The sequence below is a fragment of the Aquiflexum sp. TKW24L genome (assembly GCF_023502205.1).
In the GTDB taxonomy this organism is placed as follows: domain Bacteria; phylum Bacteroidota; class Bacteroidia; order Cytophagales; family Cyclobacteriaceae; genus Cognataquiflexum.
The window spans coordinates 1-43,376 of the sequence record NZ_JAMFLG010000037.1 but is presented as its reverse complement, the minus strand read 5'-3'; the positions used below and the strand labels follow the sequence as shown (position 1 = coordinate 43,376).

Here is a 43,376-nt window from a genome sequence, read left to right as displayed (position 1 = left end):
CCTGAAAGGGCGAAAGAAATTAATTTAAAAAATATCCTGCTTTTACCGCAAAGGACTCGATGGTTTCGCTAAGGGGTGCAAAGGATTTTGAACTTCCCTGTTTTTGGCGAAAACCCTAATTCCCTTTTTAAATTTCTTCTGCCAAAAACCGGAATTGTCTTTTTTTGCTTTATCCCCGAGTTTCTCCTGATAGCTATCGGGATCACTCGGGGTTATTATTATTTGATCCCTTTGGGATCGGTCTTCGCCACCGCGTCGCCAACGTTTGTGTCCCCACAAACATTCCGCATTCTGAATCATTCATTCTATTCGGCTAAAGCCCTAATGCCTCTTTTCATTTTTTCAACCACCAGCTAAAGCAGGTGGCAATTCAGCTAAAGCAGATGGCAATTAACCATTGACAAGCTGCTACTTAACTCCATTCATTATTCTTTATTCTGAATCATTCATTCTATTCGGCTAAAGCCCTAATGCCTCTTTTCATTTTTTCAACCACCAGCTAAAGCAGGTGGCAATAAAAACCAAGGACACGCTGCTACTGAATTTCATTTATAATTCAGAATTATTAATTCATCATTCTGAATTTCTCATTCTTAATTCATCATTCTGAATTCTTCATTTTTTCTCGCTTCTCGCATCTCGGCTCTCGCTTCTCGGATTTAAGCGGATTGTATTGTCTGAGTTTAGCCATCCGGCAAATAGTTTGTAACCGATAGACATCACTATAGCTCCTGTGAATAAGCCGATAAAACCGGAAAATATAAATCCTCCAATCACCCCAATAAATATGATTAGCATGGGCACGGGTGCTCCTTTGCCTAGCAAAATCGGTTTGAGAACGTTGTCCGACAAACCCGCAACTACCAATAAGAAAGTCCAGACGGTTGCCGGCATCGGCTCCTTAGTAGCAAACATATAAATAATGATGGGGAGCGTAACCAGTATTGCCGGGATTTGGAGGATACCAAAAACAAGCACAATCAAGGTCCATATACCTGCATAGGGAATCCCCGCAAGCGTAAACACTATACCATGCAAAATCCCGACAATCAAAGCGACACCTAATACGCCTTTGACCACATTGCCAACCGTCATCAATGTCATATCTGCAAATTCATCGCCTTTGTCTCCGGTCAACTTTCTGAATAGTTTACGGATAGATTCCCCAACTCCCCCGATGACCAAAAGAAAACCTGCGATAATAAGTGCCACAATTATCTGAAAAACCCCTCCCAAGGCACCCAAAATTCCTGACACAATTTTTCTCCCAACATCAATTATCTGGTCTTTATAGGCGACAATGGACTGCTCCAAATTGTCAGAAGCTGACTGCCACAGATCGTAAAAGCGCCCGCCGATGATAGGCCATTCTTTAACCTTTTCGGTAGGCGGGGGAATTGTCAGTGTCCCGCTGCTGAAACTTGCCTTGAGTTCTTTGACTTCATCCACAAGTGAAATAATCATTAATACCGTGGGAAGAATTACTATGGACAATATGGAAAAAACGATCAGGAACGATGCTAGTTTAGGCTTGCCCCCAAGCTTAAGGGCAAATGATCTATGCAAAGGAAAAATTGCCATTGCCAATATCAGACTCCACATCATAATATTGACAAATGGAAGCATAATCAATATGCACCAAACGACTATCAACATCAAGATAAATAGCCTAATAACGGTGTCGTAAATTGTCTGGGTTGAAATTTTATTTTCCATAACCTTTTCTTAGAAAACCAAAAGTTGAATTTTAATTATTATGTACCTACAAGGCTCATTTCTATGAATTTACCAAGCCATAGAAATGACATATTCTCTCTGTACAATAGTTAAAATGTCAGTCTAATTGTAGTAAAGAAAAATGACACGGGTCATAAAAACTAGTGGTATTGAGAAATCAGAATAATTTTCTCCCAAAAAATTTTTCAAACCTTTGTAAGTACTCAAGAAATAGGTTTTTGAAGAGCCTCCACCACTGTTTGTGTCTTCACAAACATTCTGAATTATTCATTCTTTTTGGCTCAAGCCAAAATGTCCACTTTTCCTTTAATCAAACACCTATTAAAGCAGGCGTTAACAAAAACTAAGGACACGCTGCTTAACTCCAATCATAATTCATCATTCTGAATTCTTCATTTTTTTTTAGCTCCGCCAATGTTTGTGCTACCTAAGAACAATAAATTTTCCATGGCAATTTTCAAAATTATAAATATGTTTACTGCATGATTAAAGAACATGTAAAAGGATTTTCGCCCTTGGTCAATCCTGAAGAGGAAGCCTTTTTTGCCGGACCCCAGACCAGATGGAAAGATTTCAAATTTCTTATCAAAGTGATGATGGAGTTTATCCGGGGATTTCGGATGCTTCATTTTGTAGGGCCTTGTGTGACTGTTTTTGGTTCGGCTCGGTTTGAAGAAAATGATAAATTCTACAAATTCGCAGTCAAAGTAGGCGAAAGCGTTAGCAAGATGGGATTTACGGTGATGACCGGTGGTGGTCCGGGAATCATGGAGGCAGCAAACCGAGGGGCCAAAAATGTAGGAGGTAAGTCGATCGGTTGTAATATCATCTTGCCTTTTGAGCAGCATCCCAATCCCTATTTGGACAAATGGATGGACTTCAATTTCTTTTTTGTCAGGAAAGTGCTGCTTTCAAAGTACAGCTATGCTTTTGTGGTGATGCCCGGTGGATTTGGAACCCTGGATGAATTTTTTGAAGCATTGGTATTGATCCAAACCAATGTCATGAGGCGGTTTCCGGTGGTATTGATGTGCAGTGATTTTCACCATGACCTTTACAATTATATCCAGCATATGGCGGATTATGGCACGATCAATAAAGAAGACCTAGAATTATTTTTACTGACCGATTCGGTGGAGGAAATGGAAGACCATATCCGGAAATACGCCATCGATAGTTTTGGTCTTCGTAGAAAAACAGTCATCAAGCCCGCTGCTATTTTAGGCGAAAAAGAGTAAGGTTGTCACTTCAATGCATGGGCAATTAGGAGCTTGGATTTAATTTATTTACTTCCTACAAATTTTTCCATTCCTTCCATTGACGACCTTTGCACAAAAATAAATCAGATGAATTGGATCGTATTGATTATTGCGGGATTGTTTGAGGTGGCTTTTGCTTTTTGCTTGGGTAGGGCAAAAGAAACCTCAGGTAATGAAATGTATTTATGGTATGGTGGTTTTGTAGTAACCCTTGGGATCAGCATGGGGCTGTTGATCAAAGCTACCCAAACGTTGCCTATCGGAACGGCTTATGCCGTGTGGACGGGTGTTGGGGCAGTTGGGACGGTTTTGATTGGGATTTTTATTTTCAAAGAGCCGGCTACTTTTCTTCGCTTATTTTTTCTGATCACATTGATCGGGTCCATTATCGGTCTCAAAGCCGTTGCCAATTGAAGCGAGGATTATAAATTAATATGGAGAAATCTAAAGTAATATCACGCAGAGAGCGCGGAGAATATCACTACCAACGGTTGTGTCACTCATTCTTAATTCATCATTCTTAATTTTTAATCGTCCCGCAGATATCGCAGATTTGCGCAAAAACGGTAGCGGGACCATTTTTGTATCCCTCTCCAAATGTTGGCTTTCTACACTTAATGCTCGCTAAAGCCTGTCGGCATTTTTGAGGTATTCCCCAAGTCCAACATTGCCAATACTTTATCATTTTTTGATATGAAAACAAGGTACAAGATTAACTATAAGTCACTAACAATAAATCATGTAATTTAATGATGCGTTTGTGTAAAGGACTTTATAGAAAAAAGATATCCTTTGCATTTATGAATCTAAAACCCATCATAAACTCCACGGTAGCAGGAACTTCATCCATGACACTTTTTAGTTATCTGGTGTCTGAGAAGAAGGAGGAGAATTTTAGGGAGCCACTTGTTCTGGCGGATTTAATTTCGAGACTTAGCCCCAAGATGCGGAAATCCGATGCCGCAGTAGACGGATGGGCACTGCATTATATTGCAGGTTTTGGCTTCTCTTCCCTCTATCATAAGCTATGGAAATCCGGTAAGGTTAAGCCCGGAATTCTTTCGGGAAGTTTATTGGGTGCCGCAAGTGGCCTAGCCGGTATATTGGTTTGGAAGGGAGTATTTAAGCTTCATCCCAATCCTCCTGCCAAAGATCTGAAGAAATACTTTGGGCACTTGATGCTTGCGCATGTGGTGTTTGGTGCATTTGCCGGTATGGCTTACAAATCAAAAGTAGAAGAGAAAAAATTCATTCAAGAATCAAAATAATAGTTATGCGGGCAATTTGGACAGGTTCTATCAGTTTCGGATTGATCAATATTCCGATAAAAATATATTCAGCCATCGAAGAAAGCCGGTTGGACTTGGATATGCTCGACAGTAAAGATCACTCGAATATCAAGTTTAAAAGGGTAAACGAGATAACGGGTAAAGAAGTCGAATATGCTGACATTGTCAAAGGCTACAAAATGGGGGATGACTATGTGGTGTTGGAGAGTGAAGATTTTGAAGCAGCCGATGCTGAAAAAACAAAAACCATTGATATCCTCAGTTTTGCTGACAGCAAGGAAATCGACAGTATCTATTACGAACAACCTTATTACCTCGAACCGGACAAATCAGGAAATAAGGCCTATGCCTTGCTCCGTGATTCGTTAGAAGCATCCGGCAAAGTCGGTGTCACTTCATTTGTCATGCGAAACAAAGAAGGATTGGCTGTTTTGAAGCCTTACGGCAGTGTCATAGTGCTCAACCGGATCCGGTTTGTGCAGGAGATACGGGATATATCAGAACTGAAATTACCTCCGGTGTCCAAGTCCAAAACCAAAGAAATTGACATGGCTGATAAGCTGATTGATCAGCTGACAGAAAAATTTGACATTGACAATTACAAGGATACTTATACGGCAAAACTTTTGGAGATCATCAAAGCCAAAGCAAAAGGCAAAAAACCTGCAAAATCCAAGATGAAAGTGGTTCACAGACAAAGTGACGATTTGATGGAAATGCTCAAAGCCAGTTTGGCAGAAAAGAAGACCAAAAGTGCTTAATTTTTTATGATATGGGTTTGTCAAAATACAATGAAAAGAGAAATTTCAACTCCACCAAAGAGCCTGAAGGGGAGCTAAAAAAAACAGGGGAGGAGTTACTTTTTGTTGTTCAAAAACACGACGCCAGAAACCTGCATTACGATTTGCGATTAGAGTTTGACGGGGTTCTGAAAAGCTGGGCCGTACCCAAAGGGCCTTCCCTAAATCCCGATGATAAGCGCCTTGCCATTATGGTCGAGGACCATCCCTTCAGCTACAAGGATTTTGAAGGGGAAATTCCCAAGGGCAACTATGGTGCAGGCCATGTGATTGTGTGGGATACCGGAAGCTACACCTATCCTGATGCGGAGAATCCCGAAGAGGCCTACCAAAAACTGAAAAGAGGTTTTGACAAAGGGCATTTGGCGCTTTGGCTTGAGGGAGAGAAATTAAAAGGCGAATTTGATTTGGTACAATTAAAAGGCAAAGAAGACAATGCTTGGCTGCTGATCAAAAAGGAAGACAAGTTCGCCAGCAAAACAGATGTTTTGAAAAAGGGGAAATCTGTCTTGTCTGAACAGACTTTGGAGGAAATGCAGCAATTACCTTCCAAAAGCGAAACTAAAAAAACAACAAAAGCAAAATCTACCTCTTCTACTAGCAAAACCACAGCAGCTTTTACCAAACCCATGTTGGCGGAGACGGTAGAGGATCCATTTGACAAAAAGGATTGGATATTTGAGATCAAATATGATGGCTACCGCACCATAGCTGTGGTCAATGAAGATAATGTTGATCTTTTTAGCCGTAACGAACTATCCTTCAATACTTTGTTCAAATCCATTGCCGATGAGTTAAAAGGATTAGGTCATGAAGCTGTATTGGATGGAGAAGTGGTCATAGAAGACAGCAAAGGCCGTTCTGATTTTCAGTTGTTGCAAAACTTTAAGAAAACAGGCAAGGGAACGCTTAAGTACTATGTTTTTGACCTCTTGCATTTAGATGGCAACAGTATACAGGGGTTAGACTTATTGAAAAGAAAAGAGCTTTTAAAAATGCTGCTCTCCAATCATGACAATAAGCATATCCTTTACTCTGATCATATGGAGGAAAAGGGAATAGATTTTTTGAACGAGGCAAGCAAAAAAAACCTTGAAGGCATCATTGCCAAAGACGGAAACAGTGTGTACCGGGTAGGACGCAGAAGCAAGGAATGGCTGAAGATCAAACTCCTCAATCAGGAAGAAGCCATCATCATCGGAATCACAGAGACCAAAGGTTCACGCAAGTATTTTGGATCCGTTTTACTTGCACAGTACCATGGTAAAGAACTGAAGTACATTGGCAACTGCGGCACGGGATTCACTGAAGCTGATCTTAAGGATTTGTATCAAAAATTCGAACCTCATTTCACCGATTCTTCGCCGTTAAAGGAAAAGGTAAAAATCATCCGTAAAATCCAATGGATGGAACCGAAGTTTATCGCTCAGGTAAAATTCACGGAATTTACCCAAGATGGAAACCTAAGACATCCGGTTTTTCTAGGATTGAGGACAGACAAAAAATTAACCGAGGTGCAAGCCAACTCCAATCAAATAACAGTAGCGAAAGATTCACCAGAAAAGCAGGAAAAGCCTGCTGCCAAAAGCAAAAGCAAACCAAACGAGAAAGCTCCCAAGGAGGAAAAAGAAAAGCCATCAAAGCCTGAGAATGACCGAAGTGTCAATATTGGCAAAAGGACATTGCAGCTTACCAACCAAAACAAAGAGTATTATCCCGGAGAAGGCATTACCAAAGGTGACTTGGTCAATTATTACAGTGAAATAGCAGAAGTCATGCTACCTTATTTGAAGGACAGGCCACAGTCCATGAACCGATTTCCCAATGGAATCGACGGGCAGAGCTTTTATCAGAAGAATGTCGAAAAAGACAAAATTCCTTCCTGGCTAAAGACCTTTGAAGTCTATTCCGAATCCACAGAAAAAAAAATCGATTACCTGATCTGTAATGACAAGGCAACATTGGTTTACATGGCCAATTTGGGGTGTATTGAAATCAATCCGTGGAATTCGACCATCAAAAACCTGGATAAGCCTGATTGGGTCGTGATAGATTTGGATCCACCCAAAAAAAACCCTGATTTCAAAAATGTAGTAGAAGCCGCCCTTGTGGCAAAGGAAATTTTGGATGGATTGGAAGTGCCATGTTATTGCAAAACATCAGGGGCGACGGGATTACATGTCTACATTCCCCTCGGAGCACAATATGATTATGAGACTGGCAAGATATTTGGTGAGCTGATTGCCCAAAAAGTAAATGAAAAACTTCCCAAAACCACCACGCTCAAACGCCCATTGGCACAAAGAAATAATAGAATATATGTAGATTATTTACAAAACAGGCAGGGGCAAACATTGGCGGCACCTTACTCTGCCAGGCCTAAACCCGGAGCTACGGTCAGTACGCCTCTCGAATGGGCTGAGGTCAATCCATCACTCTCTCCTTCACAGTTTACCATCAAGAACGTTTTGAAACGTATTGAAAAAAAAGGCGATCTGTGGGCGCCTGTGATAGGCAAAGGCATCGACATCCTGAAGGTAATCGAATCGATGGAAGGTAAGTAACAGCTCTGAATATGAATCATATGAGACCTCACTCATTATCAAAAAAACAATTTATTGATCTTGAAAGCCCGGATTAACAGGTTTTTTCATCCGCTTATCTTTAGTTTTAAATTGTAAATAAATTTATATTTACTTAAAACCAATCGTAAATCCCATGGAGCAAGTAACTGAATTTTTTTCAGAATTATTTAACACAGATGACTGGCCGGCACGCTGGGTTTGCGGCGAATGGACATCGTTTCACGGTTGGTTATACATCACGAGTGATATAGCCATTTGGCTGGCTTATTTTGTTCTTCCGGCCATTATAATCTTCTTTATTCAAAAACGGCATAATCTCCCCTTCCTACCGGTTTTCTGGCTTTTCGGAGCTTTTATTATCCTATGTGGGAGTACGCACTTGATCGATGCGGTGATGTTTTGGTGGCCTGCCTACAGGTTCAGTGCACTTGTGAGGTTGGTGACGGCCATAGTGAGTTTGGTTACGGCGTTTGTGCTTATACGGGAACTTCCAAAATTGGTGGCAGAGCGTCCTGAAGATGAATTGAAAATCTATCAGATGGAAAAGCAGATCAAATCGTACGAAACGGAAATTGAGAATTTAAGAGAAAAATTAAATAGGAAAACAACCTGATGATCTCCAAAAAAAAATCGATGATGCTAGTTCAAAATGCTACTTTGATTTTTGTAGCAGGGGTGATAGCGGGAGTCATTTTTTTGGTGGACTTGAATACAAATAATTCGGTTTCGGTGGCATGTATGTATGCTGTGGTGATTTTGTACAGTTGGTTATTTCCAGGGAAAGATGCCAGCGTTTATACTGCCATTGTCTGCAGTATCCTGACTTTCATGTCGGTCTTTCTTTCAGAAGAAGTAGTCGCCAACTCGAGTGACCTGTCCAATTTCAACATGGTCATTGCACTTGTAGTGATCTGGACCTGTGTGACACTTGTATCCATAGCAAAGAGTAGTTTTGCCAGTATGGCTGGGATTAACGAGCAACTATCTATTAGTTCTGCGGAATTACTGGAAAAGGTGAAGGAATTGGATGTACAGCAACAGTTGTTATCAGATCATAAAAATCAACTTGAACATCTTAATGCTGACTTGATTCTTAAAAACAAGGAACTTGAACGTTTTACAAGTATTGCCAGTCACGATCTTCAAGAACCCCTACGAACCATTGGTAATATGACCGTTTTGATCTCAAGAAAGTATTATAGCCACTTTGACGATCAGGGAAAAAAGATTTTGGATTATGTCACCTCAGCCACCCAAAGGATGACCGTCCTGATTAAGGGACTCTTGGAATTTAGCAGAATCGGGAATAACCGAAAGATCCAAATGGTGGACTGTGAAGAACTGGTAAATACCATTGCTTTGGATTTTGGTTCAGCACTTCAGGTAGGTCATGGTACAATCAAGATCAGGCAGCTTCCCTTTGTGATGGGAAATCCTATAGAGCTTCGGATGCTGTTTCAGAATCTCATCAGCAATGCCCTGAAATTTAGAAAGTCTGATGTAGCTCCCATAATTGAGGTATCTGCCCAGGATATCAATTCCCATATAGAGTTTTGTGTGAAGGACAATGGGATAGGGATCGAAGAGCGTGATTATGATAAGGTCTTCCTGATTTTCCAACGGTTACATCTCATGGAGGATTTTGAGGGTACAGGCTTGGGCCTGGCTTATTGCCGTAAGATCGTCGAGCTTCACGGTGGAAAAATTTGGATTGATTCACAAAAAGGGGTGGGTACTTCTTTTTATTTTACTTTAAGAAATACGATATGAAAGGGAATAACCGCAAATTGGACTGTGTCTTACTTATTGATGATGATGAGGCGACTAACTTTTACCATACTATTGTTTTGGAAGAAGAATGTGAAGGGTTGTATATACAGTCGGTAAGGTCAGCCAAGGAGGGACTTGACTTTTTGCTTCGCAAGGGTAAATATGCAAACACACCCCAACCGGGCATTATTTTTTTGGATATCAATATGCCGGGTATGACAGGTTGGGACTTTATTGCAAAATACAATGATTTGTCAGCTGACATACATAAGAGGGCAGTAGTGGCGATGCTTACCACCAGTGATAATCCTGATGACAGACAAAGGGCTTCTGCCCTCCCGGCAGTGATAGAATTTGTACACAAGCCTTTGACTGCAGAAATATTCAGGAAAGTAATGGAAGAGAATTTTAATTAGACTGGTTGGGTAATTGTCCCTAGCTACCTTTTCCATGCCTACCTGCAATGCTAAGGGAAATAGGGGCTGGTATTATGCTTAACACCAACAAACTGATTTGAAAGTGTTGGCCAGATTATGGCGTACTAATCGTGAGAGGGGTACTTTGATTAGATGATAGGAGATTTATTTGACGTAATTTGGTGCCACACATTTTGACCAATATTCCATAATTATCATAATGGTTTCTTTGATTTCTTTATAAGAATTAGGCTTGATAAAAAACCCCTGAACGGATTTTGAATAAGCATCCACAATGTATTTTTGTTCGGAGGTGGTAGAAAAAAACAAAAAGGGGATTGATTTTACTCTTAATTCCTCATTTTCCTGAATTTGCTCTCTGAGTTCCATGCCGTTTAATTTTGGCATGTTGATGTCAGAAAAAATTATAAATGGATCCTCTTTGGCTTTAGTCAGATATTTTAATGCTTCTTCTCCATCATTAAAAAACATTACTTCATTGGGGTAGGAAAGTGATTCAAATATTTCTTTCAAAATATCCTGATCATCCCAATCATCTTCAATAATTATTATTGGTCCTTTTCTGTTCATTTTTTATATTGATTTTAGTCCGAGAATTCTAATTAATATTACACTTTCACATTTCAGTAAGTTACTCATTTTTTGGATGAATAGCCTTTTTTATGGATAATAGACTGCGGACGGTAGGAAAGGAATCCGTGCAGCTATCAGGAATGAGGTTCCTAATACTTTAGCCTTTTGCAAAAAATCATATTGAACCGCCAGAGATGGTAGAGGGTAAAAACAAAAAAATTATTTAATATAATTTGGAGCGACACATCTTGACCAATACTCTACCACTATCTTAATGATGTCTTTAATTTCATTGTAACTATTAGGCTTAATGAAGAATCCCTGAACAGATTTCGAATAGGCATCGATGACGTGTGCTTGTTCGGCTGTGGTTGAAAAAAACAGGTAGGGAATTGACTTCAAGCGCATACTTTCATTCTGATGAATTCTTTCTCTCAGTTCCATGCCGCTCAATCTTGGCATGTTGATATCAGAAAAAATTATAAATGGATCAACAGGAATTTCGGTGAGAAATTTCAAAGCAGACTCCCCGTCAAAGAAAAACATAATTTCATTGGGATATGCCAATGATTCGAAGACTTCTTTTAAAATTTCCTGGTCATCAGGATCATCTTCGATAACTATAATAGGTCCTAGTCTATTCATTTTTATTTTAAAATTAAGAATTATCTAACTTTTGCCAATTTATAAACTTTATTTTTAGGCTGTTTTGAGAGTATCCCAATATTTACTGCAATGCTTCTCTCAACATTTCGTGCAAACATACAAATAATGATCGGGCCAAGTATATTCATTTTGAAACCCCAATTACTTCTAAGCAGATTTACGCAGAATATAAAACGCAGTCGCTGCCAATGTTATATCTCCTCAAACAATCCAAAATCTTTGCCGCAATGGCCGGGGTTGTCTTACCCGAAATTGCCATCGATTCCCTTGGTTGCACTGGGAGACCACAAAGTGGTCAAAACTTTCAATAGCCACGGGCTTCTGCCCATGGAAAAAACATCCGATTGATATAGACCTATTTTATTCCTCATTACCCTGCGCTTGGGAAAGCTATTCCATCCTAACCGCGATCACCACAGCCGAAATTACCGTCAACCCTCCAATGGCCAAAATTGAAATATCTATCCCAAACGAATCTGCGATCAGACCTGTGAGAATTGCCCCGATGGCATAACCCAAATCTCTCCACAACCGAAAGATCCCAATACTTTTTGCCCTGTCTTGGGGATGGGTATTTTCGGCAACCGTGGCAAGAAATGTCGGATAGACCATGGCTGTTCCCCAACCCAATACTGCAGCCAAAGCCACATAATGCGTCATGCTTTCGGCAAAAAGAAATAAACCCAATGCGATGCCCTGCAGCAGCATTCCGATAAAGAGAAGGTACTTTTTATTGAAAATATCAGCCATCTTCCCGGTAAAGAGCTGTCCAAATCCCCAAACCGCAGGATAGACAGCAGTGACGACCCCGATTTGTTCTAGATTGAATCCTTTGGTAGCGAGTAATATTGGAAAAATCCCCCACGCCATCCCATCATTGAGGTTATTGACCAAACCTGCTTGGGTGACAGCACCTAGGTTTGGGTTTTTCCAGGTAGTTTCCCAAAAAGGATTTTTCAATTTTGGTACTTCAGAAAATGAATTCTCAGCCTCGACATGCTTCCGGGTGTCTTTGATAAGAAAAATGGAACCAAATAAACCCAATAGGGCAAGGCCTATACCAAGGTAAAAGGGGTATGGTCTCAAGCCATATTCTGCTGCAATGTATCCTGTCAAAAAAGCAACCAAAGCCACAGCAAGGTATCCCGCAAACTCATTCAAACCCATGGCGAAACCACGCTGTTTTTCGCCTACAAGGTCAATTTTCATGACTACGGTACTGCTCCAAGCCAAACCCTGATTTATTCCAAGAAGGATGTTTGCAGCGACTATCCAGTCCCAACTGGGGGCAAACATCAGGATGAAAGGTACTGGAATCCCAAATAGCCAACCGATGGTAAGCAGATTTTTTCTCCCTACTTTATTGGCAAAAACACCGGCAAAATAGTTGGTGATGGCTTTGACAATACCGAAAACGACGATAAATGAAAGGATGGCTGTCTTGGCGGCGATGTGAAATTCCTGTTCGGCAATCTGTGGCAGGATGCTTCGCTCCAGGCCCACCATCCCGCCAACAAAGGCATTGATGATGACTAAGAGTGTAAATTGTTTCCAGTTTTCTTTGAGACCGAGTTTGACTTGATGCACTTTCCTATTATTTGACTACGCAAAATTCGGGGAGGCTCGGGTCGATTCCTTTTACAAATGTTAAATAATCATCGCAGGGCGCGGATTCGGCTGAGGCTTACTTGGGTGATGCCGAGATAGGAGGCGATATACTTTAGGGGAATTCTTTTCAAAAAATCGGGGGATTCCTGTGTCAGGGCATGATACCTTTCCTCCGCAGAATGAAACTGAAGACTTTCAATCCTGTTGACAGTTTCGACATAGGCAGATTCAAAGATTTTGCGGAATAGACGCTCTATGTCAGGGAATTGATCATACAGGTCAAACAACAAGGGAGAGCTTATTCCAATAAACTCTGAATCTTCCAAAACCTGTATGCCTTTCCTGCTAGGCTTTCCGGTAAAGAGACTTTCCACCCTAGCAATCAGGGAATTTTCAAAAGCAAAGGATTCTGTAACATCCGTTCCGTCTTTGTAGTAGTAGATCCTTGCAATTCCTTTTTTGACAAAATAAATGGTGCGGCATGTATGTCCGATAGACTGCAGGTCTTTGTTTTTCGGAATTTTGGAAATGTTGCAAATGGCTTCAATTGCGTCCTTTGCTTCATCGGAAATCCTGTGAAGATTATTGAAATAATCAAATAAGGGAGAATATTCTGTATGAAGATGGGGGCTATGGTCTGTCATTGGGACCCTAAATTTAAACATCTCAAATAGAATAACAATGCCACTATTACCAAGCCGAGGGTAACAGTGATGTGAAAATTCCTTTGGTGCTAGTTCCCCTAGCAATGGAACAGACCCGGGGTATTTCACACAAAGTATTGTTTTATACAAAAACTCAGGGCTTTTCTACTTCCTGATAGAATGATTGCACTTCCCAAAAAAATGGTTTAGTTTGGGTACTGGCTTAATTGTTCTCAAAAAGAAACTACTCTCTCATGCTTAAAAAGATATTTTTTCCAATGATTTCCATCTTTTTGGCTTACAATACCTACAAGCTCATTCTTGTATTTGACACTGTATCCCCTGACAAGTTATCTTTGTTGCTAAGCTTCATTTTAGCGGTATTGCTCAACCTCTTCATTACAGGAATTTTCGCTTTTGTAGGATTTGCCTACCCAAGCAGCAGACTTCTGCCTGACTCGTATTATAAGATCAAAAACCCAAAAGCATTACACCTCGCATACAAACTTTTGGGAATTAAATTCTTTAAGTCATTTCTATTGATGGCTTTTTGGGGCAAGGAAAAAAATAGAAAAAAATACTTTATCGGAACCAAATCCGGGATCCAAAATTTTGACTTCCAGACAAAACAATCAGAATTCGGGCATTTAGGGGGTTTTGTTACGCTTCTGATCGTGTCATTTTTTCTCCTCCTGCGCGGGCATTTGGTCACATTTGCGCTGACGATGGTTTTGAATATCATTGCAAATCTTTACCCTATCATTTTGCAGCGGATGCACCGGGTTCAAATCCAAAGATTGTCAAAGTATATTAGGTCCTAATCATGGAATGCCGTAGGGGATAATATTGCCAATTTTTAGGTCTTTATAATTCATTCTACTGTGGCTAAAGTGTAAATTTAAACCAAGGACAAGCTGCTACTGAATTTTATTCATCATTTATCGTTCTTAATTTTATCCATTCTTTTTTGGTTTAAGCCTAAAAGCCTGTTTTATTCAATGAATCACAGCTAAAGCAGGTGGCGATTTAAATTAAGGACATGCTGCAACTGAATTTCAATCATCATTTATCATCTGCTAATCGGAATGCCTCCTATCCGAATAACAATTTTGGGTAAATGAAAATTTTCTTCTGCAAACAAGATTAAAATGCTGTATGTCATTATGTAGTATGATTTTTGTCATAGGGTATTGAGAGGCTTATTCCGATTTTACAGCATTAAGTAATCAGCGGAGGATATGTTCAGAGAACTGAAAAAGATTGGCAGCAAACACTGCTGTACTGCTATCCATATTTCAGGTTCTCCTAAATTAAACCAAAACCAACCATCATGATCATACGGTGGAAATTAGCTCAAGATGGTTTCATACTTCACATCTACCATGAGCTTTCAATAGTGAAGGAAGAGGTCTAAAGGTTTACAATTTTCTTTTTGGTCATAAAGGGGATTGATGTAAGCACATTACAGCGAGGATGTAAAGAAAAACGAACCCTTGAGCAATCGACAATGAACCCTTTGAATTTGCATTTATTTACTGAAAAATCTGTAGAGCTGGCTAATTATATCGTTGCGCTACACCGCGAGAGCAATCCCAAACTGCATACAGAAGATAGTTCAAAGGAACTCCTGAATATTGAAAATGCTGTTTTTCATCTTAAATTTTTGGAAGAAGCTTTGACCTTAGGCTTTCCTGAACTTTATATCAATTATAATATTTGGGCTGCAACACTATTGGAATCAAGGAATATTCCTAAAACAGACATTCTTAATTACCCTGAATATGTGCAGCAAGCTGTATTTAAAATACTTGGCAGTGAGTTTTCAGATTCCACAAATGAATATATAAAGTCTGCAAAAGAAAAACTCCAAGAAAGTAGACAAGAGACATTGTCTTATTTCACAGCGGATAACCCCTTGAGGAAAGAGGCAATATCCTATCTTGATTATTTGTTGCAGGGAAACAGGACGGAGGCAACGCAATTGATTACAGCACTGATTGATCAGGGTGTTTCGATCAAGGCTATTTATCAATATATTTTTCAGGATTCCCAATATGAAGTAGGCCGATTGTGGCATTGCAATAAAATCAGCGTTGTTCAAGAGCATTATTGTACCGCTGCTACCCAATACATTATCTCAGGGCTTTACCGACATATATTTTCTCCGACCCGGAAGGGAAAAACAATGGTGGCCTGTTCCATCCATGGGGATTTGCATGAGTTTGGCATACGTATGGTATCTGATTTTTTTGAAATGGAGGGATGGGATACACATTACCTGGGCTCGCAGATGACGGATATTCAATTGGAGGAAGCCTTGGAGGAATACAAAGCAGATGTTCTCGCCATTTCAGTCACCCTTCCCATCCATGTGAGTAGGACAGCCTCATTGATAAAAAAAATACGGAGCAATGAGCATTTTAGCAATTTAAAAATCATGGTTGGCGGTTACCCTTTTTTGACCCATCAGGACCTATGGAGTAGGATGGGTGCAGATGCTTTTGCCCAAAATGCTGATCAGGCCATTTTAAAAGCTAATCAATTGGTAAATCTCTAACATGGAAAAAAATACAAAGGAATTTAAAATAATCCTGTCATGTAATAAAGATGCGATAGTGGAGCAGGTATTTTTGGACACAGGGTCTTTCTTGGAAAACTTAAAACTGCCTGTGGCCTTGTATAGTATTTTTTCACAGGAGTCTATATCTGATTTGGGGAGTTTATGGCTCACTATTCTAGAAAAATCCATGGTGCGGGATACAATCCTATCTATGAATCATGACGGTAAAACCATCGATTTGTTATTCTCCGGCTATTTGTTGGATGAAAAGGTTTTGCTCTGCGGAAATACTGAATTGAATTCCAATGCAAAAGCATTGCGTGAATTGATGCTGATTAATAATGAGCAGGCGAATCAGATCAGGTTATCGGAAAAAAAGGCGGATAAAATCCTGAATAAAATTGAGAAAAGTGAATTGGATGATGTTTTTTTAAATGACTTTACTGCACTCAATAACGATTTGATTAACAACAAACGTGATTTGATGCGAAAGAATAAAGAAATCGAATTATTGAATAAAGAATTGAAAGATGTCAATGAGAACATCACCATGTTTTCTTATTCACTTTCCCATGATTTAAAAGAACCTGTTAGGATGATCAATTCCTTTTTATCCATGTTTCAAAACAAGTATGGAGACAGTTTGGATGAAAAAGGACAGCGCTATATCAATCAGGCCTTGGATGGCGCTGACAGGCTGAGCAAAATGATGGCGGATTTATTGGAATACCATCAATCTTCCAATTTTGATGCCACCGGATCTGTAGATCTGAATGAGGTGATTTTGGAGGTGAAGAAGATTCTTCAGAAAAATATCGAAGAAAAAAATGCCCAAATCATCAGTAAAAAATTACCTGTCCTACAGGGGTCCTACACCGGGTTTTTGCTGGTATTTCAAAACCTTATTTCCAATGCAATTAAATTTGTACCTGAAGAGATAATTCCTATTGTTTCCATTGATGTCAAAGAAAATGAAACCTATTTCACCTTTATGGTAAAAGATAATGGGATTGGAATCGTTGAAAATCAAAGAGAAGAAGCTTTTCATTTGTTTAGACGTCTCAATTCTCCGAAGGCTTATGAAGGAACCGGAATGGGGCTGGCCATGGTCAAGAAAAGTATTGGAAGAATGGGGGGAGAGGTATGGATAGAATCTGAGGAGGGAAAAGGAACCACGGTTTGTTTTACCATCAAGAAAAGCTCATAAAATGCTGAATAAATAAATGCTGAATTAAGAATGCTGAAAGAGTGTTTCATTCATCATTATTCACTCATCATTCTTAATTTTTTTTCAAATTATCTAAAGCAAAAAAGCCCCGCTTTGGACAGGGCTTTTTGGTAATGATTGATTTAGCTTTCTATAAATTAAGCAGGCATTATTACTTTATTGATGACGTGAATCACGCCATTATCGGTCTTAATGTCAGCATTTACTACTTCAGCATCATTCACAAATACTTTTCCATCTGTTAAATGGATTGTAACTTCTGCACCATTTACCGTGGTAGCAACCATACCGTCAGACAAGTCGCCTGACATTACTTTTCCTGCAATTACATGATACGTAAGAATACCTTGCAACTGAGCTTTATTTTCAGGTAAAATCAAAGATTCAACCGTTCCTTCAGGAAGCTTTTCAAATGCTGTATCAAGTGGTGCGAAGACAGTGAAAGGACCGTCACCAATCAATGTTTCTACTAATTCGGCAGCAGTCACCGCAGCTACCAAAGTTTTAAATGAGCCGTTTTCAACGGCAGTTTCTACAATGTTCATAAAAATTTGTTTTAAAATGTATAGATGAAAGACTTTGTTTATCGCCTTTGTTCATAAGTTTTGGAATGGTAATGATTTATTCACGAGAGGTAGTTAATACTTACCTTGATGCGTATAAAAACTTTTTACAAAGATTAAGATGACTCTCAAAACCAAAAAAAAGGGATGGCATGGAAAGATGATGAAATCCAATTACTTTTAAGAACCTTACTTTTAAAATCGGAGAATCTTTAGGTTAGCCTCAAAAAATATTTAATAGGTTACTTCTTCATTTACCCAAACAATGAAATAAGTATTTGGCTTTAAACAGAATAAACAATCAAGTGCCGGGTATTTTTCATTTTTGTTAACAATAGGACGTAATCGTTGCGTATTTTTTATTAATTCAATGTATGAACACCCTTGCCTACAATTGTGTTACATTTTTATAAACGAATAAATTATGTCCTATACAGGTAAAAATTTCCCAAGTCTTAGTGTCAATGCCATGAATGAGATGGGTGACACGTTTAAAATTAATGTTTTTGAGAAGGCTGTAAAAGAGAGAAAAAAAATTCTTCTTTTCTGGTACCCTAAGGATTTCACTTTTGTGTGTCCAACAGAACTCCACGCCTTTCAAGAAGCCTTGCCTGAATTCGAAATGCGGAATACCATATTGATCGGTGCCTCATGCGATACACCGGAAGTCCATTTTGCATGGTTGAATACTGCCAAAGACAATGGTGGTATCGAAGGCGTAACTTATGATATATTGGCAGACAGCAATCGTAACCTTTCTTCGATATTGGGTATTTTGGATATCCAAAAAGTGGAATATGACCTCGATCTTAAGTCTCATTTGATTACAGGCGATAATGTAACCTATCGTGCCACCTATTTGATAGATGAGGATGGTTTGGTTTTCCATGAAAGTGTGAATCACATGCCTTTGGGACGGAATGCAAATGACTTCATCAGGTTAATCGATGCTTATACCCATGTTCAAGAAAAAGGGGAGGTTTGCCCGGCAAATTGGGAAAAGGGAGATGAAGCCATGAAGGCTGATCGAGAGGGAGTAGCTCAATACCTTAGTAACCACTAAAAAAAAACATCATGGTAGAAGAAATAACAGAAGATAATCTGCAGGCCATCGTTGAAAGCAACGAAAGGGTTGTAGTACAGTTTTCCGCAGGATGGTGTGGTAACTGTAAGGTGATGAAACCTAAATTCAAACGTTTTGCCTCTGAGCACGAGGACATTTCCTTCGTCGTTGTAGATGCCGAAAAGTTTCCAAATTCAAGGAAATTAGCAAAAGTGGATAACCTACCCACCTTTGCATCCTATAAAGGAGGGTCGCTTTTGAATCAGATCCAGACCAACAAAGCAGAATTACTTAAAGGACTTATAGATGAGATTGCCAGTAATTAAGCACATTCTTACCTTCACTGACAAAAATGATACTGATTATATCAATCAGACCATCAGTTTGTTAGAGCATATTGCAGAAGCAAGGGGAATCAAAGATGAGGAATTAGACACCATCGGAGAACTTCTTTCAAATATGTACGGTGCGATTGAGGTACAAAATATGGTCAAGGAAGGTATGCCACTTCGTGATGCGTTGAATTCATTTATGAAACGAGTAACGGGGTCGATAGACAGTTGAGACTTGCTTTAGAATTTCCCTAACTGATAAATGGTTTTAAATCATACTCATTAAAGGATTTATAATTTTTGATGGATCGGGTTATCGGTCCATCATTTTTTTTTGGAATAAATCAATGTATCAGCCTAAAAGCTTTTAACTAGATTAAGTGGATTAAAAAAAAATCAGCCCTTTGAGGGCTGACTTTTTACTATAAATGCAACCTGTATTTTATTTTACTTGTAATCTTTCTACAGAAGTGATTCCGGCTTGATCAATGATATAGATCAGATAAATGCCTTTCGCTAGGTTGGAGACATCAAATTGTACGATGCCACTTTCCGTAATGACAGATTGGATAAATAAGCCATTGGATGTTCTCAATTCTACATTTTGTAAACCCTCTACTTTTCTGAGTTCAATATAAACCAGTTCTGAAACGGGGTTAGGGAATACGCGTACTTTGCTTGAGTTTCCGTTTGTCGGGAATGAAAACTCTTCTGAAGTAGCTGTACATCCCTCTGCATCTGTGATCTGGACTGTATATATTCCAGCTCCCTGAATCCTAGTATCATTCACAGAAGTAGTTGCGATCAAAATACCGTTTTTGAACCAATCATAAGTATATGGCCCTTCGATGGTGAATAACCTGGAGCTTTGGAAACCGATAACAGGGATTGGAAGTGTTTTAATCGCGATAGCAACAGATTCAGTGGCGATTGGATCACAAATTTCCGAGTCGATTACAGCCCTTACCAAAGTAGCTACTATCAGATTTTCAATGATGATGCTGGTTAAACCTTCACATTGGTCGAGTAATGTCCATGTGGTACCATTGTCAATGGAAGTTTCCCATGCTAAAACACTGTCAAATCTTCCACCGATTAACTGGATTTCCACACTGTTTGAGCCCGCACACACCTCAGTCTGAGAAGTGATCAGAGTTGGCTGTTCCAAATCACAAAAGAAAATAAACCGAGTTTCGACCGCCAAGTGATCTGAGGTAGTATTGTTATAGTTAGGTATCAAATCATAAGGCGCAACAATCCTTTCTGAATTGACTATCCAATTTTCCCTCAAATCATTTGAAATGATCTGATGGTCAATTACATCCTCAAAGCTCGGGAATGTTCTCAAGCCGGCATTGCTTAAGCTGATGGTGATCGGAACATAATTTTCAGGATCATTGATGTAATTAATGAAGGAGGTCTCCGAAGTGTTTACCGTAGCGGCGGCCTGATCTGCCACTGTTTCATCCAAGTCATCATTGAAGTCTCCCAACAGAATCAATTGCTTATCGCTGTAGTAGGCATCCAAAGAATCTTTCAAGACATTCACATCATACCTTCTCATGGCATATCGCGGATTTACAGCACTTTCTCCACCACCATTAGACCTTGTATGTACATTGATTAAGGTGATGTTCTGTTGTACTCCATTGATATTGGTTTTGATATCCATCAAGAACGGCAATCTACCAGATGCCCAGAACCTGTCCGGCCTTGAAGGGTAGTTGACCAGCATATCTGGTTTTACACCTTTCAGCAGAACTTTTGTCCGCAAAGTATCCACAGTCGCAAGTTTAAAGAGGTAAGTAAGCTTTTGCGCTTCTTCCGCAAATTCTCCAGGAGCGGAAACCGCAGGAGACACGGCCATGCCATATGCAGGGAGTGAGGCAACCAATTCCTTGAATTTGGCAAGAGAGGTAATTTCTTGGAATGCATAAACGTCTGCATCCAAGTCCTCAATGATTGTTTTCACATTTTGCAATTGCAAATCAACATCACTTGGACCTTCTCCCGGATCATTCGATCCAAACCACTCGATATTCCAATTTACTACATCGAATGTTTGGTCTTTATTGATTGTAGCACCTGTTAGGTAACCTCTGTTGACATTGATTTCCCCACTTTCAAACCTGATCGGTGATGCAAAAGCACCTTCAGAAGTTGGAGTAAATCTGACTTGAACCGATTTTTGTTCAGTCAATTCAGCCACAGAATATGTCAAGCTAGCACTGAATGTTAATCCATCTTTGGAGAACTCAAATCCTTCTCCGCCTGTAATACTCAAGTCAGCTACCGGATTGGAAAGGTTAAAATTGAATGTTCTGACCGTAGTAGAGTTGCCACCTACGGGAACAACTCCAAAATGCCAGTAGTCCACATTTCCAATGCTGTTGGAGAAGAATGGTTGGGCAGGAACTTCTGAGCTGAATAAGGAGAAATCATCCAAAGTCCATCTTGCTGCACCCGTTTCAGGGGAGGAATTGTAAACAAAAGCAACCCTTACGGTCTGTCCCGAATACTCACTCAAATCAACCTGACCTGAGAAAGACCAAACATCTCCTGAGGCAAACCGGTCGCTCAATTCAGTCCATGTGGAGGCATTCGGATCGCCACTTGTATAGTTGGTTGAGATCAAGAGCTTCAATCTAGGGCCTTGGAATGCTACCCTGCTCCAGAATGTCATCAATGGAATGTTGAATCCTGTCAAGTCATAAGGGGCGCTAATCAGCCAATCTTGGTTGAGTACTGCACCACCCGAGAAGCCATTGATTTGAAGACCAAATGGAGCGGAAGCAGTTGGGGTGGTCCCTGCTCTACCAAACGTGGTACAAGCCCAAGCCTGAATACCGTCTACACTGATGGCTTGCCATCCCGCCGGTAAAGCAGGGCAGGTGTTATTGAAGTTTTCAGAAATATTGAAAGGATCAAATACAGATCCTGTCACACTTACGGACACGGTAGATGAACCTGCGGTTTGATGAGAAATGGAGGCATTAAATACCCCGACTTGGCTATTATCCAATCTGACAAACACAGTTTTGGCTATGCTCAATTCGGCTAAAGTGAATTCAATGGAAGGAGTGAAGGTATCACCATTCTTGGATACTGAATATTTTTCAGGAGCTGTTATGGTAACGCCACTTTCAAGATTCTCAGCTGTTAATTCATAAGATAGAACAGGGGAAGCATCTGCCAAACTTACTCCACCAAAATCCAAAGAAGATGGATTGGCAGTCAAGCCAGGGATTATAAGATCTTCGGCATTTTTGGCAACTACACTGAGATCAGCAATACCTATCTGTCTACTGCTACCGGTAGTATTAAGACCCCTATCTGAAGACCAAGTAATAGTTACCAGCGCTCCCGGCAGGATATTTAAGTCAGAAATGATGGCTTTTACTTTTAAGTCTTCTCCTCCGGCTGTGCTGTATGCTAATTGGGGGTAGGTAATTTCATTAACAACTACAGTCCAGTTTGGAGTTCGTGCCTGGTCATTTCTTCCAACTCTACCCAAGTAGGATATTTCTAAAAAGTTAATAGTTTTTCCCGTTGTGTTTTCTAAAGTCAAAGTAGCTGTCAATACCCCTGATGAACCTGTATGCTGGTATCCAAGTACATTACCACCTCTAAAGCCTCCTGCAGTACCTGAATCAAAAAGTCCATTGTAATTATTAACATTACCTGAACTTTTGAGGTCCCATTCATTATTCGCTCCGAATTTGGTGACTGGGTTGCTCAAATTGTTAAAATCCGCAAAACTTTGTGTGTATGGAATCCCTGAAGAGGGAACCGTTAACAAATTGATAGTGAATTCAGCTGATGCAACATCACTAGGTGCAAATCCTTCTGCGATGGAAATAGCAGATACTACTGCACTTGCTTCAATTAGGATAGGTGAGGTGTATAATGTACTAGATAAGTTCGGAGCACTGGCATCTAATGTGTAGTATATACTTGCTCCGGTTGTGGTAGAGGAAAGTGAAACAGTTTGTGCAACTTCAAATGTCCCGCCATTTGGATTGATGATTGGGGTTGCGGCTGGTTCTAAAGCTTCACCGATTGCAATACCTTCAATAAAAATATCATCTATTCTATTGGTACCAGTAGATGCAACTGTGCCTCCATTAATACTTACGTTTGTTGATTTTATCCATCTTAAGAAAACGGTTTCTTGATTGGATGCTGCTGCCGGAATAGGCAAAGAAGTAACAGTCCCTGAATTGAAATTTAGACTACTAACACTAATACTACCTCCGGGAAGGGCAGCCCAAACTTCACCATCCAAACTATAATCAATTCGAAAATCTTTTGGGCCTGTATTTGAACCTTGCTGCTTGCTAGAAATACTTAGGCTTTCGAAACCTATTGTATTGACTTTAACTTGCCAATATTTATCTATTCCAACGGCTTCCTGCCATCCATTTGCATTTTTAGCGGATGTACCTGTTCCTCCGGATCCAAGGACATAGGTTGTGAAATTGATATTCTTAAGACTGATTATTTGAATTCCGACATTGTTGATGTTTCCCTGATCTGCAAAAACCCGGTCAGAAGTATTAGTTGACTCGAATGTCCAACCTGCAAGTACTGAGGTCTGGGCTTGTGCACTAAGCGCACCCATCATCAAAGTAAATGCAAGTAAAATTGTCCTGCGTAAATAGTGTATCATAATAACATCGGTTTTAATGGATTAATTTTTTTGTAATTGATTTTGGTAAGCCAAAAATAGAGCCTTCCTAGGAAACAGGACTATTGCTGTTGTTAACAAATGGTTATATAAAGAACTAGGGAACGTTGGTGATTTAGCAATAAAAAAACATCTTTTATTTGATTTAGGATTAAAAAAAAGGCACCGCTACTAGCAGTGCCTTGTTCCTGAACAGATGAAAAAATACCTATGAAGAAATGCCAAATGTACAGTCCATTTCCATCAATATCCCATTTGAATGATTATCAAATTACCGTCTTTTTTGACTTTCTTTAGTCGTGTTTTAACAATACAATAATCCAAAGTCACACCGACTAATCCGGTTATTATCTTATATTTTAATAAAATCACTTAACATTGGGCTTTAGTCTTTTGATAATGAGTAATTTTGGAGAGAAAATACATAAACAATGAAAATGAAGCATTATACACCCTTGAAAGAGCTTACTGAATCAAAATTAAAATATGCTAAACTGTACCTAGATGAGCTTAAAAAGCCGGAAATAAAAGGTTCAGAAATTGAAAAAGCACACCAATATTCCTTTCTTTTTCATCTGAAAGGTGTTATGGATGCGTTTTTGTTAGAAATCAACGAGATCTATGGGCTAGGTCTCAAGAAAAAACACCTTACCATTGATAGCTTAAAATCCTCCAAATCTGATTCTAAAAAGCCAATCAAAGAGGGTAAAAAGCTGGGTAAGCTCATGGAAAAAGAGAATTGGCTTTCAGAATTGAAGTCATTCGATCCCAATAAATTGAATGCAGTCAAAAAAGTTAAGAAATCTAAAGAGACAGATGAACCTGCAAGCGTAGTGGAGGAGAAAAACCCCATCTCAGTTATCTCCATCCAGGAAAAGTTTGAAGATTGGCATGCAAAAATGGAAACATTGATTTCTGAACTTAGGGAATCGGCATTGGAGGCAAGTGGGAATTCGCTAAAAAAATAATATACTTATTCCTAAGCCCTATTCCACGGCTCTCGGGTTTTAGACCTGGGAGTTTTTTTGTGTTTATATTTTTCCTCTACCAAAATGGACGCATGGTTTCGCAAAAGAAATGCTGAATTAAGAATTTGAAATAAAAAATTCTGAATGATTTGTCGATCCCTGATTAGTGTTGACCGGTTTGATATTGATTTTGATTGTTAAATATTTTCATAATTGTTTTACCGCAGGGGCAAAGGGGAGTCTCTTGTTTCTTTGTTTTGTGGTTTAATTATTCCCGCAGAAGTCGCAGAGGTCGCAGATTTGCATTAATCATGAGGGACATGTTCATACAATTACAATCACCTCGCAAAGCGTACCTTTTGTTTCCTTTGTTTCTATTGTTGTTTATTTACCGCAGATCTCGAAGAGTTGCTGTCACCATTATTCACCCATCATCCATAATTGTTTTACCGCAACGGACGCGAAGGTTTCGCAAAGGGTACCAAAGTAGAGTCCTTTGTTTTCTTTGTTTCTTTCTTGGTTGATTATTCCCGCAGATATCGCAGAAGTCGTAGAGTTGTATTCACCATTTTTCACTTATCATTCATAATTTTTTTTTCTGCAAGGGCAAAGGGGAGCATTTTTCTCTAGTCTTAGCACTTTGAATATTCTGCAATAAAGTATGATTTATGGTGTGAATAAGCCTTGAATTATTAGGTATTTTTGTGTTTTTATCAAATTGTTTCCTTTGTTATCCTTTTATTATGAAAGTAGGGGATGTTAATTTTTAACATGATTCAGATTCATGACCCCTCTAGTTTTGACCATCTAACCAAATATGTTCAAATCTATGAGATTCAAAACTTTTACACACATGCTTTCTATGGCGATGATACTGGTGTTCAGTATTTACCCTGAGGATAGAATTTACGCACAGGCGGTAAATGCCACAGTAACCGGAAGGGTAACTGATAATGAAGGAGAAACCCTGGTAGGAGTTCAGATTCTGGTAAGAAATGAATTGACCGGATTCACGGCTTCCACTGTCACCGGAGTCACTGGGAATTATATCGTATCCCAGATTCCCTTGGGAACAAATTACACGGTCACAGGAACTTACATGGGTTTTGGTATCAAAACCTTTACCGGTGTATCTCTTAACCAAGGGGATAATATCAGGATCGATATTGTATTAAACGAACAGACACAAGAACTTGGTGAAGTCAGTGTAATGGCAAATTCATTGGCCAACAACATCAACCGCTTCGGTAGCTCGACAGCAGTTTCATCCAGGGACATGAATTCACTTCCTGTAAATGGAAGGAACTTCACCTCACTCGTCGATCTTTCTCCTGTTGCAAATGGAAATAGTCTCTTGGGTCAATTGTTTTCCTCTACCAACTATACTATTGATGGAATGACTAACCGGAGTCCCCTCTCAAGCGGATCCACCAATAGAGGGCCTTTTTCTATCTCTATGGAGGCGATTCGGGAGTTTGAAGTGGTGACCAATGACTATGATGTGACTAACGGTAGAAGCGGTGGAGGGATCATCAGTGCTGTTACCAAAACAGGTACCAACCGTGTAGAAGGATCCGCCTTCTTTTTCAATAGGGCAGATTGGCTTTCAAGTAAATATGATACCAGAGGTAATATCAGAAAAAATGATTTTGCCATTCAGCAATATGGGTTTTCATTAGGAGGGCCCATCATCAAAGATAAACTTCATTACTTCATTGCGTATGATGGTCAAAAAGATGCCCGGCCTTTGTTTATTGCTGATCTCCAAACTCCTGAAGATGAGGTTAGATTCAACCTTTCTCAAGAATCCTTAGACCGATTTCTTCAGGTATCACGATCAAAATACGGTGTAGCAGATTCTCCCCAGACAGGTAGTTTTGACAAAATTAGGTTTTCACATACTGCCTTCGCCAGATTGGATTATCAGATCAATCCTCGCAACTTGCTGACTATCCGAAATAACTTTTCTTGGGATCTCAACAGTCAGGGGGTGAATGACAATACCACCATCAACCTCTATGAAGTATATGGAGACCACCTTTCCAAGGCCAACAGCTTGATGGCTTCGCTTCGTACTGTCATAGCACCAAATCTGACAAACGAACTTAAGCTTCAGTATCTTTACACGCTCGATGATGGTCGTCCAAATAGCCAGCTTCCAAGTGAAAATATTCCAAGAGCCATTATCCAAAGGGTTGAGTCTATTGTCAACGAAAGAAACGTCAACACCAACATCCAAATTGGAGGTCAGCGTTACCTTCCCGAGAGATTTGAATCCCATGTTTACCAATTGGTGAATAATCTGTATTACAATAAAGGAAAAACAAATTTCACCTTCGGAATGGACATATTGATGAATAACCTTATTTCATTGGCAACCAGTGAACTCAATGGCAGGTTTTTCTTCACAGGTTTGGATAATTATGATAACCTAAAGCCGTATCGCTATGCAAGAGAAGTTGCTTTGACTGATCCTACAGTAAAACAAAAAATCTTTGGAGGAGGCATTTATGCCCAATCGGAGACAGATTTGGGGCGAGGCAAAAATTTAGTACTTGGCCTAAGGGGCGATCTTACCACCTATCAATATGCCCCAAATTTCAATCAGACAGTGTTTGATCAATTGGGTTTGAGAACAGATGTAAAGACAGGAGCATTTCAGGTTCAACCAAGGGTACAGTTTACTTGGGACATCAATGAACGTCAACGGGATATCATCAGAATAGGTGGGGGAGTATTCGGTTCTGCACTCAACAACTACACTGATGTAAACAACCTACAGTTTGACGGAACCAAAATTGTGGCTGTAGATGTCACAGGAGCAAATGTGCCTACTCCGGATTTCGAATCTTATCGAAACAATCCTTCAACAGCACCGGGAGTAGATCTTCTCAATAATCCCAATATATCTCCTGTAGTCACTATCAATATGAACAGTTCGGATCTCAAAGTTCCAACAGTCTATAAAGGTAATGTGATGTACAATAGAATATTCAACAACCGAATACGTTTAGGTGCCAATTTTATTGCATCCATTGCAAGAAACAACTACATGTATGTAGATAGAAACATGGTGGACGAGCCGTTTTTTAGATTGGCAAATGAAGCAAATCGTGGCGTTTTTGTACCAAGTGAAACGATAAGCACCAATAATGGGAATGCAGATTGGACACGAGGACGTAAAACCACAGAGTTAGGACGTGTTCTGGAACTTGTCAGCGAGGGAAGAAACAATACTTACACGCTAGTTATAGATGGAACTTACCGATACCACAAAGACGGACAGGTGACAGCTAGTTACACATGGAATGATTCCAAGGACAATACCTCTTTTAATGGAAACGTGGCTAATAGCGCCACACTCTTTCAGGCAGTGGTCGACGATCCGCGGGATCTTTCCCGTATGAGCTACTCCAATGGACAATTTAGAAAAAAGGTTGTCTTATACGGTACCCTGCCAAGCTTTAAGGGATTTGTAGTTGGTGTACGGTACTCAGGCCTCGGAGGAACCAGATATTCCTTGATGGTCAATGGAAATGTGAATGGCGATTTTGTGAATACCAATGACCTTGCGTACGTATTTGCACCGGGTACACCTGGAATCTCTGAGACCATCAGTCAAACCATGCAGGAAGTATTGGACAATCCTAATAACTTATCAAGAGAATACATCCAAAGCAGTTTGGGACAAATTGCTACCCGCAATGGTGGTGAAAATGGCTATTTTGGAAGCTGGGACATCAGGGTTGCCAAGAAAATGTTCTTTACAAAAGGTAAAAAAACCGGTATTGAATTGGGTGCTGATGTTTTCAACGTGGCAAACATGCTGAACAGAAATTGGGGCACAACCAAAAATCTTGGTAACCAAACCTTGACGACTATACGGAATTTTGATCCTGTAAACAGACAATATATCTACGAGGTCAATCCAAATGTAGGTGTCGCTAATCCTGGTGGAACTCCTTATCAAATTCAGATTTCAGGAAGGGTGTTCTTTTAATAAAAAGTAACTAGACTATAGTCAAAAGTCCGTCGATGCTACAGTTGCAGTTCACTTTGAGTGCTTAGAAGCAAGGAAGGCTATTTACAAATAAAATTATGAAGAGAAATCCGACAGCCTTGGGTTGCCGGATTTCTCCTTTTTCAATCATTAATATATTAATCAATTATGAATAGAAATGCGAAAAAAAATAAACTTTGGATTCTGATAGTTGGGATCACACTAGGTATTGTAAATCCAAGCCTTTTGAAAGCTCAGGAAAGCCGAAAGGCCCAACACGTGGTGTTGATTTCTATTGATGGCTTTCGTCCTGAATTCTATCTTGAGGAAAGATGGCCTGCACCCAACCTTCAGGAGATGGCAAAATCAGGGGCAAGAGCCTTGGGAGTCACGGGGGTTTTTCCATCCGTAACCTACCCTTCACATACTACCATCATTACAGGCCGTACCCCACTTCATCATGGGATTTATTACAATGCACCCTTCGAACGAAGCGGTCAGACAGGCAGATGGTATTGGGAAAGTGAACTCATTAAAGTCCCCACACTTTGGGATGGTGTGAGGGAAGCCGGATTGAAGAGTGCAAGTTTTATCTGGCCTGTTTCGGTAAACGCCCCCATTGACTATAACATACCCGAATTTTGGAGCTTAGAGGAGGGATACGAAAAGATCGAACCCATTCGGGAAAAGGAAAACCCTAAAGGTCTCTTAGCTGAGATGGAATTGAATGTCTTGGGAAAATTAAATGAACGCACATTTAATGGAGATTACCTTAATCGGGAAGACCGGACCGGAGAAATGGCTGGCTATATTTTGGAAACTTACAAGCCAAATCTGATCACTTTGCATTTGATAGCTACGGATCATTTTCAACATGTAGAGGGTAGGGAAGGGCCTATGGTCCGCAAGTCACTTGCGGCAACTGACCGTGCCATCGGCAAAATCATCGAAGCAGCCACCCGTGCAGGTGTTTTGGATCAAACCACCTTTATAGTTACCGGAGATCATGGGTTTGTAAATATCCGAACCTCAATCAGCCCAAATGTGTGGCTGGTGGAAGCAGGATTGATGGAGGATCAGCCTGATAGAGGTAATTGGAAAGCAGCTTTCCATACCAGTGGTGCATCTGCTTTTTTACACTTGAATGATAAAAATGACAGCGAAACAAAAGAAAAAGTGCAGGCCATTTTGGCAAATCTTCCTGAAAACGAATCCAAACTCTTTCGGGTATTAAATCATGCCGAATTGGTAGAAGCAGGAGCAGATCCAAATGCCGTATTGGGGTTGGCACCAATCCCTGGAGTCACATTCTCCCCTTCCAGTCAGGGAACTGTTTTGAAGCCTGCAAAAGGAGGGACCCATGGGTTTTACCCGGATTTTAAAGAAATCGAGACGGGATTCATTGTTTGGGGCGCAGGAATCCGTGAAAATGTGGAAATCGAGAAAATGGGATTGGTAGATGTGGCGGCTGTAGTCGATTACTTGCTCAATTTGAAAATGGATTTGCCGCAAAGTAAACTTCCGGATATCAAAAAATAACTTCTAATAATGTGTATCCGCTTTCACGCACGTAGCCAAACAAATTATGGTTGGAGAACGATTAGCGGTTCGGTGAACAGTGGACCGTCGTCCGTGGACGAGTATCCGCATCCGAAAAAATCTCCTCAAGGCCAACGTGCAACATGGCGGATACTGATATATCTAATTGTCTAATGGGTTTATGAATAAATCCATTAGACAGTTTTTACCAAAACCCTTTTTTTTGTGCTGAGCCAAGTGTTGAATTACTTTAGAAACTGTCTGCCTACTTAGGCCGGTCAGGTCAGCAATGTCTTGGAAAGTGACCAAGTCCATCAGGTTGAATGTTTTACCTGAAGCGTCTTTAATCTTATATTGAAAACTCGGGATTAGTCTTTTGACTTTCCCTGCTGCATCCAAACTTCTTACTGCATATAATCGATCTTCTGCCTGACACCAACGGCTAACCAGTTCCCTGCAAAACCATTCAGAAAGTTTTGGTTGGTTTGTTACCAGTTGTTTGAAAAAATCCGGATCATAAGCCCTTAACTCCACAGCCGAAAGCGTCTTGGCAAACTCGGAAAATTTCCCGTCAAGGTATTGGAGGTTACCGAAGAAATCCCCGGGCTTGAGGATGTCGTAGCAGACTTCAATTCCTTGGTTGGAATAGGAACCGATTTTTACTGCCCCTGAAAGGATTTCATAAATAGGGGTTATTTTTTGGGGAGGTTGGTAGATTAGATGACCTTTTTCCATTTGAAAAGATTCCATCAATTTACCATTTACCTCTATCCCCTCCTCGACCAAGTAAGTGAACGGACCGGTTTCCATAGGTTTTTTTTGCAAATCTCCGATATATCCTGAAAAGGATGTGTCCGTTGCTAAAACTTAACAAGAAGATAATTTCAAAATGAAATAGAAATACAATTAAAGAGTTAGTCAATCTCTTTAAAATTTCCTCAAAAATGATTCTTTCAAATACAGGGAGTCAGCTTCTCCGCGGATTTCTAAATCTACTTTGACGCCATCCTTTTGCCAGTCCAAATGAATCAAGCCAAAATTCAGCTTGGCAATTAAATCTCCAACACGATAAGAGTTGGGCTCAGATTTATATTCTTTCCAGGTATGGGTCAATCCACTCGAAGTCACGTCATATACAGGATGAGAGATACCGGGAATATCGGTTTTGCTTATCTCAGCAATATGTCTGTCTCCGCTTAAAAGGATGGCACCTGTCACTTTATACGTTTCCAAAAGCTTCAATAGCCTTTCTCTTTCTTTAGGGAAATTGGCCCATTTTTCATAGGGATGTTCTGCTGATAATATCTGGATGCCCGAACCGATTAAAGTTATTTTCGCACTGTTGTATTTAAGTTCTTCGGCTAACCAATTCCACTGTTCCTCTCCTAGAATAGACCCTGTATTGTTCTGGACATAATCCCTGTCCTTCTTATCCAAGTCGTCCCTAAAATACCTTGCATCCAACAAAATGACTTTTACTTTCTCATCATCTGGGCCAAATTCATAAGATCCGTATGCGCCTTCTTTTTGTCTCAAAAGGCTTTCTTGCGGGATGTCTAAAAAATCATACATCAAATCACGGCTTTCTTTCCGGTAGGGATATTCTTTGCCTGCGTCATTTCTTCCATAATCATGGTCATCCCAGATTCCAATGATGGGGGTATTGGTTTTTAACTTTTGGTACTCAGAATGGGCATTTTGTAAATCATACTTCGCTTTCAACACAGCCATGGAATCTGTGTCTCCATAAATATTGTCTCCCAGCCAAATCCAGAGGTCGGGTTTGTTCGATAGTATAGGAGTCCAAAGTGGCTGTTCACGATCCTGACGGTTACAGGATCCGAATGCGATGGTTTGAATGGAAAGAATCTCCTCTTCTGAAGATGTCTGATTTACCTGGGAAGGGGCACAAGAAAATCCCAAGGAAAGTATTAAAAGCAGGGTCAAATTTCTGATTGGAAGATGTTGGTTCATTTTAATTGTATATTATTTGAAGCAAAAATAATTCATAGTCTCCGGTTTCAATGTTAAATCTTAACATGAGTTTTTAACTTAATATTAATTTAAAAATAAGTTAATGTTGGCTTTAGAAATATCTAATTTGAAGGTTTTCCAAAAAAACTTAAAACAGGAAAAGAAAGTAAGATTTAAGGAAATACATGATTATATAACATATTTCAAAAACTCTGTAATTAACGGGTGGGCATTTATACCCAACTTTGTCATGTTGAAACACCAGAAAACATTAACCTGCTGTAGAGGGCAGGAAAATGGAATAAGTTTCAAAGAATATTTTTTCGATTATCCGTGGTTAGGTAAGATATATACCTTGGACTCCAAATTAACCGAAAGGCTAATAGGATTAAAGAAGTGATTTTTATAATGGTTGAATTTGTTTGGGTGAATTAAATGAAACCGATACTTACCTGCCATAGGATAATTTTTTAGACTGACTTTTTGCTGAAGTATCATTATGTTGACAAGGAATTATTTAAAGATATTATTAGGGCTTATAAATTGAAAAAGAACAGGCAGGTTTTACCTGTCTTTTCTTTTTGGATTTGGAGGCAAAATATCCCATTTGATATCGGATTATATAACTTTTTTCTAAAAATATGTAATCCCCACGAAGTCATTTATACCCACCTTTGTAATGTTGAAACACCAAAAAACATTGACCCGTTGTAGAGGGCGGGAAAGTGAAATTTGTTTCTTCTTTGTATTTTTTCGATTATCCGTGGTTAGGTAAGAAATATACTTTGGTCTCCAAATTAACCGAAAGGTTAATAGGATAAAAGAAGTGATTTTTATAATGGTTGAATTTGTTTGGGTGAATTAAATACAACCGATTCTTACCTGCCATAGGATAATTTTTTGAGGAGGGCAATCCTTCAGATATGATAAAAATGTTAATAAGGAATTATTTAAGATATTATTAGGGCTTATAAATTGAAAAAGAACAGGCAGGTTTTACCTGTCTTTTCTTTTTTTATCTAACCCTACTGTCCAAAACGTTTCGATTGAAACCACTCCTATTAATAGGCAAAGTTCGTGTACATTTCGATTTTCATGTCACTCATGGAAATTCCAATCGTTGACTGGGGTTCTTTCATTTCTCCATCAATATGGAAGTCGGTGTGACCATGGTTTTCTATGTTGACCCTATCCATTTTAAAAGTTTGAACAAAATCCAGAGTAGAAAAATCTTCCCTGATAAACCCTAAAGTGAGTGCAGTCCACTCCTTAAAACTGTCAGGGTTAAGGACAATCACCTCAAAAATTCCGTCATCCAATTTACCTGTTGGATTTATTTTGGCTCCTGTCCCATACCTATCACCGTTTGCGATGACAAGCATTTTGGCATTGAAATGCATCCTTTCACCATTGAATTCTAGGGTAAAGTTATTCTTGTTGTTTTCAAAAATTTGAGACAGTGAGCCTTTAAAATAACCCATCATGCCTCTTTCATCACTTTCTTCAAATTTTTTGATCAAGCCGGCATTCAATCCGAAGTCACATACATGCAGGCACAATTCCCCGTCCACATCCAACATGTCCATTTGGATGGTGTTTCCCATATTCAAGGCTTTGATGCTGTCTTCCCAAACTTCAATGCCGAGGCAGGAGCATAGCCCGTTTGCTGATCCAAAAGGTATGGGTAGCAATGGAATCTTAATGCCATCCATTTGGGAAGCCACGAGCTTGATTGTCCCGTCTCCTCCGGCTACCATGATGAGGTCAAAGTTTTCCTGTAGAAGGAGTTTGATTTTTTGTTCATCTCCATTTCCTGTGGTATACCACACGGTTACAGCATAGTTGGTGGCGAGGTGACAGATTTGTTTGACCAGCTCAGTTTGGTTCTCCAATTTTCCTGAAGTCGGATTTACAATTAATAAGGCACGTTTTTTCATGGAAGTTTGGAAGATAATCCCTGCAAATCCTTCAAAGGACGTACCCCGTATTTTGATTGGAAAATAAAAGGCTCAAAGGAATTTTTTTGCATGGGCCAAAGCTTCTGAAGAATGCTCAACCCAAGCAATTGGAATGATAGGATCATACTGATTGAGTAGGTTCTCCCTTTCTGGGTTTCCCTTTCTGATCCGCCTGATATAGACTGCTCTTATCCTTCCGGGAAATTTTTCTATCACTTCTGAGTAAAGCTCCGGATCATGTTGCCCACTGTCGCCAATCAGGGTGAATTTCATGTGGGGAAAAAGTGACATGAGCAGGGAAATTTTATCCAGTTTGTGGTCATGGTTTCCGCCGCCGGATTTCCAGATATTTCTTAAGTTGACATGGAGGTCCTTTAAGAGCAAGGTGCCTTTTGGGATTTTTCGATAATTGAGGAAATCCTGGATCAGGTCAAAGAGATTCCAGTCACTGCTGGAAACATAAAAAATCGGATTTTCACCGCCTTTGGTCAAATATTCATAGAATTCACTCACTCCTGGAAATGGCCTTCGCGTATAGGCATTTTTGGAAATGGACAGCCAAAGTTTTCTTCCTATTGAGGTGGCATGGGAGACAATAACCGTGTCATCGATGTCTGATATGATTCCCACCGGATGATGTTCCGGTATGCGCAAAATATCAAAACCAACAGTCAATACTTCTGCTTTGAGACCTTCATCTTCAATAAGTGTCAATGTAGCCGCGTCTGCCTGATCATTATCTGGGGATGAAATGGGCCACCTTGTTTGAAATAAACCTTCTTGATTGCTGGTCAGGATCACTTCCTGACCTTGGTATACCAACCTGACACGTGCATCGGGGATGCTGCTGCCTGCATACCTCCGAATGGTGGCCAATATGTTTTGAAGCGCAGTTTTCTTGTCAGAAGGACGGCTTTGCTTGTAGGCCTCTATGATCCTGCCTTTGATGAAAATCTCCCTTTCATTGCCAAATGCGAGAAATAACTCCACGCGGACCAGATCAAGTTTACCTATCCGCCTTTTGAATTTTGAAAAGGCATAGCGAATCGGAAAGGTTAGCCATTGAATGAGGTTCATCTAAGATATTTTAGGCCAAGGTATCAAATCCTAAGCCATTGATTGACATACTCTCCTGGAGATAATTTCCAAAATAAAATATGATGCATATACGCTATGCGTCCAGAAAAAATTGGTAACCCTTTTTAAATCAGGGGAAACAAACCAAATATCCAATACACCGCTGTCCTCCGCAAGGTTGGGGATTTGACTTCCGTCTTCCGTCTTCTTACCCGTTTTATATCCCATCCTCTTCTGTTATTTCCTTCTCTTGGACTGGTGTCAATCCTTTGACAGAGGGTCCTGTGAGCATTTTTCCGTTGATATTGAAACGTGAACCGTGGCAGGGGCAGTCCCAGGATATCTCTGCACTGTTCCAACGGACCTCGCATTTTGCATGGGGACAAGTGCTCTTCAGGAGGTGCATTCTGCCTGAGGTTTCTTTATAAATCGCAAAATTGTCACCTTCATATTTTATCACTTTCGCTTCTCCGCCGTTGATCTCGGCCAAGGACCCTATCCTTTCGGCAAAGATTTTATCTTTGACAAAATCAACGACCACCGTTGCCTGCTCTTTGACAAAGTCAGTAAATCCTGCTATTGGTTTTATCCTTGCGGGACTGAAAATCTCTTCGTATTTACTGCTTCCGGTGAGAATCAAATCAGAAATAATCCTTGATGCAATGCTGCCCAAAGTCATCCCATTTCCTGCAAATCCTGTTGCCGTAAAGATTTTTCCTTCGCTTCCAGGCAATACACCTATGTAAGGAAATCCATCTACCGGTTCAAAGTATTGGCTTGACCAGCTAAAGGCAACTTTGTCCACATCGAAATAGGTGCGGACATAGTTTTCCAGCTTTGAAAAACATGCGCCTGTATCTTCAGCATGGCCTGTCTTATGGTCTTCCCCGCCCGCAATCAACATCTGTTCTCCATTGATATATTGGGTTCTGTAATAGTGGTAAGGATCTTCGAGGTCATATCCCAATTCATTTGGGTACTGATCATGATTCAAAGTAAAAGCCATCGCATAGCTTCTATAGGGAGCATTCATAAAATGAAGCCTGTTGATCCCGGGGGGAATGTGGGTTGCATACACCACATTTCTTGCTTGGACCGGTCCTTTAGAAGTCGTGAGGATTATCAATGAATCCTTTTCATCGTGACTTTCGCATACACAGTTCTCCACAATTACACCGCCTGAGTTCAGATATATCTCACACAGTGCCTTGATATACTTAATGGGATGGAACTGGGCTTGGTTGGGAATTTCAACTGCCTTCAAAAAAGGGATTGGGTAGGAGATGTCATCGATATACCGCATGCGATGACCCACTTTATGGGATCCTTCCACGATATCTTCCAACTGTTTGACTTGATTTTCATCCAAAGCAAAAAGGTGGGCGGTTTTCTTTTCAAAATCACAATCGATGTTGTTTTCCCTGACATTTGATTCAATGATCCTTACCGCTTCGCTCCCACATTCTTTGAAAAGTTCGGCGTTCTCCTGCCCAAAATCGCTGATGGCCTTATCAAAGGTAGTTTCAAAAAAATCATTGATATGGGCAGTGGTGCCGCCGGTAGTCCCAAAGCCGATATTTGAAGCTTCGAGTAGAATACAGCTCTTCCCTCTTTTTTGAAGGTTAAATGCCGTAGAGACGCCGGTAATACCACCTCCCACGATGGCTACATCAAAAATCTCAGTCAGGTTATTTGCTGAAGAAAAATTTTTAATCTGCTGCTGCCAGGCACTTTTTCTTGCTCCGTCTCTATTCATGGGTCCTGTATTTAGGTTTAACGATTATTTCAACTTAATTCTAAAAGTGATCGGCCATTGCTGGCCCAAACAAAATGTTTGACAATCACTGCTTGGTCTGACCTTTATGCAAAGGCAATGCTCTTAATAAATCTATTCCCTTAACTCTAAACAGAACCATATCCATACCAAAGATCAGCAGATCCATACTGATTGGACTTCCAAGCACATTTTTTGCACCTTTTTCTATTTGAATTAAGAAATCGGACTTGGTTGCCTCTATTCATTTAAAAATACCATGCTCAATCAAACTGAAAATATTCACACTGGTGAATTTTTGTTTCATAATGTGTAATTCGTCCACCATATGAAGGAAGAAATCCGATCTACAATAATTAGGACTTTGAGCGTCCAATCTGCTTATAATCAATCCTAGTTGACCACAATTTCATGCATTTATGACCATGAAAGTTCCATACAGCATATACAATGAAGAAGATTCCCTCCGCTTGAAGCGCGTCAAAAAGGGTCGTGGATTTGCCTATTTGGATGAGAATGGACAGAAAATTGGTGATAAGCACAAGCTAAACCGGATCAGTAGATTGGTGATTCCTCCCATGTGGACGGATATAAGTATATCCCGCTTTGACGATGGTCATATTCAGGCAACGGGAAGGGACCTGAAAGGAAGAAAACAATATATCTACCATACCGAGTGGGAAAAAATCCGTCAGGAAGAAAAATTTGAGCGAATGGCCCAGTTTGGGAAAGCACTTCCAAAACTGAGAAAAAGGGTTCAAAAGGACTTAAAAAGCCGTGGCTGGTCCAAGCAAAAAGTCCTTGCGCTGATGGTTGCTATTCTTGATGAGACAGGGATCAGGATAGGCAACAAGCAATACGAACAGGAAAATCAAACTTATGGCTTGACTACCCTTCGACGCAGACATTTGAATGTAGAGGGGCAGGCGCTGACCTTTTCTTATAAAGGGAAAAGCAACAAAGAGAGGGAAGTCACCATAGAAGATTCCTCTTTGGTTCGGCATATAAAGAGGGTTGCCGAATTGCCGGGATACCAACTCTTCAAGTATGTGGATGCCGATGGTCAGGTCAATCAGGTAGATAGTCAGGATGTGCAGGAATATATCAAGCGCAACATGGGAGAAGAGTTTTCTTGCAAGGACTTTAGGACATGGGTTGGCAGTAGGCTGACCATAGAACTTTATCCTGAAGCCGTGGAGCACAAAGTACAATTTCCCCGCAAAAAACTTGAATCGCTGTTGGTATGTATGGTGGCGGACGAGTTGGGGAATACACCATCGGTATGTAGAGGATATTACATCCACCCCCTTATTTTGACCAAGGTTGATGTGGGTGAGTTGCCGTTGAAGAACCCATTCCGGGCATCAAAATCCCCCAATGCCTTGGACAAATCAGAAAAATTATTGCTTAAGTTATTGGAGAAGTGAGGGGGGTGTTCGATGACGGATGACCGATGTGCGCTACCAATGACATATCTGCAGGGGCTTCACTCTGATCCCGACAGCTGTACGGGAGAAGTGTCTCATTTACAGGAGATTCTTTACCTCCGCAAGCTGAGGTTCAGAATGACGTATCTGTAGGGGTCGTCTGACAGATTTTGGGGACGTCACCCTGAGTGAAGGGAAGGGTCTCATTTAAATAATTGAGATGCTTCACCTCCGCAAGCTCCGGTTCAGCATGACGCAACCCCAACGTCATTTCCTTTCTGAACATTTTTCCCAATGTTGACCACTCAGAATGACGCGATACAAATTGTTCCTTTTTCAGGCAGGAATATAAATATCAAAAGTGGCGCCTTTATTTGGTTGTCCATGGGCTATAATGATACCTTCGTGGTTTTCAACAATTTTCTTTACTATGGAAAGTCCGATTCCTGTTCCTTTGTACTCATTTCTGCCGTGAAGGCGTTGGAAAACTTCAAATATTTTTTCACTGTATTTTGGTTCAAACCCGATCCCGTTATCTTCGACAGAGATATGGCAATACATTTTTTGAGGAGATAGCTTTCCGGTATTCAGTTTTAAGCCTGTGGCTATTTCGCTTTTTATTTTGATATGAGGGGGATTGTCAGGGATAGAAAATTTCAAGGAATTACTGATGAGGTTTTGTAGGAGTTGGCGGAACTGTACCGGAATTACATTGGCATACCCAAGGTCGCTTGTTTCTATAATGGCTTTCAAATCTTTCAATTCCTCGCTCAAATCCTCTTTTATTTCAAAAATGAATGTATTGAGATCAATTTTCTCAAAATTACGATCTTTGGTATTTGTTCTGGAATAAGCGAGTAGGTCCTGGATAAGTGTTTGCATCCGGTGCGCTGCATCCTGCATTCTTTTAAAATTATCTTTCCCATTTTCAGATAAGGTATCATATTCTTTATGGATAATCCGGCTGGCAAAGGTCTGAATTTTGCGCAGTGGTTCCTGAAGATCGTGGCTTGATATGTACGCAAAGGTCTGGAGTTCTTTGTTCTTTCTTTCAAGTTCGAGATTAAATTGTTCCAATTCCTCGGTCCTCTCTTTTACCTTGGCTTCTAACTCTTTGGTAAATAATTTTTCAGCATGGGTTTCTGTGAATGCTCCTACCCATTTTATGATGTGATTTTCTTTATCATGGACAGGTTCTCCTTTTACCGTGAACCACATGTACTCTCCTGATTTACCTTTTAGCCTCACATCAAAGGAATTAAATCTGCCTAAGGACATGCCTTCCATCCAAGCAGCGCCTATGCCGTCAAGATCCTCGGGATGGATAATTTCCAACCATTCTTTTGCTCCGACAAGCTCGATTCCCGTATATTCTTTCCAACGGAAGGAAGCAAACTCTACTGTACCGTTATGATCCGTCACCAAGACCAATTGGGGTAAGGTTTGGACAAGGGAACGGAATTTCTCTTCCCGTTCCGACAATATGGTTTCTGCTAATTTTTGCTCATGCACATCAAATCCCACCCCAACGTAGCCTACAAAACTCCCATCCGGTAAATAGCGGGGATTAGCCTTGTATGAAAACCAACGGTACTCTCCATCGTGTCTTTTGGTCCTTATAGGAGGAATCAAATAGGGTTGCCGCTCATTGAAAGCGGGTACATAAATATCCATTACAGAAGGTAAGTCGTCTTCATGGATGAATCCTGCCCAGGCATTCCCTATCGCTTCTTCCATGGATTGTCCGGTGTATTGGAGCCAGGTTTTGTTCCAATAGCTCATGGAAGCTTCTGCGGAGGGCTCGATGATAAAAACAAAAATGGGACTGTCATCGGCCAATTCACGGAATCGTTTTTCACTCTCTTCTATTTTTTTTTGCGATTCAATTTTTTCCGTCACATCAGCTGCAATGTCCAAAATCGCATACACCTTTCCGTTTTCATCAAAAAGCGGGATATAACTTATATCGAAATAGGTTTCGGTCATCACCCCATTTTGAACAATCTTAACCGGGTCACCATAAGACCAGTACATGATCCCGGTATTAAATACATCATTTAAAATCTTAAGATAGGGCTGACCTTGTTCTTTTAATTCCGGCATCACCTCTGCAAGTGGTTTTCCCACAATATCCGGCCCTTTCCCGACTGTTTTAATAAAGGCCTCATTTGGACTTTCTATGATCAGATCCCTTCCCCTAAATATTCCAATGGCCATAGGCGCCGATTCAATCAAGGATTTGTATTTTGCTTCACTCTGTTCTACTTTTTTCCGGGCAAGGACCTGTTCGGTCACATCTGTCACTACAGAAACTATTCCTTCTATTTGGCCTTCGACATTGTACAAGGGCTTGTAGACGAAATTAGCATAAAAGGTTTCTTTTGAACCATTTCGGGGAAGGATGAAAGGAAGCTCATTTTGAACCACAGGAACCCCTGTCTCAAACACACCGGAAAGTAATTCTTCAAAACCTTGTCCTGCACCTTCGGGCATCGCTGTAAATAAGGGCAGGTTTAATACCTGCTCTTTGGTTTTGCCCCAAATTTCAAGTTGGTTTTGATTTACTATTTCAATTACATGGTTTTCTCCTTTCAAAACACAAATGGATACAGGGGCTTGTTCTACCATGAGTGCAAAGCGATTTTCGCTTTCTTTGAGGTTTTCCTGAGCTTTTTTGATTTCTGTAATATCCCGTGTAGTTCCGGCAATAGCTTCCACATGACCATTTCCATCGATCACCGGAACAAAAATATAATCATACCTGCGCATGCCAAGGGTCGCATGTGGAAAAGGAATCTCTCCCCGTACCGGTTTTTTGGTTTCAATGACTTGATCCAATTCCCCCTCATGCAATTCCGCTTGCCAAGGTTCATATCCGATTTCAATCATGTTTTTTCCTATTGATTCATCCCAGCTGCGTCCCCACATTTTGAGCAAAGCATTATTGGCATAGGTAAACCGGTAGTTCAAATCAAGCACATAGATTAAATCAGGCGTATTTTGGGTGATCGCCTCGTAAAGACGCTCACGTTCTTCAATTTTTTTTCTGTCGCAGACATTTTTTGAAACATCGACACAAACTCCCATCACACCTTTGATATTACCTTCACTGTCAAGCCAAGGCTTGAAATTCAGGTCATAATACCCTGTGTGGATTTCTCCAAGCCGGTTAAATTTTAATTCCACTTCCTTCCCTTCAAAGGGTAAGCCGGATTCATAAACTGATTTGTAAAAATTTAGCTGTTCGTTTAATTCCGGGAAGACATCGCCGAGGGATTTACCTTTGACTTCCGGTTCAGTTTTTCCCATCATGATCAAAGCAGTTTCATTTACTACTTTTAGGTTTAAACTTTCACCTTCCATCAGGGTAATGGCTACGGGTGATTGTTTGATCAGTAGTTCAAACTCTTTTTGATTGGCATCCATTTTTTTTAATCGACATTAGTTAGTGGTTAGGTATTTCAAATTATGTGCAAAAAATAATAAATTATTTTAAAAGCAACGAAGATTCAGGGGTTGCGCGATGGTACAACACTAATCAATAACAAGAATACAGCTAGAATTTATAGGTGATCAGACGGTGTTTACAACAAACATTTCTTTTGGGATTTTCTCGGAAGGAAAATTCAAAATGAGGTCCAGGGATTTAGAAATAGTTTCCTTGAGACGGACAAAATCAGATGGTTTGCGTACATACAGATCTGCCCCGTGCTGATGTGTGAGGTTAACCACATCTGCATCCAAAGAGGTAGAGAAGATGATGATAGGGAGTTGCTGTAAACTGACATTCTGCTTTATTTCAGCCAAACATTCGAACCCATTTTTGCGGGGCATGTTGAGGTCTAAATAAAGAACATGTGGAAGAACCAGCTTTTTATCTGAAAGTAATTTCATGAGCTCTACCCCGTCTTTGACAGTGGTCAGTAGTGCATTGATCTTCAAATCTTCAAGGGCTTCTTTGAAAAATAAACAATCGTCCGTATCATCATCCGCAAGCAATAAGTATAGAGGTTTTTTATTCATTGGGAGGGTATTGAACACGAATGTAGCATTAAGATCAATCAATTATTTATATGTAGCAGAGCGAAGTAGCAAGTTTTTGCTACCCATTCATGATGGTGTTTAGTTATAAAGTGGTCAAATGGTGAATAGTATCCTTCATCGGGTAAAAAATAGGAGAAAACTAGGGATCCATACTTGAGTTTAGGAGTGAAGAAGGGTAAAAATATTTTTTCTAATGCAGATTTATTTTATGGACTGAGTCTAGAATGATATAAAAACCTTGGGTCTGATACATTGAAAGTATGTGGATTCCCAAAAAACCGACCACTAAAAATCTAGCATAGATTTCTCAATTTTCCATCTATTATTGAATATTTTTCAATATTACCGCAATGGAAAAGAAGGTAATGCAATGGGACGCAAAGATGAGACGTGAGATTTGAGACGTGAGACAAGATTCCCAGAGGGTTTAAATCTCTTCAGACCTATTGGTTCAAGTCCCCATTGGTTCAAGTATCCAAACTTGGACCACCAAAATGCAGACTTCAGAATGCTTCCTCTTCGGCACTGCGTGATTTATATTTTTTTACCGCAAAAAGAAGGTTTTGCAATGGTCGCAAGGGATTTTGAACTTTTGAACTTCCCTGTTTTTGGAAGAAAGCCCTCGTCCCTGCGTCTCTGCGTGAGGTATATTTTTACCGCAATGGAAAAGAAGGTAATGCAATGGTCGCAAGGGATTTTGAACTTCCCTGTTTTTGACCCATTCCTTCGGCAGGCAGGCCCTTCGTAGTCGGTCGTCAACGCCAATGTTTGTGTCTCCACAAACATTATCCTTTTTTCTCCTTTTCCTCTGGGT

The 43,376-nt window shown here is 40.1% G+C and carries 34 protein-coding genes; 19 read left to right on the top strand and 15 right to left on the bottom strand.

Annotated features, from left to right (window positions below; translation table 11 throughout):
* Positions 1-615: 615 nt before the first annotated feature.
* Positions 616-1,716: an AI-2E family transporter gene (locus M3O96_RS18355; protein ID WP_249722955.1), complete on the bottom strand. Its 1,101-nt coding sequence runs from the start codon at positions 1,714-1,716 to the stop codon at positions 616-618.
* 503 nt (positions 1,717-2,219) lie between these two features.
* On the opposite strand from M3O96_RS18355, the gene M3O96_RS18350 reads away from it, so the two are divergent.
* From M3O96_RS18350 to M3O96_RS18315, 8 genes are all read left to right on the top strand, one after another.
* Positions 2,220-2,975 carry an LOG family protein gene (locus M3O96_RS18350; RefSeq protein WP_249722952.1) on the top strand — a complete coding sequence of 252 codons (756 nt, stop codon included), beginning with the start codon at positions 2,220-2,222 and terminating at the stop codon, positions 2,973-2,975.
* 108 nt (positions 2,976-3,083) lie between these two features.
* Positions 3,084-3,410 carry a DMT family transporter gene (locus M3O96_RS18345; RefSeq protein WP_249722950.1) on the top strand — a complete coding sequence of 109 codons (327 nt, stop codon included), beginning with the start codon at positions 3,084-3,086 and terminating at the stop codon, positions 3,408-3,410.
* 386 nt (positions 3,411-3,796) lie between these two features.
* Positions 3,797-4,264: a hypothetical protein gene (locus M3O96_RS18340; protein ID WP_249722948.1), complete on the top strand. Its 468-nt coding sequence runs from the start codon at positions 3,797-3,799 to the stop codon at positions 4,262-4,264.
* Positions 4,265-4,269: 5 nt separating this feature from the next.
* Positions 4,270-5,046 carry a non-homologous end joining protein Ku gene (ku, locus tag M3O96_RS18335; protein WP_249722947.1) on the top strand — a complete coding sequence of 259 codons (777 nt, stop codon included), beginning with the start codon at positions 4,270-4,272 and terminating at the stop codon, positions 5,044-5,046.
* A gap of 11 nt (positions 5,047-5,057) precedes the next feature.
* Entirely contained in the window at positions 5,058-7,649 is a 2,592-nt protein-coding gene (gene ligD, locus M3O96_RS18330; protein ID WP_249722944.1) for a DNA ligase D, read from the top strand.
* 154 nt (positions 7,650-7,803) lie between these two features.
* On the top strand, positions 7,804-8,283 hold the full coding sequence (locus tag M3O96_RS18325; RefSeq protein WP_249722942.1) for a hypothetical protein: 480 nt from the start codon (positions 7,804-7,806) through the stop codon (positions 8,281-8,283).
* Between the two features lie 20 nt (positions 8,284-8,303).
* On the top strand, positions 8,304-9,440 hold the full coding sequence (locus tag M3O96_RS18320; protein ID WP_249722941.1) for a sensor histidine kinase: 1,137 nt from the start codon (positions 8,304-8,306) through the stop codon (positions 9,438-9,440).
* A complete protein-coding gene (locus M3O96_RS18315) occupies positions 9,437-9,856 on the top strand; it encodes a response regulator (protein WP_249722939.1) in 420 nt (139 codons plus the stop codon). The genes M3O96_RS18320 and M3O96_RS18315 overlap by 4 nt, the downstream gene beginning before the upstream one ends.
* A 165-nt stretch (positions 9,857-10,021) precedes the next feature.
* Here the strand turns inward: M3O96_RS18315 and M3O96_RS18310 are convergent, their stop codons facing one another.
* The 4 genes from M3O96_RS18310 to M3O96_RS18295 form a co-directional block, all read right to left on the bottom strand.
* Entirely contained in the window at positions 10,022-10,447 is a 426-nt protein-coding gene (locus M3O96_RS18310; protein WP_249722937.1) for a response regulator, read from the bottom strand.
* A 222-nt stretch (positions 10,448-10,669) separates the two neighbouring features.
* Positions 10,670-11,095, bottom strand: coding sequence for a response regulator (locus M3O96_RS18305; protein ID WP_249722935.1), 426 nt, complete (start codon positions 11,093-11,095; stop codon positions 10,670-10,672).
* Between the two features lie 411 nt (positions 11,096-11,506).
* A complete protein-coding gene (locus M3O96_RS18300; protein ID WP_249722933.1) occupies positions 11,507-12,703 on the bottom strand; it encodes an MFS transporter in 1,197 nt (398 codons plus the stop codon).
* A 68-nt stretch (positions 12,704-12,771) separates the two neighbouring features.
* Positions 12,772-13,368: a Crp/Fnr family transcriptional regulator gene (locus M3O96_RS18295; RefSeq protein ID WP_249722932.1), complete on the bottom strand. Its 597-nt coding sequence runs from the start codon at positions 13,366-13,368 to the stop codon at positions 12,772-12,774.
* Positions 13,369-13,646: 278 nt separating this feature from the next.
* Between M3O96_RS18295 and M3O96_RS18290 the strand changes: the two genes are divergently transcribed.
* The 3 genes from M3O96_RS18290 to M3O96_RS18280 all read left to right on the top strand — a co-directional run bounded on the left by M3O96_RS18290 (position 13,647) and on the right by M3O96_RS18280 (position 17,135).
* Complete coding sequence (locus M3O96_RS18290) at positions 13,647-14,189, top strand: glycosyl-4,4'-diaponeurosporenoate acyltransferase CrtO family protein (RefSeq protein ID WP_249722931.1); 543 nt, start codon at positions 13,647-13,649, stop codon at positions 14,187-14,189.
* A 686-nt stretch (positions 14,190-14,875) separates the two neighbouring features.
* On the top strand, positions 14,876-15,925 hold the full coding sequence (locus M3O96_RS18285; protein WP_249722930.1) for a cobalamin B12-binding domain-containing protein: 1,050 nt from the start codon (positions 14,876-14,878) through the stop codon (positions 15,923-15,925).
* Between the two features lies 1 nt (position 15,926).
* Positions 15,927-17,135, top strand: a complete 1,209-nt coding sequence (locus M3O96_RS18280; RefSeq protein ID WP_249722929.1) for a sensor histidine kinase — start codon at positions 15,927-15,929, stop codon at positions 17,133-17,135.
* Positions 17,136-17,293: 158 nt separating this feature from the next.
* Here the strand turns inward: M3O96_RS18280 and M3O96_RS18275 are convergent, their stop codons facing one another.
* A complete protein-coding gene (locus M3O96_RS18275; protein WP_249722927.1) occupies positions 17,294-17,701 on the bottom strand; it encodes a fasciclin domain-containing protein in 408 nt (135 codons plus the stop codon).
* 442 nt (positions 17,702-18,143) lie between these two features.
* On the opposite strand from M3O96_RS18275, the gene M3O96_RS18270 reads away from it, so the two are divergent.
* Genes M3O96_RS18270 through M3O96_RS18260 form a run of 3 tightly spaced genes read left to right on the top strand, consistent with a single transcriptional unit; the run spans position 18,144 to position 19,346 of the window.
* Positions 18,144-18,782 carry a peroxiredoxin gene (locus M3O96_RS18270; protein WP_249722925.1) on the top strand — a complete coding sequence of 213 codons (639 nt, stop codon included), beginning with the start codon at positions 18,144-18,146 and terminating at the stop codon, positions 18,780-18,782.
* An 11-nt stretch (positions 18,783-18,793) separates the two neighbouring features.
* On the top strand, positions 18,794-19,108 hold the full coding sequence (locus M3O96_RS18265) for a thioredoxin family protein (RefSeq protein ID WP_249722923.1): 315 nt from the start codon (positions 18,794-18,796) through the stop codon (positions 19,106-19,108).
* Positions 19,089-19,346, top strand: coding sequence for a DUF6952 family protein (locus M3O96_RS18260; protein WP_249722921.1), 258 nt, complete (start codon positions 19,089-19,091; stop codon positions 19,344-19,346). Before M3O96_RS18265 ends, M3O96_RS18260 begins: the two co-directional genes overlap by 20 nt.
* Before the next feature lie 210 nt (positions 19,347-19,556).
* Here M3O96_RS18260 and M3O96_RS18255 read toward each other — a convergent pair whose 3' ends face one another.
* Positions 19,557-23,783, bottom strand: coding sequence for a chitobiase/beta-hexosaminidase C-terminal domain-containing protein (locus tag M3O96_RS18255; RefSeq protein ID WP_249722919.1), 4,227 nt, complete (start codon positions 23,781-23,783; stop codon positions 19,557-19,559).
* Positions 23,784-24,238: 455 nt separating this feature from the next.
* Here M3O96_RS18255 and M3O96_RS18250 point away from each other — a divergent pair, with 455 nt between their 5' ends.
* The 3 genes from M3O96_RS18250 (at position 24,239) to M3O96_RS18240 (ending at position 30,308) form a co-directional block, all read left to right on the top strand.
* Positions 24,239-24,769, top strand: a complete 531-nt coding sequence (locus tag M3O96_RS18250) for a DUF6586 family protein (RefSeq protein ID WP_249722918.1) — start codon at positions 24,239-24,241, stop codon at positions 24,767-24,769.
* An 829-nt stretch (positions 24,770-25,598) separates the two neighbouring features.
* On the top strand, positions 25,599-28,769 hold the full coding sequence (locus tag M3O96_RS18245; RefSeq protein WP_249722916.1) for a TonB-dependent receptor: 3,171 nt from the start codon (positions 25,599-25,601) through the stop codon (positions 28,767-28,769).
* Between the two features lie 168 nt (positions 28,770-28,937).
* Complete coding sequence (locus M3O96_RS18240; RefSeq protein WP_249722914.1) at positions 28,938-30,308, top strand: alkaline phosphatase family protein; 1,371 nt, start codon at positions 28,938-28,940, stop codon at positions 30,306-30,308.
* Positions 30,309-30,470: 162 nt separating this feature from the next.
* Here the strand turns inward: M3O96_RS18240 and M3O96_RS18235 are convergent, their stop codons facing one another.
* The gene (locus tag M3O96_RS18235) at positions 30,471-31,118 is read right to left on the bottom strand and encodes a Crp/Fnr family transcriptional regulator (protein ID WP_249722912.1); all 648 of its coding nucleotides are present in this window, start codon (positions 31,116-31,118) and stop codon (positions 30,471-30,473) included.
* Positions 31,119-31,235: 117 nt separating this feature from the next.
* Entirely contained in the window at positions 31,236-32,282 is a 1,047-nt protein-coding gene (locus M3O96_RS18230; RefSeq protein ID WP_249722910.1) for an alkaline phosphatase D family protein, read from the bottom strand.
* Positions 32,283-32,385: 103 nt separating this feature from the next.
* On the opposite strand from M3O96_RS18230, the gene M3O96_RS18225 reads away from it, so the two are divergent.
* Positions 32,386-32,682: a hypothetical protein gene (locus M3O96_RS18225; protein WP_249722908.1), complete on the top strand. Its 297-nt coding sequence runs from the start codon at positions 32,386-32,388 to the stop codon at positions 32,680-32,682.
* Positions 32,683-33,343: 661 nt separating this feature from the next.
* Here M3O96_RS18225 and M3O96_RS18220 read toward each other — a convergent pair.
* The 3 genes from M3O96_RS18220 to M3O96_RS18210 all read right to left on the bottom strand — a co-directional run bounded on the left by M3O96_RS18220 (position 33,344) and on the right by M3O96_RS18210 (position 37,073).
* Positions 33,344-34,219 (bottom strand): diacylglycerol/lipid kinase family protein, encoded by an 876-nt coding sequence (locus M3O96_RS18220; protein WP_249722906.1) that lies wholly within the window; start codon positions 34,217-34,219, stop codon positions 33,344-33,346.
* Positions 34,220-34,291: 72 nt separating this feature from the next.
* A complete protein-coding gene (locus M3O96_RS18215) occupies positions 34,292-35,317 on the bottom strand; it encodes an App1 family protein phosphatidate phosphatase (RefSeq protein WP_249722905.1) in 1,026 nt (341 codons plus the stop codon).
* A gap of 217 nt (positions 35,318-35,534) precedes the next feature.
* Positions 35,535-37,073, bottom strand: coding sequence for an FAD-dependent oxidoreductase (locus M3O96_RS18210; protein WP_249722903.1), 1,539 nt, complete (start codon positions 37,071-37,073; stop codon positions 35,535-35,537).
* 437 nt (positions 37,074-37,510) lie between these two features.
* On the opposite strand from M3O96_RS18210, the gene M3O96_RS18205 reads away from it, so the two are divergent.
* A complete protein-coding gene (locus M3O96_RS18205) occupies positions 37,511-38,518 on the top strand; it encodes a DNA topoisomerase IB (protein ID WP_249722901.1) in 1,008 nt (335 codons plus the stop codon).
* A gap of 336 nt (positions 38,519-38,854) precedes the next feature.
* Here M3O96_RS18205 and M3O96_RS18200 read toward each other — a convergent pair whose 3' ends face one another.
* The 3 genes from M3O96_RS18200 to M3O96_RS18190 form a co-directional block, all read right to left on the bottom strand.
* Entirely contained in the window at positions 38,855-41,944 is a 3,090-nt protein-coding gene (locus tag M3O96_RS18200) for a PAS domain S-box protein (RefSeq protein WP_249722900.1), read from the bottom strand.
* 147 nt (positions 41,945-42,091) lie between these two features.
* Positions 42,092-42,541 (bottom strand): response regulator, encoded by a 450-nt coding sequence (locus M3O96_RS18195; RefSeq protein WP_249722899.1) that lies wholly within the window; start codon positions 42,539-42,541, stop codon positions 42,092-42,094.
* A gap of 555 nt (positions 42,542-43,096) precedes the next feature.
* Positions 43,097-43,376: hypothetical protein (locus tag M3O96_RS18190; RefSeq protein ID WP_249722898.1), on the bottom strand; the 280-nt coding region annotated here is incomplete at its 5' end.

Coding starts and splice junctions, on each gene's coding strand:
- M3O96_RS18355 (WP_249722955.1), bottom strand. CDS start 1,716: ATGGAAAATAAAATTTCAACCCAGACAATTTACGACACCGTTATTAGG.
- M3O96_RS18350 (WP_249722952.1), top strand. CDS start 2,220: ATGATTAAAGAACATGTAAAAGGATTTTCGCCCTTGGTCAATCCTGAA.
- M3O96_RS18345 (WP_249722950.1), top strand. CDS start 3,084: ATGAATTGGATCGTATTGATTATTGCGGGATTGTTTGAGGTGGCTTTT.
- M3O96_RS18340 (WP_249722948.1), top strand. CDS start 3,797: ATGAATCTAAAACCCATCATAAACTCCACGGTAGCAGGAACTTCATCC.
- ku (WP_249722947.1), top strand. CDS start 4,270: ATGCGGGCAATTTGGACAGGTTCTATCAGTTTCGGATTGATCAATATT.
- ligD (WP_249722944.1), top strand. CDS start 5,058: ATGGGTTTGTCAAAATACAATGAAAAGAGAAATTTCAACTCCACCAAA.
- M3O96_RS18325 (WP_249722942.1), top strand. CDS start 7,804: ATGGAGCAAGTAACTGAATTTTTTTCAGAATTATTTAACACAGATGAC.
- M3O96_RS18320 (WP_249722941.1), top strand. CDS start 8,304: ATGATGCTAGTTCAAAATGCTACTTTGATTTTTGTAGCAGGGGTGATA.
- M3O96_RS18315 (WP_249722939.1), top strand. CDS start 9,437: ATGAAAGGGAATAACCGCAAATTGGACTGTGTCTTACTTATTGATGAT.
- M3O96_RS18310 (WP_249722937.1), bottom strand. CDS start 10,447: ATGAACAGAAAAGGACCAATAATAATTATTGAAGATGATTGGGATGAT.
- M3O96_RS18305 (WP_249722935.1), bottom strand. CDS start 11,095: ATGAATAGACTAGGACCTATTATAGTTATCGAAGATGATCCTGATGAC.
- M3O96_RS18295 (WP_249722932.1), bottom strand. CDS start 13,368: ATGACAGACCATAGCCCCCATCTTCATACAGAATATTCTCCCTTATTT.
- M3O96_RS18290 (WP_249722931.1), top strand. CDS start 13,647: ATGATTTCCATCTTTTTGGCTTACAATACCTACAAGCTCATTCTTGTA.
- M3O96_RS18285 (WP_249722930.1), top strand. CDS start 14,876: ATGAACCCTTTGAATTTGCATTTATTTACTGAAAAATCTGTAGAGCTG.
- M3O96_RS18280 (WP_249722929.1), top strand. CDS start 15,927: ATGGAAAAAAATACAAAGGAATTTAAAATAATCCTGTCATGTAATAAA.
- M3O96_RS18275 (WP_249722927.1), bottom strand. CDS start 17,701: ATGAACATTGTAGAAACTGCCGTTGAAAACGGCTCATTTAAAACTTTG.
- M3O96_RS18270 (WP_249722925.1), top strand. CDS start 18,144: ATGTCCTATACAGGTAAAAATTTCCCAAGTCTTAGTGTCAATGCCATG.
- M3O96_RS18265 (WP_249722923.1), top strand. CDS start 18,794: ATGGTAGAAGAAATAACAGAAGATAATCTGCAGGCCATCGTTGAAAGC.
- M3O96_RS18260 (WP_249722921.1), top strand. CDS start 19,089: ATGAGATTGCCAGTAATTAAGCACATTCTTACCTTCACTGACAAAAAT.
- M3O96_RS18255 (WP_249722919.1), bottom strand. CDS start 23,783: ATGATACACTATTTACGCAGGACAATTTTACTTGCATTTACTTTGATG.
- M3O96_RS18250 (WP_249722918.1), top strand. CDS start 24,239: ATGAAGCATTATACACCCTTGAAAGAGCTTACTGAATCAAAATTAAAA.
- M3O96_RS18245 (WP_249722916.1), top strand. CDS start 25,599: ATGAGATTCAAAACTTTTACACACATGCTTTCTATGGCGATGATACTG.
- M3O96_RS18240 (WP_249722914.1), top strand. CDS start 28,938: ATGAATAGAAATGCGAAAAAAAATAAACTTTGGATTCTGATAGTTGGG.
- M3O96_RS18235 (WP_249722912.1), bottom strand. CDS start 31,118: ATGGAAACCGGTCCGTTCACTTACTTGGTCGAGGAGGGGATAGAGGTA.
- M3O96_RS18230 (WP_249722910.1), bottom strand. CDS start 32,282: ATGAACCAACATCTTCCAATCAGAAATTTGACCCTGCTTTTAATACTT.
- M3O96_RS18225 (WP_249722908.1), top strand. CDS start 32,386: ATGTTGGCTTTAGAAATATCTAATTTGAAGGTTTTCCAAAAAAACTTA.
- M3O96_RS18220 (WP_249722906.1), bottom strand. CDS start 34,219: ATGAAAAAACGTGCCTTATTAATTGTAAATCCGACTTCAGGAAAATTG.
- M3O96_RS18215 (WP_249722905.1), bottom strand. CDS start 35,317: ATGAACCTCATTCAATGGCTAACCTTTCCGATTCGCTATGCCTTTTCA.
- M3O96_RS18210 (WP_249722903.1), bottom strand. CDS start 37,073: ATGAATAGAGACGGAGCAAGAAAAAGTGCCTGGCAGCAGCAGATTAAA.
- M3O96_RS18205 (WP_249722901.1), top strand. CDS start 37,511: ATGACCATGAAAGTTCCATACAGCATATACAATGAAGAAGATTCCCTC.
- M3O96_RS18200 (WP_249722900.1), bottom strand. CDS start 41,944: ATGGATGCCAATCAAAAAGAGTTTGAACTACTGATCAAACAATCACCC.
- M3O96_RS18195 (WP_249722899.1), bottom strand. CDS start 42,541: ATGAATAAAAAACCTCTATACTTATTGCTTGCGGATGATGATACGGAC.